This is a genomic window from Komagataeibacter melomenusus (genome assembly GCF_013155395.1).
Taxonomy (GTDB): Bacteria; Pseudomonadota; Alphaproteobacteria; order Acetobacterales; family Acetobacteraceae; genus Komagataeibacter; species Komagataeibacter melomenusus.
In genome coordinates this window covers 1-57671 of the sequence record NZ_JABJWC010000004.1, presented here as the reverse complement: position 1 = coordinate 57671, position 57671 = coordinate 1, and the positions used below count along the sequence as shown (strand labels likewise).

The 57671-nt window shown below is 60.9% G+C and carries 45 protein-coding genes and 1 pseudogene (1 of these 46 running past the window's edge); 17 read left to right on the top strand and 29 right to left on the bottom strand.

Going from position 1 to position 57671, the window contains the following annotated elements:
* The 4 genes from HNW77_RS02780 to HNW77_RS02765 form a co-directional block, all read right to left on the bottom strand.
* Window positions 1–1609: the 5' portion of a TonB-dependent receptor gene (locus tag HNW77_RS02780; RefSeq protein WP_172155164.1), read on the bottom strand. It extends 665 nt beyond the left edge of the window; only the first 1609 of its 2274 coding nucleotides appear in the window; its start codon is at window positions 1607–1609; its stop codon lies off the left edge, out of view.
* A gap of 374 nt (window positions 1610–1983) precedes the next feature.
* Complete coding sequence (locus tag HNW77_RS02775; protein WP_172155162.1) at window positions 1984–2892, bottom strand: DMT family transporter; 909 nt, start codon at window positions 2890–2892, stop codon at window positions 1984–1986.
* Window positions 2893–3117: 225 nt separating this feature from the next.
* Entirely contained in the window at window positions 3118–3954 is an 837-nt protein-coding gene (locus HNW77_RS02770; protein ID WP_241694252.1) for an alpha/beta hydrolase, read from the bottom strand.
* Window positions 3955–4049: 95 nt separating this feature from the next.
* Window positions 4050–4991, bottom strand: a complete 942-nt coding sequence (locus HNW77_RS02765) for a GlxA family transcriptional regulator (protein ID WP_172155160.1) — start codon at window positions 4989–4991, stop codon at window positions 4050–4052.
* Between the two features lie 96 nt (window positions 4992–5087).
* On the opposite strand from HNW77_RS02765, the gene HNW77_RS02760 reads away from it, so the two are divergent.
* Window positions 5088–5552, top strand: coding sequence for a nuclear transport factor 2 family protein (locus HNW77_RS02760; RefSeq protein ID WP_172155158.1), 465 nt, complete (start codon window positions 5088–5090; stop codon window positions 5550–5552).
* 82 nt (window positions 5553–5634) lie between these two features.
* Here HNW77_RS02760 and HNW77_RS02755 read toward each other — a convergent pair whose 3' ends face one another.
* The 3 genes from HNW77_RS02755 to HNW77_RS02745 all read right to left on the bottom strand — a co-directional run bounded on the left by HNW77_RS02755 (window position 5635) and on the right by HNW77_RS02745 (window position 10554).
* Entirely contained in the window at window positions 5635–6927 is a 1293-nt protein-coding gene (locus tag HNW77_RS02755; RefSeq protein ID WP_172155156.1) for an MFS transporter, read from the bottom strand.
* 78 nt (window positions 6928–7005) lie between these two features.
* On the bottom strand, window positions 7006–8703 hold the full coding sequence (locus HNW77_RS02750; protein WP_172155154.1) for an alpha-keto acid decarboxylase family protein: 1698 nt from the start codon (window positions 8701–8703) through the stop codon (window positions 7006–7008).
* Between the two features lie 24 nt (window positions 8704–8727).
* Complete coding sequence (locus HNW77_RS02745; protein WP_408886754.1) at window positions 8728–10554, bottom strand: hypothetical protein; 1827 nt, start codon at window positions 10552–10554, stop codon at window positions 8728–8730.
* 312 nt (window positions 10555–10866) lie between these two features.
* On the opposite strand from HNW77_RS02745, the gene HNW77_RS02740 reads away from it, so the two are divergent.
* Window positions 10867–11118, top strand: coding sequence for a hypothetical protein (locus HNW77_RS02740; RefSeq protein WP_172155152.1), 252 nt, complete (start codon window positions 10867–10869; stop codon window positions 11116–11118).
* A gap of 404 nt (window positions 11119–11522) precedes the next feature.
* Here HNW77_RS02740 and HNW77_RS02735 read toward each other — a convergent pair whose 3' ends face one another.
* The 5 genes from HNW77_RS02735 to HNW77_RS02715 all read right to left on the bottom strand — a co-directional run bounded on the left by HNW77_RS02735 (window position 11523) and on the right by HNW77_RS02715 (window position 16543).
* Window positions 11523–12137, bottom strand: a complete 615-nt coding sequence (locus HNW77_RS02735; RefSeq protein ID WP_172155150.1) for a nitroreductase family protein — start codon at window positions 12135–12137, stop codon at window positions 11523–11525.
* 105 nt (window positions 12138–12242) lie between these two features.
* Window positions 12243–13865 (bottom strand): rhodanese-like domain-containing protein, encoded by a 1623-nt coding sequence (locus tag HNW77_RS02730; RefSeq protein WP_172155149.1) that lies wholly within the window; start codon window positions 13863–13865, stop codon window positions 12243–12245.
* The gene (locus HNW77_RS02725) at window positions 13862–14461 is read right to left on the bottom strand and encodes a cysteine dioxygenase family protein (protein ID WP_172155148.1); all 600 of its coding nucleotides are present in this window, start codon (window positions 14459–14461) and stop codon (window positions 13862–13864) included. Before HNW77_RS02725 ends, HNW77_RS02730 begins: the two co-directional genes overlap by 4 nt.
* Before the next feature lie 5 nt (window positions 14462–14466).
* Window positions 14467–15267, bottom strand: coding sequence for a class II aldolase/adducin family protein (locus HNW77_RS02720; protein WP_172155147.1), 801 nt, complete (start codon window positions 15265–15267; stop codon window positions 14467–14469).
* 184 nt (window positions 15268–15451) lie between these two features.
* Window positions 15452–16543 carry an LLM class flavin-dependent oxidoreductase gene (locus HNW77_RS02715; protein WP_172155146.1) on the bottom strand — a complete coding sequence of 364 codons (1092 nt, stop codon included), beginning with the start codon at window positions 16541–16543 and terminating at the stop codon, window positions 15452–15454.
* Window positions 16544–16694: 151 nt separating this feature from the next.
* Between HNW77_RS02715 and HNW77_RS02710 the strand changes: the two genes are divergently transcribed.
* The 6 genes from HNW77_RS02710 (at window position 16695) to HNW77_RS02685 (ending at window position 21800) form a co-directional block, all read left to right on the top strand.
* On the top strand, window positions 16695–17588 hold the full coding sequence (locus HNW77_RS02710; protein WP_276592059.1) for a LysR substrate-binding domain-containing protein: 894 nt from the start codon (window positions 16695–16697) through the stop codon (window positions 17586–17588).
* A 99-nt stretch (window positions 17589–17687) separates the two neighbouring features.
* Complete coding sequence (locus HNW77_RS02705) at window positions 17688–18386, top strand: peroxiredoxin-like family protein (RefSeq protein ID WP_172155144.1); 699 nt, start codon at window positions 17688–17690, stop codon at window positions 18384–18386.
* Window positions 18376–18909, top strand: coding sequence for a flavin reductase (locus HNW77_RS02700; protein WP_172155143.1), 534 nt, complete (start codon window positions 18376–18378; stop codon window positions 18907–18909). Before HNW77_RS02705 ends, HNW77_RS02700 begins: the two co-directional genes overlap by 11 nt.
* A 55-nt stretch (window positions 18910–18964) precedes the next feature.
* Window positions 18965–20047, top strand: coding sequence for an ABC transporter substrate-binding protein (locus tag HNW77_RS02695; protein ID WP_172155142.1), 1083 nt, complete (start codon window positions 18965–18967; stop codon window positions 20045–20047).
* Window positions 20044–21039, top strand: a complete 996-nt coding sequence (locus tag HNW77_RS02690) for an ABC transporter permease (RefSeq protein ID WP_172155141.1) — start codon at window positions 20044–20046, stop codon at window positions 21037–21039. Before HNW77_RS02695 ends, HNW77_RS02690 begins: the two co-directional genes overlap by 4 nt.
* Window positions 21033–21800, top strand: coding sequence for an ABC transporter ATP-binding protein (locus tag HNW77_RS02685; protein WP_172155139.1), 768 nt, complete (start codon window positions 21033–21035; stop codon window positions 21798–21800). The genes HNW77_RS02690 and HNW77_RS02685 overlap by 7 nt, the downstream gene beginning before the upstream one ends.
* A 283-nt stretch (window positions 21801–22083) precedes the next feature.
* Here the strand turns inward: HNW77_RS02685 and mgrA are convergent, their stop codons facing one another.
* The 5 genes from mgrA to HNW77_RS02660 form a co-directional block, all read right to left on the bottom strand.
* Window positions 22084–23109, bottom strand: a complete 1026-nt coding sequence (gene mgrA / locus HNW77_RS02680) for an L-glyceraldehyde 3-phosphate reductase (RefSeq protein ID WP_172155137.1) — start codon at window positions 23107–23109, stop codon at window positions 22084–22086.
* A 123-nt stretch (window positions 23110–23232) separates the two neighbouring features.
* The gene (locus HNW77_RS02675; protein WP_172155135.1) at window positions 23233–25479 is read right to left on the bottom strand and encodes a TonB-dependent receptor family protein; all 2247 of its coding nucleotides are present in this window, start codon (window positions 25477–25479) and stop codon (window positions 23233–23235) included.
* Window positions 25480–25533: 54 nt separating this feature from the next.
* The gene (locus HNW77_RS02670; protein ID WP_172155133.1) at window positions 25534–26868 is read right to left on the bottom strand and encodes an NtaA/DmoA family FMN-dependent monooxygenase; all 1335 of its coding nucleotides are present in this window, start codon (window positions 26866–26868) and stop codon (window positions 25534–25536) included.
* 238 nt (window positions 26869–27106) lie between these two features.
* The gene (locus HNW77_RS02665; protein ID WP_172155131.1) at window positions 27107–27379 is read right to left on the bottom strand and encodes a hypothetical protein; all 273 of its coding nucleotides are present in this window, start codon (window positions 27377–27379) and stop codon (window positions 27107–27109) included.
* Between the two features lie 100 nt (window positions 27380–27479).
* Window positions 27480–29936, bottom strand: a complete 2457-nt coding sequence (locus HNW77_RS02660; protein WP_172155129.1) for a TonB-dependent receptor plug domain-containing protein — start codon at window positions 29934–29936, stop codon at window positions 27480–27482.
* A 381-nt stretch (window positions 29937–30317) separates the two neighbouring features.
* Here HNW77_RS02660 and HNW77_RS02655 point away from each other — a divergent pair, with 381 nt between their 5' ends.
* The gene (locus HNW77_RS02655) at window positions 30318–31256 is read left to right on the top strand and encodes a LysR substrate-binding domain-containing protein (protein WP_172155127.1); all 939 of its coding nucleotides are present in this window, start codon (window positions 30318–30320) and stop codon (window positions 31254–31256) included.
* Between the two features lie 3 nt (window positions 31257–31259).
* On the opposite strand, the pseudogene HNW77_RS02650 reads toward HNW77_RS02655, so the two are convergent.
* The 5 genes and pseudogenes from HNW77_RS02650 to HNW77_RS02630 form a co-directional block, all read right to left on the bottom strand.
* Window positions 31260–32648 (bottom strand): annotated as a pseudogene (locus HNW77_RS02650) (aspartate ammonia-lyase).
* Between the two features lie 181 nt (window positions 32649–32829).
* Window positions 32830–33291 (bottom strand): biotin/lipoyl-containing protein, encoded by a 462-nt coding sequence (locus HNW77_RS02645; protein ID WP_172155125.1) that lies wholly within the window; start codon window positions 33289–33291, stop codon window positions 32830–32832.
* Window positions 33288–34655: an acetyl-CoA carboxylase biotin carboxylase subunit gene (gene accC / locus HNW77_RS02640; protein ID WP_172155123.1), complete on the bottom strand. Its 1368-nt coding sequence runs from the start codon at window positions 34653–34655 to the stop codon at window positions 33288–33290. Before accC ends, HNW77_RS02645 begins: the two co-directional genes overlap by 4 nt.
* On the bottom strand, window positions 34652–35089 hold the full coding sequence (locus tag HNW77_RS02635) for a biotin/lipoyl-containing protein (RefSeq protein ID WP_172155121.1): 438 nt from the start codon (window positions 35087–35089) through the stop codon (window positions 34652–34654). The genes accC and HNW77_RS02635 overlap by 4 nt, the downstream gene beginning before the upstream one ends.
* A gap of 5 nt (window positions 35090–35094) precedes the next feature.
* On the bottom strand, window positions 35095–35850 hold the full coding sequence (locus HNW77_RS02630) for an SDR family oxidoreductase (RefSeq protein WP_172155119.1): 756 nt from the start codon (window positions 35848–35850) through the stop codon (window positions 35095–35097).
* Window positions 35851–36228: 378 nt separating this feature from the next.
* On the opposite strand from HNW77_RS02630, the gene pxpB reads away from it, so the two are divergent.
* The 6 genes from pxpB to HNW77_RS02600 all read left to right on the top strand — a co-directional run bounded on the left by pxpB (window position 36229) and on the right by HNW77_RS02600 (window position 42397).
* Window positions 36229–36861: a 5-oxoprolinase subunit PxpB gene (pxpB, locus tag HNW77_RS02625; RefSeq protein ID WP_172155301.1), complete on the top strand. Its 633-nt coding sequence runs from the start codon at window positions 36229–36231 to the stop codon at window positions 36859–36861.
* Entirely contained in the window at window positions 36858–37868 is a 1011-nt protein-coding gene (locus tag HNW77_RS02620; RefSeq protein ID WP_172155117.1) for a 5-oxoprolinase/urea amidolyase family protein, read from the top strand. Before pxpB ends, HNW77_RS02620 begins: the two co-directional genes overlap by 4 nt.
* A complete protein-coding gene (locus HNW77_RS02615; protein ID WP_172155115.1) occupies window positions 37865–38632 on the top strand; it encodes a LamB/YcsF family protein in 768 nt (255 codons plus the stop codon). Before HNW77_RS02620 ends, HNW77_RS02615 begins: the two co-directional genes overlap by 4 nt.
* 168 nt (window positions 38633–38800) lie before the next feature.
* A complete protein-coding gene (locus HNW77_RS02610; protein ID WP_172155113.1) occupies window positions 38801–39733 on the top strand; it encodes a DMT family transporter in 933 nt (310 codons plus the stop codon).
* A gap of 81 nt (window positions 39734–39814) precedes the next feature.
* On the top strand, window positions 39815–41053 hold the full coding sequence (locus HNW77_RS02605; protein ID WP_172155291.1) for an MFS transporter: 1239 nt from the start codon (window positions 39815–39817) through the stop codon (window positions 41051–41053).
* A gap of 141 nt (window positions 41054–41194) precedes the next feature.
* Entirely contained in the window at window positions 41195–42397 is a 1203-nt protein-coding gene (locus HNW77_RS02600) for a pyridoxal phosphate-dependent aminotransferase (protein ID WP_172155111.1), read from the top strand.
* Between the two features lie 132 nt (window positions 42398–42529).
* Here HNW77_RS02600 and HNW77_RS02595 read toward each other — a convergent pair whose 3' ends face one another.
* The gene (locus HNW77_RS02595) at window positions 42530–44779 is read right to left on the bottom strand and encodes an EAL domain-containing protein (protein ID WP_241694251.1); all 2250 of its coding nucleotides are present in this window, start codon (window positions 44777–44779) and stop codon (window positions 42530–42532) included.
* Between the two features lie 77 nt (window positions 44780–44856).
* Window positions 44857–46830: a putative bifunctional diguanylate cyclase/phosphodiesterase gene (locus tag HNW77_RS02590; protein ID WP_241694250.1), complete on the bottom strand. Its 1974-nt coding sequence runs from the start codon at window positions 46828–46830 to the stop codon at window positions 44857–44859.
* A gap of 808 nt (window positions 46831–47638) precedes the next feature.
* Between HNW77_RS02590 and HNW77_RS02585 the strand changes: the two genes are divergently transcribed.
* Window positions 47639–48286 carry a TetR/AcrR family transcriptional regulator gene (locus tag HNW77_RS02585; RefSeq protein WP_241694249.1) on the top strand — a complete coding sequence of 216 codons (648 nt, stop codon included), beginning with the start codon at window positions 47639–47641 and terminating at the stop codon, window positions 48284–48286.
* A gap of 83 nt (window positions 48287–48369) precedes the next feature.
* Here HNW77_RS02585 and HNW77_RS02580 read toward each other — a convergent pair whose 3' ends face one another.
* The 4 genes from HNW77_RS02580 to HNW77_RS02565 form a co-directional block, all read right to left on the bottom strand.
* Window positions 48370–49791 (bottom strand): efflux transporter outer membrane subunit, encoded by a 1422-nt coding sequence (locus HNW77_RS02580; protein WP_172155107.1) that lies wholly within the window; start codon window positions 49789–49791, stop codon window positions 48370–48372.
* Window positions 49788–52892, bottom strand: a complete 3105-nt coding sequence (locus HNW77_RS02575) for an efflux RND transporter permease subunit (RefSeq protein WP_172155105.1) — start codon at window positions 52890–52892, stop codon at window positions 49788–49790. Before HNW77_RS02575 ends, HNW77_RS02580 begins: the two co-directional genes overlap by 4 nt.
* A complete protein-coding gene (locus HNW77_RS02570; protein ID WP_172155103.1) occupies window positions 52870–54090 on the bottom strand; it encodes an efflux RND transporter periplasmic adaptor subunit in 1221 nt (406 codons plus the stop codon). Before HNW77_RS02570 ends, HNW77_RS02575 begins: the two co-directional genes overlap by 23 nt.
* Window positions 54091–54527: 437 nt before the next feature.
* A complete protein-coding gene (locus tag HNW77_RS02565; protein WP_172155101.1) occupies window positions 54528–55754 on the bottom strand; it encodes a low temperature requirement protein A in 1227 nt (408 codons plus the stop codon).
* Between the two features lie 326 nt (window positions 55755–56080).
* Between HNW77_RS02565 and HNW77_RS02560 the strand changes: the two genes are divergently transcribed.
* Window positions 56081–57373, top strand: coding sequence for a carbohydrate porin (locus tag HNW77_RS02560; RefSeq protein ID WP_172155099.1), 1293 nt, complete (start codon window positions 56081–56083; stop codon window positions 57371–57373).
* Window positions 57374–57522: 149 nt separating this feature from the next.
* Here HNW77_RS02560 and HNW77_RS02555 read toward each other — a convergent pair.
* Window positions 57523–57671 (bottom strand): carbohydrate porin (locus tag HNW77_RS02555; protein WP_172155097.1); only part of this gene is annotated, 149 nt, incomplete at its 5' end.

The following is a 57671-nucleotide window of genomic DNA, read 5'->3' as shown; positions in this document are numbered from 1 at the left end:
GGTTGAAGTAAAGCGCCATGTGGCTGACCGGATGAATGACCAGCCCGATAATGGGTGAGAAGGCCGCCGCATCGTAATGGGTGGTCAGTTTGGCGGTATTGTAGTCAAACGAGTCCGACAGGATATCCTGATACCGGAACCCGCCGGTCAGGGCGATCCGGTCATGCCAGAAGGTCATCGTATCGGACAGGAACAGGCTGTACAGCTTGTTCCACGCCGTACGCCCCGGATCGGCAAGGTTGCCGCCGCGGTAGAGGGTTTCAACCGGCTGGAACTGCGTGGGGTGATAGATGTTGCCCGCCACAGATGCGCCCATGGTGTAGGCCGCATCGGTTGCCTCCCATATGGCCGAGCCACCGGCATTGATCTCGTGATGGATGGGGCCGGTATTGACCCGTGCGCGCACACCCGCCTGCGTGGCCTCGTTCATGACATTGTAGGCATCCGTCATGGAACCCACCGTACCGTCGCCAGTCGCGGCATTCGTGAGCGTGGTGGTGGCGTAATTTCCCATCTCGTTGCCGCTCTGGGCGCCGAATTTGGCATAGGTGGTGATATGGCTGCCAAAGTCATGTTCAATATTCAGCGTGCCGAACAGATAGGTCAGGTCGGTATAGGCCCAGCGCTGGCCCCAGTTGGCCGAAGGCGCGGTGGTCCTGGGCACCCCGCCATCCGCAGACAGCTTGGTGGCGATAATGGCGCTGCGGCCGCCAAAGACCTGCTGCTTCTGGTAGTTCATGTTCATGTCGATGCGCGTGTCATCATCATGCCAGTCAAATGCGATGCCAAGGGCCACGTCATCGCGTCGCTCGCCTTTGATCGGGGTCTCGCCATCAAGACCTGCCGCGTTGAAGCGCAGCCCGAAGGCATGGTCCCTGCCAAAGCGGCGGCTGACATCAAAGGCGCCGCCCCCCTGCCCGCTACTGGTATAATCGCCGGTAATGCGCGTGATGTCGGTCGCTCCCGCCCGCTTGGGGATGAGGTTGACATTGCCGCCGAGTGCGGAGCCACCGGGCGCCGCACCATTGAGGAACGCGCTGGCCCCGTTGAGCACCTGCACCGAATCATACAGCTGCGGCGAGACAAGCTGCCGGGGCGTCACCCCGTACAGGCCATCGATCGCAACATCATCGCCATACAACGTAAAGCCACGGATCTGGAACAGCTGGGCGTAGTTGCCATAGCCCATGGTCGTACGCACGGTGGGGTCATTGAGCAGGACATCGCCCAGTGTCTGTGACTGCTGGTTGAGGATCAGGCTGGAATTGTAGCTGCGGATGCTGAAGGGCACGTCCAGCCCCTTCTTGTTGCCCAGCGCGCCAAGGTCGCCCCCGCTGCTGACATACATGCGGTTGCGGCGCGCGGCGGTCACGACCATGTCTTCATGCCCGGATGTTTCAGTGGCCGGATCGGTCGTGGGGCGGGGTGTCGCATCGCGGTTTTTTTTCTGCGCCCGGGTCGATGAGGCGCCGGTTTTGCCTGCATCCTCCACCACCGCGCCGGGCTGGTCCGCAGCCTGTGCCACGGCCACGAAAACCGCCGGGCCATACCCCCCCGCCAGCAGGCCGGATGCGCAGAGTGTTGTCAGGCAAAGGGTGCGAAAACTCATTTCAAGGCTCACAGGGTCACGTTTCATACCCGCCTTATCTGGCTAATGCGAATTAATTGCAATAGAAAATGTACATGATGTGCATTCTCATCTCATGCCGCCAGAACGCACCCGCGCACTGCAATGAACACAGCCATTGCCAGGGTGTTCCCGACCGGATTCCTACGGCCCTGACGAAGCAGGCAAGACTTTACGGGGTGCCATTTTTTCAGGCGGTCGGGGCGCCCTTCGCGTTCAGGGCGCATCGTGACCGGCCTTGCAGTCCCGGCCATAGACATGCGGTTCCATATCTGGCCCGCACCATGAAAAATGCCGCCTTCGGGAAGAAAGGCGGCATCGGGAAAATTTCAATAACGCGTGGCGTCAGATGGCTTTCATAAAGGTTGCGCCACCGTCTGCCGCCGCAGGAACGCCATCCTGCCGCTCAGGCGCGGATAGGCCCATTTGAACAGGCCCGACGCGATAATCACCGCAATGCCTACGAAGGTCCAGCCATCAAGCGGTTCATGGAAGACATAGAAACTGAAGGCCACGGCCCACAGCATCTGGCTATATTGCGGCAGGGCGATCGCGCTGGCCGTGGCGCGGGTGGCGGCCAGCATCATCAGCAACTGCCCCAGCGCAGCCAGAAAACCGTAGCCAAACAGGAACATCCATATCGTTGCCCCCTGCGGCCAGCCGGCATGGGCCACCATCAGCGCGCCATTGCCCAGCAGCGGGCCGCACAGGCTGGAACTGAACATGGACAGGCGCGGCGTGTTCTGGCCCGACATGCGGTAGGCAATGACGCCCACGGCATTGGCCACCGCCGCGATCAGGGCGCACAGATGCCCGAACTGCAATGCGCGCAGGCCGGGCCGCAACACGATCAGCACGCCGATAAAGCCCACGATGACCGACAGCCACCCCAGCGTGGAAACTTTCTCACGCAGCAGCACGACCGAGAGAATGGTTACGAAAAGCGGCATGAGGAAAATGAGCGAAAAGGCCTCCGGCATGGGCAGGAGCATGAAGGCCTCGACGCTAGCCGCCGTAGCGGCAAAGGTGGAGAGGGCCCGCACCAGCCACATCATCGGTTGCCGGACCACGAACAGGTCACGGTAGGATTCGTTTTTCCCCCGGACGAAGGGAATGAGCAGCAGGCCAAAAACACCGCCGAAAAAGGCGACCTCAAACGGGTCGATCCGCCCTGCCAGCAGCTTGGAATAGGCATCACTGATCGAAAACGAAGCATATGCCGCAAACGCCAGCATCATGCCCGCCGAAAGACCGGTATTCTTCATCCGCATTGCTCACGAAAAAATTATTCAGGCGCAGATATGGATATAAGGGGGGAAAGACCAGCGCTTGTCGGTAAGGCCAGTCATGCATTTTCCGCGCATTATTTCATATGACGTCCATCGTTTTTTCGGGTAGGTGATTTCGCCCTGAAATCAGGGCCTAACCCCATGATGGCCCGATGATTTTCAGGGGCGGCTCAGGCCGCCTGTTCGTGCCGTCAGGCATCATCAGGCGTGGGCATCCAGCCACCGGCTGATGGCGTCGATGACCTGCTCTTCAATACCAAAATAGCCATGCGGGGTCAGTGAGCCGCAATCCTGTTTTGATCGGGTGGTTCCCCCTGCCACCATCAGCACATGCACATCGCCGCTGGTCGTCATGGCGCGCGCGATCTGCCGGGCGGCCTGCGGTGGCGCGACGTTGCACCGGTCATCGCGGTTGGCGACGACAAGAACGGGCGCACTGATCCCTTGCGGGTCGGCGCTGAAAACCGTTTCCCTGCTGCCCCCCATGACAGACACGGATTCCGTCAGCACGACACCGGCAATGCTGCCTGCAGGCGCATGGGCCGCGCCATTGACGGCCGCAATGCTGCCCTGGCTCGTGCCAAGCACAAAAACAGCCCGAGGCCCCTGCTGCTGGTGCGCGAAAGCGATGAGCGCCCCGACCGTGCGGGCATAGGCAGGAGAACTGCGGCGGCCCCTGAGGCTGGCATGGTCGATCGTATCGGGAATGAGCACGGCGTAACCCCGCCGGTTCCACAGGCTGCGCGTGCGCACGACAAAATTGTCGCCGTACCGGATACGACCATCAGCTTCAAGACCGATATCACCCGCGCCACCCGGCAGCATGATGATCGTGCCGCGCGGCCTGGCCGGGGTGGCAGACAGCACCCGCAACCATGCCCCATCCTGCAGCGGCAGGTTGAAAATCCGTTCGCTCCGGTCCTGGTCTGGCGTCATGGCGGGCTGGTCCCGATCGGGGTGATCCTGCGCAAACGCCGCAACTGGCAGGAGTGCCAGGCAAAGCGCGCGCGCGATCATGAAAGGGGTGTCTTTTCGCATCGGATTCTCCGCTGGTCCTGCCCTGCGCCACGCCGGGCGCCACGCCGGGCGCCACGCCGGGCGATCATGCCATTATCGGGGCCGCGTGCGCCCGCTTATCGCGCGGCACGGCGGATTGCCTGGGGCGGCAACCCGAACACACGCACGAACGCCCGCCGCATGCGCTCGGGGTCACGAAATCCCGTCGCAAGCGCAATGGCCTCGATTGGCACGGCAGAATGCACGATCCGTTCATGCGCCGCCTCTACGCGCAGGCGTTCAACCGCCTTTGCCGGGCTGGTTCCGACGGTGGCCTGAAAGGCGCGGGAAAAATGGCGCGGGCTCATGGCCATCCGCCCTGCCAGTACCTCTATCGTCAGGCGTTGCGACAGGTGGGCGCGTATCCAGCCCAGCAGGGCATCAAAACGCGCCGTACCGCCCCCCATGTCCAGCAGGGCTGAAAACTGTGACTGCCCGCCGGGGCGGCGGTAAAAGACAACCATCTGCCGCGCCGTCTGGCGGGCAACATCTTCGCCATGGTCTTCGGTTATCAGGGCCAGGGCAAGGTCGATGCCCGCACTGATGCCAGCCGAGGTCCAGACAGGACCATCATGGATGAAAATGGCGTCCGGCTCGAGCCTGATACCGGCAAACAGCTGGCTGAATTTCTGCGCCTGCTGCCAGTGCGTGGTGACGCGCCGACCCTGCAACAGGCCCGCGGCAGCCAGCACGAATGCCCCCGAGCACACGCTGCACATGCGGCGCGTGCGGCCGCTATGGCGTTGCAGGAAGGCGCGCAGACCGGCGCAGCGCATGGCCGTGTCGTGGCCTTCGCCACCAACGGTGATGAGGGTGTCAAACACGTCCGCCGCATCGAGTGGCAGGGTCTGCACGGCAATCCTGGCCGATGACTGCACCACGCCGCCATGGCGCGACAGCATGCTCAGGGCGTATTCCTGCCCGCTGATACGCCCGGCAAGCTCGAACGCCGCGGCGGGCCCGGCGGCGTCCAGCAACTGGAAATCGGGGTAGAGCACAAAGCCGATGGAGCGGGTCATGGCCTGAAATGAGGGATCATTGTCATTTCGTCAATGTGATGCGGGAACCACACTCAATCTTACACCCTTGTTTTGTATTGGATCAGGAGTTCCCGCATGCCCCGCCCTCCCCTGCCGCCGTTTGATGCGCAGAGTGCTTCCCTTAAAGTCCGGCTGGCTGAAGATGCCTGGAACAGCCAGAACCCGGCGCAGGTGGCCCACGCCTATACCCCGGACAGCCAGTGGCGCAACCGCACGGAGTTCATCCATGGGCGCGATGACATCATCGCGTTCCTGACGCGCAAATGGAGCAGGGAACATGATTACCGCCTGATCAAGGAACTCTGGGGGTTTCGCAACAATCGCATGGCCGTCCGCTTTGCCTATGAATGGCATGATGACACGGGCGCGTGGTTTCGCTCTTATGGCAACGAATTGTGGGAATTCGATGCGGATGGCCTGATGCGTGCCCGCTTTGCCTCAATCAACGACCTGCCGATTACGGCACGGGACCGGCTGTTTCACTGGCCCGGCGGTCGCCGCCCGGATGATCATCCGGGGCTTGGTGAGCTGGGGCTGTAATCTGCCATAAACGCAAAACGCCGCCTTGACTGCAAGGCGGCGCCCGGAATTTTTATGCCTGTCGGTCACGTCATGCCACAGGCTATGCCTGCTTGCGCGCGGCCCATCCCGTCTCGCGCAGGAAGAACGACAGCCCGATGGCAATGACGATGCCAATGATCAGCGGCATGAAGGCGTGTCGATATTCCACCATGTCCAGCGCCTGCCCCTTGCCCATCAGGGCCGAGACCAGCGGCGACATGATGCCCGTCGTGCCAAAGACAAGGAAGTTCATCACACCCGCGGCCGTACCCTTGACCTGCGGCGGGTTGACCTCCTTCATCGACGAGAACGGAATCATGGCCGCCCCCGAGGCAATACCCATGATGAGTGCGACCATATAGCGGGGCATGACGCCCACCGGCACATAGAGCGCGCACACCGATGCGGCCAGCAGGACCACGGCCCCGCCCAGCAGGACCGGCTTGCGCCGCCCGATCCGGTCGGAAATCCAGCCCAGCAGCGGGCAGCCGATCACCCAGCCGATCGGCACCATCGACACGTCAGAGGCGGCAAAGGCCATGGTCGTGCCTTCGCCACCGCTCAGCATCGAGGCCCCCCAGCCCAGCGCGCCAATGGTGGTGGGCACGAACAAAAGCCCGCCGATCACGCCAGCACACCAGCTTTGCGGGTTGGAGAAGATGATCCTGAACGGACGCAGCACATTGCCCACGCTCAGCGTTCCGTGATGCTGGGCGCTATCGCCTGAATCACGCGGCATGATGACCCACACTGCCGCCGCAAGCGCAAGGCCGATCACCCCGAAGCCCAGCCAGATATGCTCCCATGACACATGCCAGTGCCCTGCGGGGTCGATCAGCATGCGGGTCGGCTTGGAGCCAAAGGCGGCCCCGGCCATGCCCAGGCACTGCGTCAGCCCCACGAACAGTGCGAGCGTGCGCGCGGGCAGGTAGCGCGCCGCGACATAGGAGGCCCCCACAAACGCGCAGATCGCGCCAATGGCCTGAATGACGTAGCCGCCAATGCCCGCCACGGCACTGCCCTGGGCAAAGATGAGGCACCCCACGCCTGTCACGGCAATGAATCCGGGCAGGATGGCATGCGCGCCATAGCGGTCGAGCAGCACGCCCACCACCAGCGCCATCAGGGCATAGACGATGTAATAGGAGGCGATCATCAGGCCAAGATGGCTGTTGCCCCATGCGCTTGCCAGCTCATGCTGCATGATGCCTGGCGCCGAGCGGATCGCATATTGATAGAAATAGAACAGGGCGCACAGAAACCACGCCAGCACGTAAAGCGGCTGGAGTTTCTGCGGCTGCGCGCCGGATGCCGCAGGGGCGGCAGCGGTCGGCGGTGACGGGGGGATGGCCATGTGGGCTCCGATAGGGAGAAATGTTCAGGCATGGCAGGCGACCCGAAGGCCGCCTGCCGGTAAGCCGCAACGGGCTTGTTACTTCGCGGGCGGGCGACCGTTGGCGGTGGCCACGTGGCGGCCCCACGAGATCAGCTCGCTCGTGCAGTCATCACGTGGGATGACACATTCGATCAGCACCGGGCCATCCTTGTGGGCCAGCGCGGTTTTTACGGCGTCATCCAGCTCGCCCATGGTCGTGGCGCGCAGGCCCTTGCCGTTTCCGTCCTGGGCATTGAAGCCCTCGATCACGGCGGCGTAGTTCCAGTTCTTGATGTTGTTGTATGGCCCGTCGTGGATTTCCACCTCGATCGTGTAGCCCGCGTTGTTGATGAGGAAGATGATGACCGGCAGCTTGCGGCGCGTCATCTGCCCCACTTCCTGCGCGGTGAGCTGGAAGGAGCCGTCACCCACCATCAGGATGTTGCGGCGCTCGGGCCTGCCCACCGCGTAGCCGAACATGGCCGGGACCGACCAGCCGATATGGCCCCACTGCATTTCATATTCCACGCGCGCGCCACGCGGCAGATGCGTGCGCGAGACGTTGAACCAGGAATCGCCGGTCTCACCAAAAATGGTGGTATCAGGGGTGACGATCGACTGCAGGGTGCGCTGGATGTGCTCACGCGTCAGCTTGGCATCCTTGGCCACGTTTTCAGGCGTGACGGCCGTGGTGCCACCACCGATGCGGCGGTATTCCACCATCGTGGCGTCTTTCTTCGCCTTGCCTGCGAAATACCGGGCCACGCCATCAAGCACGTCGCGCAGATGCACGCTGTTGAAGGCCGCATCACCCACGATGGTGCTGTCCTTGTCGGCATTGACCACGTTCGCACCCCTGGGCCAGGCGGTCCAGCCTTCGGTCGAGTAATCGTTGAAGATGCAGCCAAGGGCGATCACGCTATCGGCCCAGTTGAAGATGTCGCACACATGCGGCGAGCTGGCGCTGCCCCAGAAGGTGCCGACATAATTGGCGTGGTCCTCGGGGAAGAAACTCTTGGCCGCCCCCATGGTCGCGACACAGCAGCCCAGCGCATCGGCCAGGCGGATCGCGGCCTGCTCGGCGCCAGCAGCCCGCAGCTTGCTGCCGACCAGGATCACGGGCTTCTGCTTGCCTTCAATGAAGGTGGCAACCGCCTTGACCGCAGCCGCCAGCGTATCCGCATCGGAGGCCGGTTCGTTGATGACGGCGCTGATCGGGCCGGGCGCACGACAGGGCTGGGCGGAGACGTTGCAGGCGATTTCGATATAGGCGGGCTTCTTTTCACGCAGCGCCGTGCGGATGGCGTGATCGATCTTCTCCGGCGCGTCCTCGGCGGAGGTGATCGAGACGGCAGCGCAGGTCAGTTCCTTGGCAATGCGCAGCTGGTAGCCGTAATCGGAGGTGCCGATCGTGTGGTGCAGGATATGCCCGCTGCCATGGTCGTTGGAATTGGGCGCACCCGAGACGAGGATGACCGGCAGGTTCTCGGCATAGGCACCGCCAATGGCGTTGAGCGCCGAGAGCGCCCCCACGCTGAAGGTCACGACTGCCGCAGCTGCCCCGTTGGCGCGGGCATAGCCTTCGGCCGCGAAGCCGCAGTTGAGTTCGTTCGAGCAGTAAACCTGCTCGGTGCCGGGGTTCATCAGCAACTGGTCAAGGAGAACGAGGTTGTAATCTCCCGCCACGGCAAAATGATGCTTGAGCCCGATCTGGGCAAAACGCTGTGCAAGATATGTGCCAACCGTATAGGCCATCGGTATTCTCCTGTCTGAATACTGTTACTGGAATGGTAAATATCGGAACGTGACATAGACCGTGTTGCCCGACGTGGTCGGATAGACACTGTTGCCCATGCCATCATTGCCCCTGAAGGCAAATTTCCGGATATAGGTATACTGGACACCCCCCATGACACTGCCGTACTGGCCATCAAGGAAATGCCACCACCCGCCTGCCGTAAGCGAGGCAAGCGTTCGGGTCTGTGCATTGCACGTGCCGAATTCGACATCGCAGCCGCCGAGGTTCTGGTCGGTTATGCCGTAACCGACCTGGCTCCCGTCAGCTGCCGTATAACGGCGGCGGCCCGCGGTTTCCACGCCGCCATAAAGGTAGAGCAGCACGGAACTGTCCGGGTGGCCGATCAGCCCCAGCGCGCCATGCATTTCGGGCACGGGCGCCAGTTCGCCCCGGCTGTTGAAGGTGGTGTCGGGCAAAAGGGAGGGGCCATAGCGGCCAATCCCCTCGCCCGCCAGCACATTGCCGGTCAGTTGCAGTTTTGGCGTGGCCAGTGGCACGGTCATGCCACCGCCAACACCGCCGCCAAAGCGCGTGACCTGATGCGTGTGGGTGCTGCCCGGCGTCTCCACAACCGAGCGGAACCACCGCGCAAGGCCAAAGACTTCATAATGCCCCACCGATGTATCAACCGCGCCCTTGAGCACGATATCCGGGACGGGGTTGTCGGTGTACTGCGTGTCGGGGTTGAGCAGCACGCCGCCAGCATTCTCGTAGTAAACGCGCGGGCCCACCGTCTCGTCGCCCGTGGCAGGCAGGGTGCCCCCTGACGCCGTGGCGGAGGATACGGTCGCCTGCGGGTCTTCTATGGACAGGGCGAGCCAGTATTTCTGCCCCCAGTCCTTGCCGATACGGATCTGCGGCACGCGGGTGAAGGTGATGCCGGGGATCTGGTTGTTATCGGTCACTGCGGGCAGTTGTTCGTTACGCGGCAGCACGCCCTTGGCATAGCCGGTGGTCAGGCTCCAGGCCTGGCCCATCAGCAGGTGAAAGCCCCACGCCTTCTGGGTAAAGGTAAAGTAACCCTGTCGCAGCCGGGGCACGTAGCCATTGATCTGCACGCTGTTGGTCGAACCACCCGAGCCGCCAAAATCGGATTCAACGTAGGCCTGCAGCCGCACTGATGATGTCGGGTTTGCCTCAAGCAGGGTGGAAAAACGGCTGAGCTGGGCCGAGAGCCGTTCCTCGCTCAGGCCATGGTTGGGGCTGTTGGCGTAGGGAAAGTTGTTCCACGCCGTGGCTGGCCCGCTGGTCATGTTGGAATCACGCCAGATATTGGACAGTTCCAGGAACCCGCCAATTCTTACGGAAATATTGCCGATACTGAATACAGGTGGCAGCCGGTCCACCGATGTCTGGGTAATGGCCAGCGGACTGGAAGATGACAGGTCGACCGAAGAGCCATGCGGGGCGCCCTGCGCGGCGGCATCGGGGCCAAGATAGCGAAAGAACGGGGCATCCGCGCTGGCCGAACCGATCCTGATATCGCTGGCGGCCGGCTCTTCCGTAACCGGTATGCCTGTACTGCCCGCATGCGGGTGCAACGGGTAGGAGCCGCGCAGGGTGCGTGGCGTTGTTGCCGCCTCACTCGGCGTGCTGGCATGCGCGCGGCTGCTGCGGCGTTTTTCCATGGCCGCGAATTTGGCTTCAAGGCTGCGGATCTGTGATCTGATGGCCGCCATTTCCTCATCATCAACATCTGCCAGCGCAGTTGAGGACCATAATACAAGACTGCATATACACATGCCCGCCGTAACAGGACCGGAACGCGCCAGTCTTGTCATGAAGCGGAAGGGGAACGCTGTGTTCATGAAATCCTCAGGCTGGGCATGCTTGAAAAAAAATACCTCTGGGCGGACAGGATGGAGGTGAGAGACAGCCATCAGTCAGTATTAAGGTTGATGGTCAGCTATGCTTGTGAACAAAGCAAAAAAAACAGCCATGACTGTAATTCCGCGCAGGACCATGACGTAACTGGCGCCCGTCAGGCACCTGCCACATGGCCCGCGACAAAATCCGGGCAGGGGTGACTGTTCTGCCCAAAACGGGTCAGCAATACAGTTAAAGCATTATTTTTATTTCTATTTTCCTGTTTTTACTATCTATAAAAAATCTGGCGCATTATGTCGCCCCGGCTGACCGGTCGCGCCACTGCTTGCCTGTTAATAATGGAGCGGGCAACCCTGCTCTTTGATCTTCGTCAATTGAGAGGGAAAAATATTTTCTTATTTTTGTATATATCGGGAGCGATAAAAATATTACGTAAATATAATACGCTGTATCAGGCCATGACTGACCCCGCGCCAAACGGCGCATCAGGCGCGCGGCAACTTTACAAACAACATGAATGGAATATCAGGATGCAGCGCATGTGAACCGCTGTGGTGGTAGCAGAAAGGGAACCCGTTCCCGGCGCAGTCGTGTCAATGCAGCATGCGTGCATCCGGATCATATGGCCTGACAGGGTCGCGCTGTCTGTATTGTACAGGCATTGGAATATCAGGACGTGGCCCCTCCGTGTACCAGCCGTAAAGCGGTTGAAATCCACGGGGCACCAGTATTGCGGGAAATATGTCTGTTTTGTGGTTTATTCGTGACCATATCCGGTATGGCTTCATCACCGCCCGGCAACAGGTCAGCCAGGACAGGACACGATATTTTTTAAACAACGTGTTGAGGGAACATTACAGTGCCGGGTGCTCCCCTGTCCGTATCCACGCCAAGAGAGCGTACCCGGTTTTATGGCCTGCAAGCCTGCCGGGCCAGTCTGTCTTTTACCTTACGCGCCATCCTGTTCTTGCTGGCCGGGAGTAAAACGCCCCTGAAAAGCCAGTTGGTGCAATGGCCGGCGCCCTGATGGCTTTTCGCGTTCCTGCAATGATTCGGGGAGGCTCTTCGCCTCTCCCTGTCGGCCGATGACAATGGCAGCATTGAGGGCGTAATCCTCGGGTAACTCAAGTCCTGCGCGCGCCCGCTCCTGATCGAACCCGCTGACGGGATGCGCAGCCCACCCGGCGGTGCTGGCCTGAAGCTGGATCAGCACTGCGGCCGCCCCCGCATCAAACGCATGGGTGGGCGCGGGCACCGGCTCGGCGCGGCCGCTCATGACGGTATGCGATGCAACATAGACCAGTGCCGAGGCATGCTGCGCCCAGCCATGGTTGAACGGGATCAGCCATGACAGGAACCGCTCCCATTCCGGCGTATCGCGGCGGGCATAGATGAAGCGCCAGGGCTGTGAATTATAGGCCGATGGCGCCCAGCGCCCGGCATCGAGCAGGGCCAGCAGTTCCGCCTCGGCAATCGGAGCGGGTGTAAAGGCGCGGGGCGACCAGCGATCAAGGATCAGACGCGCGACCGGCGTGTCGGACTGGCGTTCGGGTGCTTTGGTCATGAGACTCCTGTTTTCAATACCATCCAGAATATAAACACGCGGGAAGCGGACCGATACCCTGCCCCCAATGGACGTCCCCGGCAGTCGCGATCCGTTCGCCGCGCTTCAAGACTGGCATGGCACATCTTCCAGAACAGTGAAGCCATGGGTCCCGTCACGCTCCAGTTGGGCTACAAGCCCGAATTCCCAATCCAGATAGGCCTGCATTGCGGCGGTAGCATTATCGGTCCCTTCATAGGGGCGCTTGTACACGTCATCCGCCCGCGACAGGGCACGGTTTTCATCCAGCCCGGTTTCAAGCGGCAGGCCCGCATCATGCCATGACCGGGTGCCCCCCGCCAGTACGCGCACGGGCACGCCCTGTTTATGGAGGTCCGGCGCGGCAATGCGCGCGCCCAGCCCATCAGGGCAAGTCAGCACAATTCCTGCACCCTTCTCCCATGCCTGTGCGGGCAGGTCACTGCGAATGGCGAAGACCGCACCGGGCACATGCCCACGGCGAAACGTGGGGCTGGGGGCCAGGTCGATTACAACCGGCGCATGCGGCGTTTCCAGTTCCGCCGCCAGTTCCAGCACCCCCACCGTCTCCACCTCCGGCAGTGGTGCTGCCAGCACAACGGGTTCAGGCCCCGTGGCGCGCGGCAGGGCTGCCCAGTCGTGCAGGACATAGACTTCCCGCCAGCCCAGTTGACGGAGCCAGTGGCCTGTCATGCGGGCACGCACGCCGTCATCATCCGCCAGCACGATCGTGCCATGGCGCACACCGATCCATTCATCCGTGGCCTGTACCAGTTGCCCACCGGGCGCGGAACGGAAACCCTTGAGGTGCTCTGTCTCGTATTCCTCGGGTGAGCGGACATCAAGCCGGTAAAGGGTACGCCCTGCCTGCGCGGCCAGCAGGTCCAGCGCCGTGCGCCCGATTTCCCTGACACCCGCGCGGTGGGCAAGGGAGCGGGCTGCCGCGCGCGCCCTGTCCACATTATGGGCCGATGGCGCTCCGGCCCGGCGGGTGGCGCCGTGATCGAGTTGCAAGCCAGCCAGTGTCCAGCCGATCGTACCGTTACGCAGCGCAAAAACGGGGTTGGGAATACCCGCATTGACCAGGGACTGCGTGCCGATAATGGAGCGCGTGCGCCCGGCGCAGTTTACCACCACCGTTGTATCGGGCGATGGCGCAAGGTCACGCACACGCAGCGCCAGTTCCGCCCCCGGCACGGAACGGGCGGTCGGGATGGACATGGTATTGTATTCACCAAACCGCCTGGCATCGAGGACGACAATGTCCTCCCCCCGCTCCAGCCGCGCATGCAACTCCCCCGCCGCGATTGATGGTGTGCCGCGCACATGCTCCACCAGTTCCCCGAATGCCTTGGAGGGGACATTGACATCAATGAACACTTCCCCTCCGGCTTCCCGCCAGCCCTCCAGGCCACCTTCGAGCACACTGACATCGGTATAACCCAGTGCCGCCAGCACCGGCAGCGCGCGGGCAACGCGCCCTTCCCCATCATCATAGAGCACGATGGGCGCATCGCGACGTGGGACCAGGCCCCCGATGCGTTCCTCGATGCGGCCCAGCGGCAGGTTGACGGCAAACAGGGGGTGGGCTGCGGCAAACGGGCCTTCCTCGCGCAGGTCGAGCAGGGCGATTTCATGGCCATTGCGCAGGCGATCGCGCACCAGGCTTACGGCTGCGATGCGTACCGCAACGGGAAACTGCGCGTTCATGCGGCCTCCGCACGGCGGGAGCGATCCCACAGATTGGGCACTTCAGCACTGGAATAGCCTGAAATGAAGGTTTTTTCCGCCCCCGTGGCCACATCATAGGTCGCGCGTGAAACGCCACCGATATTGTCACCATAGACATGGATGGAAATTGAAGTCCGGTCCGGCAGGGCATTGGCCACAAGATGGTAGTCATTGACGCCCGGCGTCAGGGAAGCCACCTGCCCCGGCTCAAGAAACGTGGTCTCTATGGCGCGGAACGTGCCATCAGGGTCACGCGCGTACTGGGTTTCGCTCTCGCGCCCCCGCAACATGCCGATCAGGCCCCAGACACGGTGATCATGCAGCGGCGTTTTCTGCCCTGGCCCCCAGACAAAACTGACAACCGAAAAACGCTCCAGCGGATCGCAATGCAGCAGGTACTGGCTGTACCGCGCCGGGTCGGGGCGGGTAAAGGGCTCGGGCAGCCAGTTGTCCTGCCCGAGCAGCCCGCGCAGCAGGTCAGCCCCTGCCGCCTGAATGGCGAACGGCGTCAGACCGCGATCGTACAGCCTTGTAAGATCAGCCACAAAATCGCGTAGCGGTGAAATGGTGCTCATGTCATTCAGTCCAGTAAATCGGGTTCAAGGGCCACGATCCAGTCCCACAGGGGCTGGAAGCAGAAATATCCACCCTGCTGGGTGCCCACCTGGCTTGCGGTCAGGCGCGCGATATCGGGGGCAATGGGTTTGACATGCCCGGCCGCCTCGGCCAGCAACTGGGTATGGGCGGCGTTGTCCATGCTCAGGAACCACCACGCTGCCGCTTCCACCGTGGGGCCGACGGTCAGCAGGCCATGATTTTGCAGGATCAGCGCCTTGCGCGGGCCAAGGGCGTGGGCCAGGCGCGCGCCTTCGCTGTCATCGAGCACCACGCCGCTGAACGGATCAAAAAGCGCATGATCCTCATAGAACGCACAGGAATCCTGCGTGATGGGCAGCAGTTCCTTTCCCAGCGCGGAAAAAGCCTTGCCATAGGTGGAATGGGTGTGCGCTGCCGCAATGACATCGGGCCGCGCCCGATGCAGGGCGGAATGGATGGTAAAACCCGCCGTGTTGATGGGCCGCTCGCCATGCAGGATCGTGCCGTCGTGATCCACCAACTGGAGATCGGACACCCTGATCCGGGAGAAATGGACCGCCAGCGGGTTGATCCAGTACTGATCGGGAAATTCGGGATCGCGCGCGGTCACGTGTCCGGCCAGCCCCTGATCGAACCCATGGCGGGCAAACAGGCGGAACGTTGCGGCCAGCCGCTGCTTGCGGTGCAGGCGCTCGGCTTCAAACGACGCGGCTGCCGGGCGCGGTTGCAGCCTGCGTGCCCGTGCCTGCGCCTGATTCTGCCGCGAAGAGGGTACTACGTTCATGATAAGGGTTCCCTGTCAGGAAAGATCAGTCACCACGGGCCGTATCCACCACATCACGGAGCGGACGATGCCGGGGAAACGGTTCAGATTGTCCGCGATGCAGCGGGCAGGGTTTTGAGCCAGGAGTCTGGGCCAGAATTCCGGGCCAAGGTTCCGGGCCAGGGCGCTGCCATGCCTCGCCCCCTCAGGCCGCCGCCGTCCGGCCGCGTCCGTCCTCGGCCGCAATCAGGGCCCTGACGCGCGGGATCAGGTCACGCCCGTATTCATAGGCATCCTCCAGCGGATCAAAGCCACGGATCAGGAACGTGCTGATCCCGATACGGTAATAATCCAGCAGGGCTTCCGCCACCTGATCGGGCGTGCCGACCAGCGCGGTCGAATTGCCGCGCGCGCCGGTCAGGGCGGCGATGCCGGTCCATAACCGCTTGTCGAGGCGCGCACCCTTTTCAGCCGCGGCCAGCAGGCGGCGCGAGCCTTCGTTCGGGATGTGGGCGGCACGGGTGTAGCCGGTTTCAGCCTGCAGGGCGCGGGCGGTTTCAAGGATCCGGTCGGCCCTGGCCCAGGCGGCCTCCTCCGTATCCGCCAGGATCGGACGCAGGGAGAGCGAAAAGCGCGGCGCCCGCCCGTGCCTTGCCGCGGCGGCCCGCACGCGCGCTACGGTTTCACTCACCTGTTCATAGGTTTCGCCCCACAGCGCATACACATCGGCATGCTTGCCCGCCACGACGATCGCCTCATCGGAAGAGCCGCCGAAATAAACGGGAATGCCACTTTCACGGTAAGGATGAACCAGCGAACTGGCGCCGCGCACAGTGTAGAAATCACCCGTATAATCAAAGGGCGCGCGGCTATCCCACTCCGCGCGGACGATATCCAGATATTCGCTGGTGCGGGCATAGCGCCGGGCCTTGGTCGTATGATCGCCATCGGCCTGCAGTTCCACATCGCTGCCGCCGGTAATGATATGCACCGCCACCCGCCCCCGGCTCAGGTTATCGAGCGTTGCCAGTTGCCGCGCCGCGATGGTGGGAGCGTTGAAACCAGGCCGGTGGGCAATCAGGACCCCGAGATCACGCGTAACCGAGGCGACATGCTGCGCCAGGAGGATGCTCTCGGGAGAATTGGAGTGAAACGCGATCAACGCACGGTCGAAACCGGCGTTTTCGTGAATCTTGGCCGAAGCCTCGATATGGTTGAGATCAACAGCCGCCCCCTGCGGAGGAATGGTTTCCGACTGATTGCGACTGCCAATAAAGCCGATAAATTCCACAGGCATTGTTGCTATCCCCATATTGCACGACGATGATATGTCGTTTAGAAAAAAATATCATATCGTTTGCGTTAATTGGCAATTTAAAAACCTTTATATAACGTTTTAATATCGTTAATATGAGATGCCCTTTCCTGCCTTCCGGAGACAAGTCATCGTGTCACACCCCCCTGCTCCGCGCGCGCCACAGCGGATGGCGCGCAATGTCCAGACTGAACTGCTGCGTTCGTTTGTTGCCATTGTGGAGGCAGGCTCCATGGCGCAGGCGACGGAAACGATCTTCCTGACCCAGTCCGCCCTGAGCCTGCAGATGAAGCGGCTTGAGGACATGCTGCAGCAAAAGCTGTTCCGGCGCGACGGGCGCAGGCTGCTGCTGACCGCAACGGGCGAGGAACTGGTCACCTATGCCCGCCAGTTGCTGGCACTGAATGACCGGATCATGCAGAATCTGGGCCAGCAATCCGACCCCGAGCCGATTACGGTCGGCATGGTCCAGGATTTTGCCGATACCATCCTGCCAGACGTGCTGGGCCGCTTCCGGCTGGAACATCCGCGCGCGCGGCTGATCGTGCGGGTGGGCGGCTCGATGGAACTGCTTGAACTATTTGACCGTTCGCGCCTTGATCTGGTGCTCTGCCTTGGCCAGCATGGCGACCGGGCCGGTGCATCATGGGATGTCGTGGGCCATGACCGGATGGTGTGGCTGGGAGATCCCGCCCATATCGAACGCGAGGAACTGCCCCTCGTGCTGCTCGAACCGCCCTGCCGTTTTCGTGATGCCGCTCTGCGCACCCTGACGGAAGCGCGGCGGGAGTACCGGATCGTCATGGAAACACCCAACCTGCCTGCCCTGCGCGCAGGCGTGCGTGGCGGGATCGGGATCAGTTGCCGCACGCGCCGGTTTGCCGCAGCCGAAGGGCTGCCGGTCATCACCACCAGGTCACTGCCCCCCGTGCCCGATATCGAAACCATTCTGGTCCGGCGTGACGGGCTGGCGGATAGCGCCCATGATTTTGGTGACCTGCTCGCTGATGCGGCGGGGAACCAATAAATAATCCTCACATGCAGGTTGAGGGAAACTCTTTTGTCTGTTGAAGACGTATTAATTCATAATAGCGGCTTCTGATCGTGATTTCGCAGGAATCGAGACATGAATGCCGACCATTTCAATACCGGCGCCTCGCTACGCAGCCGTTTTCTTGAGCTTGAGAACGAGCGCAAACGCAGTTGGGCGCCCGAGGCACTGGCCGTAAACGCCACGCAGCGTGCGACACTGGTTGCCGGGCATGGGCTTCGGCCTCATGTCAGCGTAGGTGACATCCTGCCACCGGCTGATCTGACCACGGTGGAAGGCCGCACGATCACGCTCGATGACCTGAGTGCGCAGGGACCAGCCGTTGTGGTCTTTTTCCGCTTTGCCGGATGTCCCGCCTGCAATATTGCGCTGCCGCACTACCGTGACACGCTCTGGCCTGCATTGCAGGCGGCCCATATTCCGCTTGTCGCAATCTCGCCGCAGCCCCCTGCCCTGCTTGGGGAAATTGTTACCCGGCACGAACTGCCTTTCCCCGTCGCAACCGACAGCCATCTCGCCCTCTCGCGTGCATTGGGGCTCACTTATGTGTTCGATGCGCCATCGCGCCATGCGGCGGAAGCAAAAGGCGGCACCAGCCAGGACCTGAACGGCACGGAATCCTGGGAACTGCCCAAACCCGCCGTGCTGGTGATCGAACCCGGCCGGATCGTGCGGTTTGCCGATATTTCACCCGACTGGATGGAGCGCACGGAAACACCGGCGATCCTGTCCGCGCTGGGCCTGCCCGTAAAGGAAAGTTTCCATGCAGCCTGATGTCATGGCACCTGTGGGTGAACCATCAGGGGTGACGGATGATCTGTTCCGTCATGCCATGAGCCGGTTGGGTGCGCCTGTTACCATCGTGACCACCAGCGGCCCGGCGGGCCGGCAGGGACTGACCGTATCCGCCATAACCAGCGTGAGTGATGCGCCGCCCACGGTGCTTGTCTGCCTTAACCGCGACAACCGCTCCCATGCGGCATTCATTCGGAATGGTGTGGTCGGGATCAGCCTGCTTTCGCGCGGGCATGAAGGCATTGCAGGCCTGTTTGCCAGCAGCCGCCGCACGCCGGATGAAAAATTCGCATCAGCGGACTGGCGGACCGATGTAACCGGCGCACCCTTGCTGGCTGATGCCCTGGTCACGCTCGATTGCACCATTGCCCTCATTCATGCCGCCAGCACGCATGACGTGCTGTTCTGCACGGTAGAGGCCATTCATGTTCCCCCCACTGGCAAGACCGGGCTGACGTGGTTCAACCGCCAGTTCCATGCCCTGCCCCTGCTCCCGGCCTGAAAACCAGCCCAGAAAAAACCGGCCCAGAAAAACCGGCCCAGAACAAGGTTTTCCGATGTCCACATTCTCCCGAATTTCCCGGCGGACGGCCCTGACCTCCCTCACCGGGCTGAGCGTTGCCGCACTCATGCCCGGCCAGCCGCCCCGCGCCCGTGCGGCAGGTGAAATGCCCGGCATGGACGCTGATGGGAGCTGTGCGGGAACACAAGGGAGCGGGAACATCGCGCCACTGCCAGGCCCACCCCGCAAGCTGACCATTGCGTGGAATGAAACGGCACTCTGTGTCGCGGCCATACCGGTTGCCAGGGAGAAAGGCTTTTTTGCCCGCTACAATCTTGATGTTGATTATGTCAATTTTGGCGGTGCCACCGACCAGTTGCTCGAAGCCCTGTCAACCGGAAAGGCGGATGCGGCCCCCGGCATGGCGCTGCGCTGGCTCAAGCCATTGCAGCAGGGTTTTGATGTCAAGCTGGTGGGCGGGCTGCATGCAGGCTGCATGTACATGCTTGTGCCCCCGGGCAGCGCCATACGGCAACTGACGGACCTGCGCGGCAAGACCGTGGGGGTTACGGATATCGGCGGGCCGGACCGGAATTTCTTTGGCATCCGCCTCAAGCAGGCTGGCGTGGACCCCGAAACCGAGGTGCAGTGGCGGCAGTATCCCGCCGACCTGCTGCCGCTCGCACTCCAGCGCGGGGATGTGCAGGTCATCACGGATTCCGATCCGTTTACCTATGTGCAGAAACGGCAGTTCGGGCTTGTCGAGATCGACAACAACATGAAGGACGCCTGGGCCCATGCGGCCTGCTGCGTGATCGGCCTGCGGGGCAGCCTGATCCGTAATGATCCGCAGGTGGCCGCAGCCGTCACCCGCGCCATACTGGATGCGGGCGCGTGGCTGGCGTGCAACCCCGATGAAGCCGGGCGCATCTTCAAGCCCTATGCCCCCAGGGTCAGCGCCGAGGACCTGGCGCAGATGATCCGGATTGAAGGCCATCACCACCAGAGCGTGGGGCCGAAATTCCATGATGAAATCGTCCAGTATGCCAATGCGCTAAAGGATATCGGCGTCTTCCGCCCTTCCCTTGATAGCGCGCGTTACGCCAACCGTGTCACACAGGACCTGTTCAGCACATGACCCAGACAACGTCCTTCCCCCTGCATGACATCGCAACCGCGCCGGACACGGCCACCGCTCCCCGCCGGGCATGGCGACCCGGCCTTCTGCCCTGGCTGGCGGGGCCGGCCTGGTGCTGTGCTGCTTTTGTGACATGGTTCTGGCCCGATGCCGATGATTTCCCGGCCACTGACAGTCTTGCCATTGCATGCGCAATCATTGGCATCGTTCTTGTGCCAGTTGCACTGTTGCCGCGCTTTTCGGCCAAAGCGCCGTGGATGATCGCCCTCGCCCTTGGCCTTGCGGCATGGGAAGGGGTACAGGCCAAGCTGCTGCTGCTGCCCCGCCCCTTTTTTGGCACGCCGCAGGACCTGCTGGATGTATTCGTAACGGACTGGCGCAAGCTGGGCGACAGCCTGCTCCATTCACTGGGCCTGCTCGCGGTTGGGTACATCACGGGGGCCGTACTGGGGGTTGTCATCGGGGTCGGACTGGGCCGTTCGGCGCGGTTCCGCTACTGGGTGCAGCCCATCATCAGGCTGGTCGGCCCGCTGCCGCCCGTTGCCCTGCTGCCTCTGGCCTTTGTGATCATTCCCTCAAGCTGGGCGGCAAGCGAGGCACTGATGACGCTGGCCTCGGCCTTTCCGGTCATTGTGCTGACATGGTCGGGCATCTCGGCGGTGGACCCGGCCTATTACGACGTGGCCCGCACCATGGGGGCACGCGACCGCTTTCTGGTTTTGCGTGTGGCACTGCCCGCGGCGGCCCCGCAGATATTCGTGGGCCTGTTCATGGGGCTGGGCATGTCCTTTGCCATGCTGGTCGTGGCTGAAATGCTGGGCGTCAAGTCGGGGCTTGGCTTTTACATGCAATGGGCACAGGGATGGGCGGCCTACCCCAACATGTATGCCGCCCTTGTGGTCATGTCCCTGATGTGCACCGGGCTGATTACCATTTTGTTCCGTATACGTGACCGTATTCTTGGCTGGCAGAAGGATGGACTGAAATGGTGAACGCCACCACGCCCGCGCTGGGTATCCTGCTTGATGATGTAAGCCATGGTTATGATATCGGGGGCCGCTTTACCCCCGTTCTGGAAAATGTGAACCTGAACATTGCGCCGGGTGAGTTCATTGCCCTGCTCGGCCCTTCGGGCTGCGGCAAATCCACGCTGCTGCGGCTGGTGGCTGGCCTTGAAACGCCGCGTGCCGGTCGCATGCTGGCCGATAGCGCCCCCATAACCGGCCCCGGCCCTGACCGGATTGTCATGTTCCAGGACCCGACCCTTTACCCCTGGCGCACCGTACGGGCCAATGTCGCCCTCAGTCAGGATATTTCGGGCAGGGTCGACAGGGCTGCGGTGGACGCCGCCATTACCATGGTCGGGCTGCAGGGGTTTGAAAATGCCTGGCCGCACCAGCTTTCTGGCGGCATGGCGCAGCGGGCCGCACTGGCCCGCGCGCTGGTCAATAATCCGCGCCTGCTCATTCTCGATGAACCCCTTGGCAAACTGGACAGCCTGACACGGCTGACCATGCAGACCGAACTGCTGCGCCTGTGGCAGGATCGGGGCTTTACCGTCATCATGGTCACGCATGATGTGGAAGAAGCGTTATTGCTGGCCACCCGGGTCATTACCTTCAGTGCGCGCCCGGCCAGTGTCGTGTCGGATATCACCATCGACCTGCCCTATCACCGTCATCGTGATGATCCGCACCTGCTTGCCTTGCGCCGCGACATTCTGGTCCAACTCGGCCATAGCGCGGACTGGTAGCAGCACAGAGCGGCGCGCATGCCGGGTTCTTTCGGCCTGGCATGCTTTTTTGGGCATTCTCCGTGCCAGACAGGCGCGCATTCTGGCAGGCGCGGCGTGCCCGCGCTGATGGAAGCGGGCCAGAACCCGCCATGCCGTTCCGGCTATCGCTGGCCGGGACATCTTCCGGCTTTATCGGCCGGAAAGATTGAAAGTCCGGGGCCGCGGCGCATACGCCCCGCGGCCCCTGTCATCTCATCAACAGTTCCTGCATCCGTCACGCGCGGCAGTCACCCCGTTCATTCTAAAGAACACTCACCTTTCGCCACAGATCCACTTTTCCGTCTCGGGCATGCTGATCGATCTGGTCCAGTTCCTCTGGCGTAAAGCTGGTATTTTTCAATGCATCGAGCGAATTATCCAACTGCTGGACAGTGCGGGCACCGATCAGGGCTGACGTAATGCCCGGCATGCGCAACACCCATGCAATGGCCATCTGCGCCAGTGTCTGCCCGCGTGCCGCCGCGATAGCGTTCAAGGCCCGAACATGAAGAAGATTTTCCTCACTCAGCATCGTGTCGGCAAACGAAGTACCGGCTGCCGCGCGCGATGCGGCTGGTACACCGTCAAGATATTTGTTGGTCAATAAACCCTGGGCAAGGGGAGAGAACGCTATGCAGCCCACGCCCAGTTCTTCAAGTGTTTCAAGAAGGGATACTTCTATCCAACGATTGAGCAGGGAATATGAAGGCTGATGGATCAGAAGCGGTATCTTTTCAGCTTTCAGCAATTCGGCTGCCTGGCGCGTGCGCTCCGGACTGTAGGAGGAAATGCCAATATAAAGGGCTTTCCCCTGCCGAACCAGTTGGGCCAAGGCACTGACAGTCTCTTCCAACGGCACATCTGGTGTCGGGCGGTGGGAATAGAAGATATCGACATAATCCACGCCCATGCGGCGCAGGCTCTGTTCTGCTGATGCCAGGACATGCTTGCGTGACCCGCCAGAACCATACGGGCCAGGCCACATATCCCACCCCGCCTTGGATGAAATAATGAGTTCATCGCGGTGATGCGCAAAATCTTTTTTTAGAATTGTACCAAAGTTTTCTTCTGCCGACCCGTATGGCGGCCCATAATTATTTGCCAGATCAAAATGCGTTACGCCCCGATCAAATGCCCGCCGGATGACCGCACGCCCGGTTTCAAACACATCCGTACCGCCAAAATTATGCCATAACCCGAGGGAAATGGACGGCAGCCGAAGGCCTGAACTACCACAGCGACGAAATTCCATTCCATCATAACGCTGCGCCGCGGGGAACCAGTTCATGTTCTCTCCTTAGTAAAAAATGAGAAGATGCAGGCTGCCTGACGCATTCTGCATCAAAAAAAAATACCACTATATTATATCACATATACGTAACAATGCCGTATATGTTTTTCATAAATAATGTCAATTAAAGCCAATGTCGATCCCGGCAAAGACACTGAGGCCATCACCCGGCAACATGGCGGCCACTTCTTTACCGGCAGCCTGGTAGGATGGAATGACGGCAGTAGCGTAATGCTTGTTGGCAAGGTTGTGCAGATCGACATATACCATGCGGTGCTTGCCCGGCCACTGATATCCGATCTGGAAATTGTAGATATGATAGGGTGCAGCCCTATATGTATTATCGTATGATGCTTCAACAGATGAAGAAACCTGTGCATCGGCAGCAATGTAGAACCCGTTTTTCATATCCAGGTGCAATTGCCCCTGGTAGAAATGGGCAGGGATGCCAGGCAGCCTGTTATGCCCGAATGTCGGGTCATGATTGAAGCGGAAGTCCTGATAAGTATAGGCCTGCCGCAGGGAAACAACCCCGCCGGACCACTGATACAGTACGGAATGCGTCGAGAATTCAACACCCTGATGCGTGGTCGGCGATGCATTAGCATTCAGCACTTCATTATAGAGCTGCGATTCCGGGGTCATTACTGACAGTAACTCGTTCCGTATCGCGCTATGATAATAGGTAAGGCTCCAGTCCGTACCACGCCAGTTGCCCTCCGTACCCACTTCAAACGTGGTCGAGGTGGAAGGCTTGATGTTAGTTCCACCTGCATTCTGTCCTGTTGCAAGACCTGAAGTATAGAGTGGTCCTGTCAGGTAGCGCCATATTGTCTGCGGTTCCTCACCTCTTGTTACATTGCCATAGAACTGGATGTGCGGATTGACAACATACCGAAAACCCGCCCGGGGTTGAAAATATAGGGATTGGGTATGAAGATCGGAATATGTCGGATAGGTGACAGCGATCTGCCGTGGCGCATAGGTCAGCGCGCCTGCCGTTGTCAGCCAGAAGTTATGAAAAAGCTCGTAATTATTGCTTATATGGAAAGTCGTGGTGCTCCCGCCAAAGGTATCATGCGAAATAAGCTGGCCAACATGCGCACCATAGCTTGCATAATGCGTCAGATCCTTGACGCTCTGCGTTTCCCACAGGCTCAGGATCGCTGTGGTGTAAACCCCGACATGCGTCTCACTTTTACGGCCGAACAGCGTATCGGACCGGGTATAGTCCAGCATGCCGGATGCATTCTGGATACCATACTGAAGGCGCGTAAACTGCAGGCGATGATCCATCGGGGTATTCTGGTAATCAAATCCAAGCGTGAATTTTGAACCATCGCTAAAATGAATATTCGTCCTGTCGCCTACAAAATAGCTGCCCGGTTCAAGCGTGTGCGTGCCGTACCCATTCGTGCTGGTGTTGCCATAGCCTTTCTGGGCCTGCGTGGGGTCCTGCGCAATCTGGCTGCGGGTCAGGTAACCCGGATACCCTTCATCCGTCTGCCGATAGCGAACGAACAGCCGCGTATCCACATGATCGCTGAGCTTGTAACCAAAATTGAAATTGACACCAAAGCTGGATGTTTTTGTATTCTGCTGATACCCACCACGATATGCATTGGTCACGCTGAGATAATAATCAGCCTTGCCATAAACCCCACCTGAACTGAGCTGTTCCTTGACGTAACCAAAACTGCCTGCCTCTACGCGCGCATGGTAGCGATCGGCATCATAACCGGTCTTGGAGACATAGTTGATCGCCCCGCCAAGCAGCGTGCCGCCCATGTCAATGGCGTTACCGCCACGCAATACTTCAGTATACTGCACGCCCAGCGGCTCCTGCAGTTCATTGACCGCACCGGCCGTTGTGGTCAGTGGCAGGCCATCAAAGAAGAAATTAATGCCATAGCGCGTAGCGGACAGGCCATCCTGCACACCGGAACCGCGCACCGAAATGCGCAGGTCATCCCCGCCGCATACGGCCTGGGCAAACAGGCCGGGCTGGAATTTGAAGATATCCGCATTCGTCGCGTTACTGCGCTTTGCCGTATCTTTCGAGTCAATGATACTGGTGCCGCCGGGTATTTTCTTCAGGTTGTTCCATGCCGCTTCAACCTTGCCTGAACGATGGTGATGCACCATGATCTTTTCGCTGGGCATGGCCGCCATTGCCGCTTCCGATTCAGGCTCATGCGCCCTGTGGGCGGCAAGGTTCCCGTCAGTTCCGGCCTTTCCTGCGGGGAGGTCATGTACGCGTTCATCCGCCCACGCTTTTCCATGGATCAGTGTTGAGCAGGACAGGATGACCATGAAAGAAAAATGCGAAAACGCAGGCGCAACAGCGCGCATAGGGCGGTAAGACATAAAAAGGTCCTTAATATTTAAGGCAGAATAAATAACCATGCATGGAACAGGTTTTTATACTGTGGGCAGACCAAGGTTGGTGCGCAGATACGGACTGGCATAATCGGTTTTGAACAGGCCACGGCGCTGGAGTTCAGGCACGACCAGATCAACAAAGTCCTCCATGCCGGTCGGCGCGGAAGTGAACATGATATTGAAACCATCTACCGCTCCGGCCTCGAACCATTCTTGCATATGATCGGCAATATCCCCCGCACTCCCGACAATCAGGCGATGCCCGCCCGCGATAAAGAAGCGCAGGATGTCATCCGTTGTGGCCCGCCGTTCACGGATCCATCTCGCAATCAGGCTCTGCCGGCTTTTGTGTGAATTGGTCTGTGCCAGATGATCCGGCAGGGTCACGGGCTGGCCCTTGGGCCAGTGTGCCAGATCAATGCCAAGACTGGCGTAGCTGGCCAGGCCATTCAGTGTTGCTTCATGATCAAGATAGGCAAGGTAGCGCTCGAATTTCCTGTGCGCATCCGCTCGCGTTTTACCCACGATTGGCGCAAGGCCTGGCAATACACGCAGGTTGGCGGCGCCACGACCGTATTTCTGCGCACGCGCGATCAGTTCATTACGGAACGCAAGGGCGTGCGCACGGTCATATTCCGCCGTATAGATCACTTCCCCGATGCGGGCGGCAAGTTCTTTGCCATCATCGGATGAACCGGCCTGGGCAATGACCGGCTGGCCTGCCTGCGCGATACGGGGCGGCGCATTGAGCGGCCCCTGCACGGCGTAGAATTCGCCCTTGTGATTGAGCGTATGGACCTTGGCAGGATCAAGCCACTGCCCGGTTCCCTTGTTGCGCACGATCGCATCTGGCTCGACACTGTGCCACAATCCCGTCACGACATCACAAAACTCGTGTGCGCGCCTGTACCGTTCAGCATGGCCGACATGCCCGGGCAGGTTGAAATTCTCACCTCCCCCCGTTGCCGTTACAACATTCCACCCTGCCCTGCCCCCGCTCAGGTGATCAAGCGAGAGCACCTTGCGGGCGATATTATAAGGTTCATTGAATGTGGTGCTGGCGGTGCCGATCAGGCCGATCCGTTTTGTCACAACCGCCAGTGCAGCCAGCAGCGTGAACGTATCCCATCGTGGAAAACCGGGGCGGCGGGCCAGTACCGCAGGGTCAGGTATGGGCAAGACATTATCGTAGAGAAAAATGCTGTCGAATTTTCCACGCTCGAGGATCTGCACATACTGACTGTATCGTTCAAAATTGATATCAGCATCGACATCCGCCTCAGGCAGGCGCCATGCATCCCCATTTGTACCGCCACCCCCCAGATATGCGCCCAATACCAGATGCTCACGCGGCCGACCGGAGTGAGATGTCATTTCATGCTTCCTTGGTGAATAATTAATCTTATTTCACGATATCCAGCATGCTCTGTATTGACGATAAAATAATACAAAAGTTCGGTGTTAATTTATTTAATGAATATAATTTCCTGTATTTTTATTTATGCTTTCATATTGTCTATTATGATCAATCTGTTTTTTTTGGGGAAAATCCGGCTATCGCGCAATAACGCAGGTTTTCAGGGAACAGGAATACCCATGAGGCAAGAGGTATTCATGAGCCGAAAATTGTAGCCAATACGCCTTGACCGGGGGTTTGGAGCCGCTCCCCATCGTGGCGCAGGCGCAGATACTGCACAACCGGCCGGAAGATGGTGTCATACCGGCAAAAAACGGCATGCCCGTCATGACAAATGACAGAACCGGAGGCTGCCTGAAAAATCAGCCTTGAAAACGTTCCGTCATGCTCAAAAAAAATGCCGCCCTTAAAAGGCGGCATCCGGAAGCTTTGATGATTTAACGCATTTCTCAAAAGGTGTCCGGTCAATGGCTGACAGCCTGCCCGCCCGGACCAACGCACAGGACAGGGATCATGAGATCCCTGCCCTGCTCCGTCTCAAATACCGCTTATGTTTTGACGCGTTGGCTCAGAAATCGAGCGACGTCTTGACATAATACATGCCGCCATTGAACCCGTAGGGGGAATAGGACGCGTATTTTGCAAGGCCCTGCTGCGACTGGGCAATGGCGGGGGAAACACGGGTCGGGTATTTGTTGCCAAGGTTGTTGGCACCGATGCCAATGGTCCAGCGCGGCACGGGCTTGTAGTCAATTTCCATGTTGGTGATGAAAGCGGGGTTCTGCTCGAACGGCACGGACCCCGGACCTGTCGGCGCCGCCATGTAGATCATGGAGCCATAGCGCATTTCCTGCACGAAGACCGACCACTTCTTGTACTGCCAGTTCACGCTGATCTGCTCGCGGTTTTTAGGCGCGGCATGCAGCACCATTTCCTTGGTATATTCGTTGACCAGGTTGTTCTTGCTCGAACGGATTTCGTTATCCGAGAAGTTGATGCCCATGGCAAAACGGAACTTGCCGTAACGGTGGGTAGTGAGAGTGTAGTCAGCGGTCAGGTCGCCACCGAATGTCTGGGTATTATACAGGTTGGCATAGTAACTGAGCGAAGTCACATTGCCCAATCCATAATCATTACCCGCGGCGACCGGAAAACTTGCGGAGCTGCCCAGCCGGTCATTGATGGCGATATAGTACAGGTTGCCTGCTAGGTGGAAACCATCCACGGGGTTTGCATCAATACCAATGGTATAGCTGCGTGAGTACTCGCCCTTCAGGGCAGTTGCGCCATAGGACTTGGCCAGAGCACTGGTGGAGGGAAGCTGATCCACGACATAACCGGGATAGGGCGCCGAATAGAAATACGAAATCTCACCCAGCGTTGGCGGACGGTAGCCGGAATTGATGTTGGCGCGGATGGCCCAGCGCTTGTTGAAGTTGTAGCGCGTGCCGACCGAACCGGTCTCGACGGTTGCCATGTTGCTGTAGCTGGCAACGCGGCCACCCAGGGTCCATTCCCACTTCTTGGTTATATAGAAATCAAGGTTGGCAAAACCTTCGTACACGTCACGGTCCGTGTTCGATACGGCCAGCGCCGGGTTGCCGGGGTGATCGGTTGCGCCCTGTCCACTGAACGAATTGGGCTCACCTTCAGTCATCTGGAAGGTATCATGGCGGTATTCCGCACCGAACCGCAGGTTGATGTCCTTGGGCAGCAGGCCGGTATGGAACGAACGCGAGCCCCTGAGCCCGGTTGTCAGTTCGGTCGAGATCGACTTGCCATCATAAAAGGATGTCTGGGTCGGGTCGAATTCATATGCGCTGCCAGACAGCGAGGCATTTTCGGAATCCTTGGTGCCGTATGTCTGCTGGTCACGCCCAAACGTTACGTACGCATCCCATGCAAAGCCGAATTTGCGCGTGCGGATGCCGTCATCGGTCTCGAAGTCGTACTGGTCCATGGTGATGTAGGGCTGGTCACCATTGGGGTAAAGCGACGGGTTGACCCAGATATCATTACCATTATTGGCGCGATAGGTTTCCGGCACATTGGCACGGCGGTGCGAGAAGGTGGACGTGCTGTAGAAGTTGAACCCATGCCCCAGGGGCACGGACATGTTCTCGCTCAGGGTTTCAAGCGTGCTCTTGGGCAGGCCCAGGCCACGCTGCACGTTACGGTCCGCCGTGGCATTGCGCGTGGCATCGTTAAAGAGGGTGCCATAGTAATCGCCGCCACGGGTGGTGGGCAGTTGGTGGGTCACCTGTGCCGCAAGGTCAAGGTAGCCGCCCTTGTTGCCCAGCGCCATGGCGTAGCTGGCCGAGCCATCAAGCGCCTGGCCATCGCCCGCGTAATAGCCGCTGTTCTTGAAGTTGACGGTGCCACCATGCGTATCGCGCTTGAGCACGATGTTGACCGCGCCCGCAATGGCATCCTGCCCGTACAGCGCGGAGGCGCCTTCGGTCACCACTTCGATATGGTCGATCGCGGTAATGGGAATCAGCGAGATATCCGCTGGTTCACTACCCCAGTTGGTACCTGCGTTGGCGTTGAAGTTCGCCCCAATATGGCGGCGATGGCCGTTGACCAGGATCAGCGTATCATCGGGTGACTGGCCGCGCAGCTGCATGGTCTGGACAAAGGAACTGGCACCACCACCGGGCAGGGCGGCAGTGGTAATGGCCGGATTGGCCTGTGCCAGCGCGGACAGCACATTGCTCTGGCCGGTCTTGAGCAGTTCCTCCCCCGTTACGACCGTAACCTGCGTGGTGCTGTGTCGTGGCGTGCTGGGGGAAAAGACGGAATTGGTCTGGTGGCCACCGACATGGATTTCTTCGGGGTTGCCCGAGGCCCGCAGGGCCGCAGGCACGGCCTGCCTGGGGGCGGCGACCTTCTTGTCAGTGGTGATCCGATAATGTTTCTGCGCCGACGAAACGGTAGCCGTCGCGGCCTCGCCCATTGCCGGCACGAACGTGCCCAATGCCACCCCGGCCACCAGATATAACTTGCGCTTTGACAGGCCTGACATCTGTCTTCCCCCCCCCCTGAAACTCGACCGAACGTTCCGTAATGAATATGTGCGAGGTTATGATGCGCGTCCGTTATGATTTGGCGTCATATGAATTATTGATATGTTCGGGAACCAGATTGTTTCTTACTTGCATACGAAAGAATTATATAATTGAAAACGCTTCGGGTTTTGCCGATGCGTTGCTTTTTTGCATAATACATTGCAAGTATCAGCCCCCTGCCGCAGGCAGGGGCGTACAGCCGCATGCGGGCCTGACAGAAGCCGTGCCGCGCCATCGCGCCATGGCACCCGCCTATGGCACAATATGTTGACAGTTAAAGAAAAATCCCTAATGTCAAGGTCATAAATTCACCACCTATACCCTTTACGGAGTTCCCGTTGGACATACGCCGACTACAGGCTTTTATTAAAATTATCGATCTTGGCAGCATTTCGCGTGCGGCTGACCTGCTCAATATTGCCCAGCCCGCATTGAGCCAGCAACTGGCCACACTCGAGAATGCTTTCAAACAGAAGCTTGTCATCCGTAGCAAGAGCGGCGTAACCCCCACCACGGCCGGAGCGGAACTGTACCGACATGCACAGACCCTGACCAAGCAGTTCGACCGGGCCATGGTTGAAATCAGCCAGGGCGCGGGGCCGCTGGTGGGCAAGGTCTCGGTCGGCCTGTCCCCTTACAGCGCGGGGTCCACACTCTCGGTCAAGCTGTTGCAGCTCGTGCGCGAGCGCCTGCCCAACATTACCCTGCACCTGACCGAAAGCTTTGATGACATCTACAGCGAACTGATCATGACCGGCCGTCTGGACATGGCCGTGATTCATGGCGCAGGCCCCATCAAGGGCGTCATTTTCACGCCATTGATGAAGGAAGAATTCTTCCTGCTGGCACCGCATGACCTGGAATTCCCCCACAATGAAAAAGGGGCCGTGCAGCTTGCCGACATAGCCAACATTCCCCTGCTGCTGCCGCCCAAACATAATTTTGTGCGCAAGAGCGTGGACATGGCCTTCATGCGCAAGCAGCTTGAACCCTGCATCGTAGCCGAGATCGAGGCGCTGATCACCCTGCAGGGCGCCATAGAGCAGGGCATAGGCAGCACCATCCTGCCCTGGTCGGTTGCCAGCCGCATCGTCGTACCGGGCAAATCACGCATCTTTCCGCTGCACAACCCGGTCATTCAGGAAGATGTGTCACTATGCATTCCCGAAATCATTCCCGAAACCGAGGCCTCGGTCGCCGTACGTGAAATCCTTATCGACCTCGCCAAGGCCATGGCCGCCTCGCATAACTGGCCGGGCACGCAGCCATTCGGCTAAGGCTCAGGCCGGGATGCGCCCGATATTGGGGCGGGTCAGCGCATCGGGCTGCAACAGGGCGGCAAGCTGTTCGGTCGAAAGCAGCCTGTCCTCCACGATCAGGTCCGTCACCTTGCGATCCTGTGCCAATGCGCGCTTGGCAATGGCCGAGCAGACATCGTAACCCAGCACCGGCACCAGTGCCGTAATGATGCCGATATTCAGGTCAAACAGGGCCTAGCACCGTGCCTGGTCGGCACGAATGCCGCTGATGCAGCGCGTGGTCAGGGTTTCGATGGCGGTGCGCAATGTCGCAATGGATGTAAACAGGCAATAGCCAATCATCGGTTCAAACGGATTAAGCTGCAACTGCCCGCCATCGGCACACATGGTAATGGTCAGGTCATGGCCCGCGACCAGATAGGCCACCTGATTGACCGCCTCGGGTATGACGGGATTGACCTTCCCCGGCATGATGGAAGACCCCGCCTGCACCGCCGGCAGCACGATTTCACCCAGGCCCGTGCGCGGCCCGCTTGAGAGCAGGCGCAGGTCGCTGGACATTTTTGACAGTTTGAGCGCCAGGCGCTTGAGCGCGCCCGAAAACAGCACGAATGCCCCTACATCCGATGCGGCCTCGATCAGGTCGGGCGCACTGCTCATGGGCCGCCCGGTCAGGCCGCGCAGTTCCGCCATGACTGTGGGGGCATAACGCGGGTCGGTATTGAGCCCCGTGCCAATGGCGGTGCCGCCAAGATTGACCTGCTCAAAGGCTGCCGCATGGACCTTTATGCTCCTGATTTCACCTGCCACCGCCGTGCGGAATGCCCCGAATTCCTGCCCCAGCGTCATGGGCACGGCATCACGCAACTGCGTGCGGCCAACCTTCAGGATCGCATCAAACGCCCCTGCCTTTTCATCCAGCGCCGCATGCAGTCCCTCAAGGGCTGCGACTAGCGGGTCAACCGCCAGCAGCAGGCCAAGGCGGAGCGCTGTGGGGTACACATCGTTGGTGGACTGTGCCATGTTGACATGATCATTGGGGTGCAGCACGCCGTAGGTGCCCGGCTTTTCGCCCAGCAGCCCAAGGGCAACATTGGCAACGACCTCGTTGGCATTCATGTTGGTCGAGGTACCTGCCCCGCCCTGCATGGCATCGACCACAAACTGCGCGTTATAGGCGGGGTCTTGCAGGATGCGCTGGCAGGCACCATCAATGGCGTTGGCGCGCGTGGGGCCGAGATAACCCAGCGCAAGATTGGCCCGCGCCGCCGCCTGCTTGACCGTGACCAGCCCCTGCACCAGTTCAGGAAAACTGCCGATCGTGGTGCCACTTATGGGAAAGTTGTCCAGCGCGCGCTTTGTGTGCACGCCCCACAGCACGCCGGGGGGCAGCGTGACCTCGCCCAACAGGTCGCGCTCTCGCGCGCCGGAGCGGGCATATTACTCATTTCGGTCCATCCACGTTAAGAATAGTACCAGGGCAGAACAGTGCCAGCATCATGCGCATGTTCGCATGTAACAACACGACTACAGGCCAGATAAAGGCGACGGAGATAGCTAAAAAACCGCAGCAACACCCGGCCTGAGCGGATCAGTCAGGCTGGATCTGCATGATCACGGTGCCATATCCGACCAGCGCGCCGGCCTGCCCCGTCACCTCGGCAACCCTGCCCGCGATCGGCGCGGGAACGGGCACCTGCAGGCTGTCCAGTGTCAGGAGCGCTACAATATCGCCCTGCGCCACCTTCGTGCCTACCGGAGCAAAAGCGCTGTCGCGCTGCGGATGGACCAGGCACAGATGACCAAAATACGGCGTTTTCACTGCCACCAGTCCCGCTCCGGCATCGGGCTGCGCTGCTGGCGGGGCGTGGGCGGGCATTGCCGCCGGTGCGCCCTGCCCCACGCGGATGCGCAGTTTCAGCCCCGCCGCCTCGTTGCACAGTTCCAGACTTTCCAGCCCTGCCTGCGCCAGCCATGTTGCCATCTGGCCAATCTGTTCAGGCTCTGGCAGCCGATCAAAATGGGGCACCACCTGTTCGGAGCGGTTGGTCATGAGGCTGTCCTTTGTGCAAGCCAGCGTTCAAGATAGTGGATATCCACGCCGCCACGCGCAAAGGCGGGGTCGGCCAGCAGGTCCTGATGCAGGGCGATGTTGGTTGACACCCCTTCCACCTTCATTTCCGCCAGCGCCACGCGCATGCGCGCAATGGCCTGCTCACGGGTGGCGCCATAACTGATGATCTTGCCGATCAGCGAGTCATAATACGGCTGCACCGTGTAGCCGGCTACGACATGCGTATCGACCCGGATGCCCGGGCCGCCGGGCAGGTCCCAGCGCGTGATGGTGCCGGGCGAGGGCATGAAGGTGAACGGGTCCTCGGCATTGAGGCGGCATTCAATGGCATGGCCCCGCAGCGGAATATCCGCCTGCGCGATGCCAAGCCGCGCGCCCTGGGCAATGCGCAACTGCTCGGCCACGATGTCGATGCCCGTGGTCTCTTCCGTAATCGGGTGCTCGACCTGCACGCGGGTGTTCATCTCGATAAAGGCGAACACGCCATCTTCATACAGGAATTCGAACGTGCCCGCGCCACGGTAGCCGATCCGCCTGCATGCCTCGGCGCAGCGTGCGCCAATTTCGGCAATGGTTTCGGGGGCGATGCCGGGGGCGGAGGCTTCCTCAAGCACTTTCTGGTGGCGGCGCTGCAGCGAGCAGTCGCGCGCACCCAGCCATAGTGCTGTGCCATGCGTATCGCACAGAACCTGAATTTCGATATGGCGCGGCTTCTGCATGAAGCGTTCGAGATACAGCGTCGGGTTGCCGAAGGCCTGCTCGGCTTCCTTGGCGGTCAGGGTCACGGCCTGCGCCAGGTCCTCCACGCGCTCGACCACGCGCATGCCGCGCCCGCCGCCGCCGCCCGATGCCTTGACGATGACCGGAAAGCCAACCTCCAGCGCAATGGCCTTCACGGCGTCCATATCGGCAGGCAGCGGCCCGTCCGATCCGGGCACGCAGGGCACACCCGCCTCGCGCATGGCGCGCTTGGCGGTAATTTTGTCGCCCATCATGCGGATGGAGGCCCCCGTGGGACCGATGAAGGTCAGGCCCGCTTTTTCCACCGCATCGGCAAAATCAGCATTTTCCGACAGGAAGCCGTAGCCGGGATGAATGGCCTGCGCCCCGGTCAGCCGGGCGGCGAGCAGCAGCCCGTCAGGGTCGAGATAGCTGCGGGCCGCAGCCGCCGGGCCAATGCACAGGGCCACATCGGCCTCATGCACATGGCGGCTGTCGGCATCGGCTTCGGAATACACGGCCACCGTCTCCAACCCGAGCTGGCGGCAGGCGCGCTGGATGCGCAGGGCAATCTCGCCGCGATTGGCGATCAGCACGCGGCTGAAACGTGGGGTCTCACTCATGCCAGCTGGAACAGGGGGGTGCCTGCCTCTACTTCGGTGCCGTCTTCCACCAGCACGGCGGCAATCCTGCCAGCCTGCTCGGCACGAACGGCGTTGAACACCTTCATCGCCTCGACCAGCCCGACTTCCTGCCCGGCCTGCACGTCCTGCCCCACCGTGACGAATGGCGGCGCCCCCGGTGCGGGCGAGAGATGGAACACGCCATAGGAGGGAGCGGTGATGACCGCCGCCTCCGCCACGGGTGCCACGGCTGGCTGCGCGGCCGCAACGGGTGCCGGAGCTGCCGCCACGGGCGGGGCGGATGGCGCACCCACAGGCTGCGCGCCGCCGCCACGGGTGATGCGGATATGGCAGCCGCCTTCCTCGACCTCCAGCTCCGTAACCGGAGCCGTGGCCAGCAGGTCGATCAGCCGCCTGACATGCGTGAGATCCACTGCCCTTACGCCGCGCCGGATGTCTTCTTGGCGAAGTTCAGCCCGCCCACGACCTGCATGGTGGGCAGCACTTCCATGAAGCTGACATTCATGCGCTGCGGCGACATGACGGCAAAGGCGACGGAGTTTGCAATATCCTCGGGCAGCAGCGACTCATATTCATCAAAGAAACGCTTCCTGGCTTCTTCCATGTTGCCGATCAGGCGGCCGAACACCTCGGTTTCGCACCGCGCGGGCGAGACTTCGGTCACGCGGATGCGGTGGCCGAACAGGTCGCAGCGCAACTGCTGCGAGAGCGAATGCACGCCCGCCTTGGTGGCATGATAGACCGTATTGCCGCCTGCAAAGGCATAATGACCTGCAATGGAGGTGATGTTGACGATATGGCCACGATCACGCTCGATCATGCCTGCCACCACGAGGCGGGTCAGTTGCAGCACCGCGCGCAGGTTCACGTCCACCAGCGCATCGATATCCTCGGGCGTGGTGTTGGTTATGTTGCCCGTGCGCGACTGCCCGGCGTTGTTGACCAGGATGTCGATCTCGAGCCCCTTGACCAGCGCCTCGATCCCGGCCTGATCGGACACGCTCACGGCATGCACGACGCAGCCGGTCTCCTGCGACAGCTGCTCCAGCCGGGCCGCGTCACGCGCCAGGGCATGAACCTCGATCCCTTCCTGCGCCAGGCGGCGCACGATCTGCGCGCCAATACCGGAAGAGGCGCCAGTGACGAGGGCGGTACGATACGGCTGGTTGCTCATGGTAAGAAAACCCGATCCTGAACAGAGAAACTAACACCACCCGGCCCCACAGCGGATACCGGATGCTCAGCTATTGATTTTTATGCTAACCACCATGGACAACAAGCGCCAAGAGCACTTCGTTCTCACGCCATAACATAATATGATGGCCCTGCTATCCTGCTGAGCCATAAGATTATTCAATAGCCTCACAACCACAATTGCACTGGCCATCGTTACGGAAACGGCCATAGTCTTGCACCTGGCACCTCATGCCGCGAAACCTATATTGTTACGGTTCAGGCTCAATAACCAGCGCCGTTCCAGGGACTGTGTATTTTGAACACGGATATAAAGAACGATGTGGCGCGCAATACGGCTGCCGCGCCTGCCATAAGCATGATCGGCACGCGCGCCATGCTGTTCGAGGCGCCGGGTGATTTCACCATGGCCCACCAGCGCCGCATCTGGGCACTGATGGACGCGGCACAGGCCCGGCCCGACGTGCTTGAACTCATTCCCGGCGTGACCAACCTCATGCTGATCTTTTCCGCCCCGCCCAAAAGCCCGCAGGCGGTGGCGGAGTGGCTGTGCCACGCCTGGAACACCCTGCCCGAGCGGCATATCGAGGGGCATCTGTTCGAGATCGGCGTGCGCTATGGCGGCGCGCTGGGCGAGGATCTGGCCGCCGTGTGCGCCCATTCCGGCCTGTCGGCGCAGGAGGTCATCTCCATCCATCACGGCAGTGAATACACGGTCTGCGCCATTGGCAGCGCGCCGGGCTTTGGCTACCTGCACGGGCTTGACCCACGCATTGCAACGCCGCGCAAGACCGTGCCATCGCTGAACATGCAGGCCGGGACCGTCATCATCGGCGGCATGCAGGCCGGCATTTCCGCGCTGACGGGGCCAAACGGGTGGAATTCCATCGGGTTTACCGACCTGCGCGTGTTCGATCCAACCAAACAGCCCCCTGCCCTGTTTGCCGTTGGCGATCGCATCCGCTTCTACCCCGAAAGCATCGAGCTGTGATTACGATCCTTGAAACATCCGCCCTGAACACGGTGCAGGATCTCGGCCGCCCCGGCTACCGCAACCTGGGCGTGGGCACGTCTGGCGCGATGGACACGCTCGCCCTTCAGGTCGGCAATATCCTGCTGGGCAACCAGATGGATGATGCCTGCATCGAACTGCAGACCTATCCCTTCGTGCTGCGCTTTGACGCACCCGCCACCTTTGCGGTGACGGGCATTGATGCCGCAATCGAACTCGATGGCCACACCCTCCTGCCCTGGATGGTCGCGACGGCAGCAGCCGGTCAGGTGCTGCGTATCGGCCCGCCCAAAGCGGGCGCGCGCGGCTATGTCTGTCTTGCAGGCGGCATCGAGGTGCCGGTGGTGCTGGGCTCGCGCAGCACGCAGCTACGTGGCAGCTTTGGCGGGCTTGACGGCCGCCCGCTGGAGGCAGGCGATACGCTCAGGACCACAGGCGTCACGCTGGATGTGGCGGGCTATGGCGCCCTGCCCCCCGCTGCCGCGCTGGATGCCGTAGCAGACGAGGCGGATGCCAGGGTCATCAACCTGCGCGCGATGCCCGCAACCGATTATGCCCTGTTCACGCCCGAAGCCCAGAAGCGGCTGTGGGATACCCCATGGCGCATTACACCACAGAGCAACCGCGTGGGCTACCGCCTGCAGGGCGCCCCGCTTGAATTGCGCCACCGGGTTGAACTGCGCTCTTACGGCGTGATCGCCGGCATCGTGCAGGTTCCGCCCGCGGGCGAGCCGATCGTGCAACTGGCCGACGCCAATACCGTGGGTGGCTATCCGCGCATCGCCACCGTGATCGAGGCCGACCTGTGGCGGCTGGCGCAGGCGCGCATCGGCTGGCGCATCCGCCTGCATGAATGCAGCTTTAGCGAAGGTGTTGCCGCCATGCAGCCGGTCAACGCCTATCTCGACGACCTGCGCATGATGGTTGCCCATTACCGCTCATCCGCCCGCTGCCGTGCTGGCATGAAATCTGGAGCCAAGGCATGAAGATCGACCTCAATTCCGACATGGGCGAAGGTTTTGGCCGCTGGCGCATCGCTGATGATGACGGGCTGATGGAGACCGTCTCGTCAGCCAACATCGCCTGCGGCTTCCATGCCGGTGACTACGCCATCATGGACCGCACCGTGCGGCTGGCAAAGGAAAAGGGCGTGGGCATTGGCGCCCATCCCGGCCTGCCCGACCTGATGGGCTTTGGCCGCCGCACCATGGCCGTGTCCGACGCGGATATGGAATCCATGATGTGCTACCAGATCGGCGCGCTGCAGGGCATTGCCGCCCGCCATGGCCACCGGGTCACGCATGTCAGCTACCATGCCGCCTTCGGTAACATGGCCAATGCGGATGAGGCCCTTGCCCTGCGCCTGACCCGTGCCATTGCAGCACTTGACCGGAACCTGAGCGTGTTCTGCATGCCCGGCCAGGCGACCGAGCGCGCCGCCGAGAAGGCGGGCCTGCGGGCACAGACCCTGTTCCTGGCCGATCGTGCCTATACCACCGCCGGCACGCTGGTGCCGCGCGGGCAGCCGGGTGCTGTCATCCATGACCTGGCGGGCGTGCGCGCACGCGTGAAGCAGTTCCTGCAGGACGGCTCGGTCACGACCATTGACGGCGCGCGCCTGCCGGTCAGGGCACAGTCGATCCTGGTGCATAGCGATACGCCCGGGTCACTCGAACTCGCCCGCGCCATCCGCGCGGAAATCGAGGCCAGTGGCGGCGTGCTCACCCCCGCCTGCCAGCTTGGGGACTGAGGGCGCACGCCACCCATAAGAATTTTCTATTGCATCGCAACGAACACCTATGACCCGGAATCCATCCCCTGCGTTACGCTGTCGCAACATGAAGCCTGCGGGGGTATCCGGCAGCATTGATTGATGAAGCGCGCCGCTGTCCATGTCGTGCATCGAGGTACGGATCAAATGAAGCATGACCTGAAACGTGGCGCCCTTCTTCTAGCATCGGCAACGTTCTTTACCGCTGCCCTCAATGCCCTGCAGAAACTGACCGGCTCCACGCTTCCCGCACTCGAGATCATTTTCTTCCGCAACCTGTTTTCGCTGCCCTTCGTGCTGCTGATTGCCTCACGCTCCGGCATCGTGCTCAAAACACAGCATTTTGGCGGGCATGTCCTGCGCTCGGTCGTGGGGCTGATCAGCATGATCATGGTCGTGATCACCGTGACCCGCCTGCCGCTGGCCGAACAGCAGGTCCTGTCCTATACGCAGCCGCTGTTCCTGGTCCTGCTGTCCATTCCGCTGCTGCATGAGCGCCCTTCGGTCCAGCGCTGGATTGCGGTCTCGCTCGGGTTTTCGGGCGTGATCGTGGTGGCTCTTGGCAAGGGGCTGCTGCATGGCCATGGCGCGACGGGGGCTGCCGTGCCGAACTGGGCCTATTTCGTAGCCCTGGCGCAGGGGGCCGTGGGCGCGCTGACCACCATGCAGATCCGCCAGCTTTCGGCTACGGAATCCAGCACCACCATCGCCCTGTGGCAGGCCATCCTCATGACGGTCATGACCGCGCTGCCGCTGCCCTTCATCTGGACCACGCCCGGCCTGACCGAGGCGGGCTGCCTTGTGGCCGTGGGTGCATTCGCCGGTATCGCGCAGGTGCTCCAGACCGAGGCCTTCGCCTCGGCGCAGGTCTCCGCCATCGGGCCATTTGCCTATTCCGGCCTGCTATGGGCGGCGCTGATCGGGTGGTTCGGGTTTGGCGAGATACCCGGCATTGCCATGGGCATTGGCGGCCTGCTGATCATTGGCTCCGGCGTGTGGATGCTGCGCCACGACCGCCCGGCCAGGCAGAAAGTAGTGGCCGAAGGCACGATGGATGCGGCCACCGGCACCCCGCCCTGATCGCGCCGCCCCGCATCTGTCATCCCCTCCCCCTTGTAATTCATGGCACACCAGGAGTCCTACAGCGTGACAACAGGTGAAATGACCACCGACGCACGAAGCAGGCGCGCAATTCCTGCCCGCTACGTGTTCTTCTTTCTTGTCTTCCTGATGTACGCCATCAGTTATGGCGACCGTGCGGCGCTCTCCATCGCCCTGCCCACGATGGGCAAGGAGTTTTCGCTGACACCGGTGCAGATGGGCTGGGTCTCGTCGAGTTTCCTGTGGTCATATTTCCTGCTCAACCTGCCCTCGACCATCGTGCTCGACATGGTGGGCGCGCGCACCATCGGCAGCCTGGCCGTGGGCGTGTGGTCCTTTGCCATGCTGCTTGGCGGCATGGCGCAGAACATTACCCAGTTCCTGATGACCCGCGTGCTGCTTGGCGTGGGCGAGGCGCCGACCTTTGGCGTGGGGGCCACGGTTGTGCGCAACTGGGCGCAGCCACGTGAGCGCGGATCGGTCATGACCATGCTGCTTACGGGCATGCAGCTCGGGCTGGCGGGCGGCACGATTGCGGGGGCCTACCTGATCACGTTCTTCGGGTGGCGGTGCGAGTTCATGGCGCTTGGCGGCATCGGCATCGCCTGGGCGCTGGTGTGGTGGCTGGTGTACCGTAACCCGAAGGAAAAACCCGACGCCACCCCGCGCAAGCCCATTACGGCCCGCGAGATCAGGAACCTGTTCCGCTCCTCTTCCTTTCTGGGGATACTCGCGGTGCAGTGCACCCAGAACTATCTGAACTTTCTGGTCATGTCATGGATGCCGCTGTACCTGATCCATGAGCTGCACATCAACACGACCGGCACGGGCAACAGCACGGCGCTGTGTTATCTGGCCGCAGCCATTGGCGCGGTCGTTATCGGGCGCATTCTCGAACATCTGGTCTTTCGCAGGGGCATTCATCCGCCCAACCGGCGTTTTGTTGTCGCAACCTGCCTGCTGGGGGCTGCCACGATCGGGCTGCTGCCGCATTTTCATACCATGATGCCCATCCTGCTTGTGCTGTCTGGCGCACTGGCGTGCCTGATGGCGGCCAATGGCGCCAATACCGCCCTGCTGACCGACATGGTGGAAGATGGCGGCAAAATGGGTGCCGTAACGGGTGTGACCCTGACATGCAGCAATTCGCTGGGGCTGCTCTCGCCCATCCTGACCGGGTATATCGTGGCCTGGACCGGCAGCTTTGACATGGCATGGTATATGTGCGCCGCAGCCCTGCTTGTCGCGGCCGGGCTGTCACTCGCCATGGTGCGCAACCCAATCCGGATGGACGGGTAAGGAAAAACGCCCTGGCCTTCATAGGATTGTTGTATGGGGCCAGACGGTTTTCACCGGTATCTAACCCGTAGCGAAACGATCTACGATAGCCATGAACATCCAACATACTGTTGCATTGCGTAAAAGTGGAGAACGTGTCTGATGCCCGGGTTTGCTGATCGACTGAATGGAATTGGGATTTCGGCCTCCGCCGCGATGACCGACAAGGCATCGGCACTGAAGGCTGAAGGGGTTAAGATCATCAGCCTGTCATCGGGCGAGCCGGACTTCCCCACGCCCGGGCATGTGGTGGATGCCGCCATTGCCGCAGCCCGCGCGGGTGATACCAAATACCCGCCGCAGGACGGCAAGCCCGCGCTGAAAAAAGCGGTCCAGGCCAAGTTCCAGCGTGAAAACCACCTTGATTACGCCCTGAACGAGATCCTGGTGGCCAACGGCGCCAAGCAGATCATCTATGATGCCATGATGGCCACCATCAACCCCGGTGACGAGGTGGTCCTGCCCACCCCGAGCTGGATCAGCTATGCCGATATTGCCCGCCTTGCCGGGGCGCGCATCGTTTCCGTGCCCTGCCCTGCCGAAGGCGGGTTCCGCCTCTCGGCCGCAGCGCTTGAGGCGGCCATTACGCCCAAGACCAAGTGGCTGGTGCTCAACTTCCCCGGCAACCCCACCGGCGCGTGCTGCCCGCGCGCGGACATGGAAGCCATTGCTGCCGTGCTCATGAAGCATCCGCAGGTCTGGATCATGACCGATGATATCTATGAGCACCTGATCTATGACGGCTTCACCTTCTGCACCATCGCCGAGGTCGAGCCGCGCCTGAAGGACCGGGTGCTCACCGTCAACGGCGTATCCAAGGCCTATGCCATGACCGGCTGGCGCGTTGGCTATTGCGGTGGCCCGCGCGCGCTGATCGCCGCCATGAACAACATGCAGGGCCAGTCGACGAGCGGCATCAACACGCTGGCACAGGCGGCTGCGGTCGCGGCGCTGAACGGCCCGCAGGACTTCCTCAAGGACCGCGCAGCCGAATACCAGGCCCGGCGCGACCTGGTGGTTTCGCTGCTCAACGCCATTCCCGGCGTGCAGTGCCATACGCCGCAGGGCGCGTTCTATGTCTATCCCGACATCAGCGGCTGCATGGGCAAGACCTCGGCGGGTGGTCGCCTGATTGCAACCGATGCCGATTTCGTCATGGCCCTGCTTGAAGAACAGCAGGTTGCCTCCGTGCAGGGCGCAGCCTACGGCATGAGCCCGTTCTTCCGCATTTCCTATGCGACCGACACCGCCACCCTGCGCGAAGGCTGCCGCCGGATCGCAGCCTTTGTGGATGGGCTGAAGTAAACTCCGGCCCGGGCCGGACAGAAACGGCACGCGGCATATGAACGCGTAAGGGTTTTTCGTATCGGCCTCCTGATGCAATCAGGAGACCGATACGATACCCGATGCCTTTGACAGGGTTATTTCTTTACAGGGTTATTTCTTTTCAGCCTGACCGGATGCTGCCTGTTCCTCGCGCGCCTTGCGCATTGCGGGCATGATCTTGCGCGGCTGCCGGAACCATGTTTCCAGATCCTTGGGCGCCATGGGTTTGGCGAACAGATAGCCCTGCATCACATCACAGTGCAGGCTTTCCAGAAGCGCGTATTGTGCTTCCGTCTCCACCCCTTCGGTCACGACGGTCATGCCCAGACGGTTGCCGATGCCGATCACGGCTGTCGTCACCGCCTGCGCATTGGCATCATGCTCAAGGTTCATGATGAAGCTGCGGTCAATCTTGATTTCGGTCAGCGGCAGGCGGGTCAGCCGCGACAGCGATGAGTAGCCGGTGCCAAAATCATCCATGGACAGGCCAACATTCAGGGCACGAATGGCGTGCAGTACGTCCATCGTATCCTTGTTTTCATCCATCATCACGCTTTCGGTAATCTCCACCGTCAGCCGTGCCGGGGCTATGCCAAAGCGCGTCAGCAGGTTCGAGATCATTTCGGGCAACTGGCGCTTGCGGAAGTGACCGGCCGACAGGTTGACCGATACGGCGGGGATCATGACCCCATCACGGTCCCATGCCACGATCTGGCGGCAGGCTTCTTCCAGGCACCAGGCGCCGATCGCCTCGATCTGCCCGGTATCCTCCGCCACCGCAATGAAGCGGGAGGGAAAGATATTGCCCAGATGCGGATGATGCCAGCGCGATAGTGCCTCCACGCCATAGAGCGCGCCGGTCTTGGCCTCGATCTGCGGCTGGTAATGCAGGTTGAGCAGGCCCTTTGCCAGGGAATCACGCAGGGCGGAGCCAAGAACGAGGCGGTCCTGTGCCGCCGTGTGGTCCTCTGGCGTGGCGACGCGGAATGTGCCGCGGGCGTCTTTCTTGGCAAGGCGCATCGCGGCTTCGGCATGACCGATCAGGGATTCACTGTCCGGCCCGTTCTCGGGGAACATGCTGATGCCCACGCTGATCGAAGCCGTAATGAAGTTGCCCCCGATCTCGATGGGCTCTTCCATGCCCGCGATCAGCCTCTCGGCAAATGTCGTGGCCGGGGCAGCCTGTGTATCGGGCAATATGATGACGAACTCGTCACCCCCTGCGCGGCTGAGGATATAATGGCTCCGGCACAGGCTCTTGATCCGTGCCGCCACCGCCTTGAGGAAGTCATCGCCATTGGAATGCCCAAGCGCATCGTTGATGTCACGAAAGCGGTCGAGGTTGAGCATCAGCACGGCAAAATGATTGTCACCCGGTTTGCCGACAAGGTTCCTGAGAATTTTATGAATGGCGGTCCGGTTCAGGAAACCGGTCAGCGGGTCATAATTGGCCAGCTGGGAAATGTGGTGGCGTGCCTCATACTGCTCGATCAGCACGCTGCAGAAGGGCACGCAACCCGCCACGATTTTCTGCGGCCAGTCGCTGAGCGGATTGGCATTGCGTGAAAAGAGCGCGAATATGCCCGATATCTTGCCATTGCAGGCCTTGATGGCCGAGGCCCAGCAATGATGCAGCCCCAGCGATACACCCAGCGAGCGGTAGCTCTCCCACACCACGGTGGCCGCCTCGTCCAGATCATTGGACAGGGCCATGATGTCCGCATCGGATAGCGTGACATTTTCGAGTGCCGCGGCATAGCGCCGTGGCAGGCCGGGGCCTGACAGGACATGAAGCCGGTGGTCTTCATCAATCAGGACAAGGATGGCGACCGTATTGGGAATGAAATTTTCCACCTCCCGGCACACCAGGTCGGCCACGTCCTGAATCTGCATATCGGTTGAAAGGGACTGGAACACCGTATTCTGCAGGTCCAGCAGTTTCTTGCGATGGTTTTCTTCCGTTACCGCCTTGATGGAGGCAAGATAGTATTTTTTACCTTTCGGGCCGACCTTGCTTGAAGAGAGCGTCAGTTCCCCGGTGATGTAGTCACCGTGCCGGTTCTCGAAGATGATTTCACGCACTGTACCGACAACAGCGTCAATATCCGCCGTGTGGTTACCGGCGGCGTGGCCGCCATGTTCTTTGCCGGCAAGATCGGGCACCAGCATGCGCACATTGTGCCCACACACTTCATCCTGCGCATAACCCCAGAGCTTCTCAGCACCTTTATTGAAGAAGATGACATGGTCCCTGTCGTCAATCACAACGATCGCCTCGGTCGCGTCATGCAGCAGGCTCAGGGCGACATCACCCGAAAAGGCGGATTTTGGGGAGGGCGGGTTAAGGAGCAACTTGTTCATGATGATAGGCCACAGTTCACAATTTGGCAGGCAGGCCGCCTGCCGGGACGGGATGGAAAAGGCATGTGGGGCGCGTGTCAGGCCGGTTGCAGCCCCAGTGTTTCCGGGCAGGCGGGGCGGCCGATCAGGAAGCCCTGCCCCGCCACGCAGCCCTCGCCACGGAGCACTTCAAGCTGCCGGGGCGTTTCGATCCCTTCCGCCAGCACGGAGATGTTCATGGTGCGGCCAAGCGCCAGCACCGAACGGACAATGGCGGCGGCATCGGAATTGGTTTCGATGCCCTGCATGAAACTGCCATCAAGCTTGATCCGGTCGAACGGGAAGGAACGCAGCGTATCAATGGATGAATAACCCGTGCCGAAATCATCCAGTGCAATCGAAACGCCGAGTTCCTTGATCCGGCGCACGATTTCAAGAGCACGCTGCTTGTCATCAATGATTGAAGTTTCCGTTAACTCCAGTTCGAGCCGCGCGGGCGCAAGGCCCGTTTTTTCAAGTGTCTCCTTGACCAGACGATACAGGTCAGGATGAAAGAACTGGACCGGAGACAGATTGACCGCAAGCTTGTACGCCGCATCCCAACTGGCAGCCTGCGCGCAGGCGGTCTGCAGGACCCATTCACCCAGCGGGATGATGAGGCCGTTTTCCTCGGCAACAGGAATGAACAGGGCTGGCGGCACGTCCCCCCGTTCGGGACTGGTCCAGCGCAGCAGGGCCTCGTAGCCAAAGACCTCACCCGTCGCAATGGCGGTCTGCACCTGGTAATGCAGGCTCAGTTCGCCTTTTTCCATTGCCGTCTTCAGATCCGCCGCAAGCGCGCGCGCCTCGCGGACCGTTTCATCCATGGCCGGTTCATAATAGGCCACGGTGCGCAACGGATCTGCCTTGGCGCGATACATCGCAAGGTCGGCACGGGTTACAAGCGTTTCCTTGTCGGTCGCGTCCTTGGGGAACAGGGCCAGGCCAACGCTGCCGCCGGTCGTGACTTCGTAGTCCTCAATCGGGATGGGCAGGTTGATGGCCTCCTCGATGCGATCGACAAAGGCACTGAGTTCATCGGGGTCGCTCGTCAGGTGGACTGCTGCGAATTCATCCCCGCCCAGACGGGCCACGAACTCGCCCTGCCCCAGCATCTCGGTAAAACGGTTGGCAATGGTGACCAGAACCACGTCGCCTGCGGCGTGACCGCGCACATCATTGATTTCCTTGAACTTGTTAAGATCAATGCCGATCAGCGCGAACTGCGTGCCCTGGGCTTTCGCATCCGCGATCACCTGATCGAGATGATCGTTGAAGCTGACACGATTGGGCAGCGATGTCAGGGCATCATGCAACGCCATCTGCCGCATGCGTTCGTAGGATTCCGCACGCGTTGCATCATCGATCGAGAAACTGTTGCCACCTGTCGCCACAAGCAGGAGGGTCGTAATGGCCAGCGCAACGCCGAGCACGACAGGGGCATTGCCAGACGCCATAAGCTCGGCGGACATCATGTGCGTGCGCATGGCGGACACACCGACAAAATGCAGCCCCGCAATCGCCGCAACGAACAGGACCGTGGCCAGGAGTTCACGATACCTGTTGCTGCTGCGGAGCAGGCACTGCAGGGACAGCGTGCCAAAAGCGATGCCCAGCAGCAGTGACAGCGCGATTGTTGGCAGGCTCCATGCCATGTGCTCGCCAAATTCCACGGCATACATGCCGGAATAATGCATGCCGGCAATAGCCAGGCCGAGCACGGTACCGCCGAGGGCTGGCCCCATCCGGCTCTTGCTGGTGGTGGCGATGACGGTTGCCGCCAGCACGCCCACAGCAGCAATAACAAACGAAAACAGCGTAAGCGGAATATTCAGCAAGCCCGCGACACCGGGCATGTATGCCAGCAACGCCAGAAAGTGGGTGCACCATATGGTCGTGGCCCCTGCGGCGGCGCATTGCAGATACCATGAATGATTTTGCCGCCCGGGGGTCGCGGCAATGCGTGCCATGATGCGGACAGTGATCCACGAACCCGCAATACACACAATAAGGGCAGAAATAAGGAGGGGCATGTTGGAATCCATCATTATTTTAAGCAATTGCAACACGGCATTATTCCATCGGGGAGCGCATGGTTAAGTATCGACACCGCCAGCGTGGCAGCATGAATTCTCGTCGCGACAGATGTATTTATTTATATAGCTGATATATTGCTGATTGTTTTTATTATTTTATATTTATGAACTGGTCATTTTCATAAGGTATATCATATATCCTTGGCATAAATAAATTGTTGTACTAAATCTGCCTCTTTCCGATCGCCGATCAGGACTGATTCATACAAATCAACAAAACGTGATGTTTGATTTATTCAATCAAGTATAATTGGTTTCGCTGATTTCAAACCGCGTCCTTTTATGGCTTCTATATTGTTACGTAATAAAACAGTGATCCGTATTTCCCCGGTTTCCTGCACATTTTCTTACCCGTTGATTGCCGCGCCCGGGCGGAATGGTTACCGCTTCTTCCAATAACAGGCCGCGCCTATCAATAAATGTTTCAATATGCCTTTAGCAGCCTCTGGCGTGCATACCCCCCGGGGTCATACCGATTCACGATATTCCTACGCGACATGAGGGCGCTGATTCGAACCATCCGGATCAAGCGGACAGGCTCGCTGCGCTAGCAGGGCTGTCCCGATCTGCATGGCAGGTCCGCTCGGCTTTTCAGCCCGCCCTACTCCACCGGGCTGAATGTTGATCGTGTTAAAAGCCCTTGCGAGACGGTCTCGTCCCCTATAATCCGAAGGGACTGCGGACAGGAGGTTGAATGGCGGATCAGGACAGAAAGAGGAAATTTTCAGGTCGGCCCGACAGCCGCATGTCGGAAGAACTGGATGCCCTGATCCTGAAAACCGCCACCCGTCTGTTTGGAGAACAGGGTTACGCCGCCACATCGGTCGAACAGATCGCCGCTGTAGCCAAGGTGGGCAAGCAGACCATCTACCGCCGCTACCCCTCCAAGGAAAACCTGTTCAAGACGGTGATTGCCGAACTGGGCAACAGCTTCCTGCTGTCCGCCTCTCCGTCAGATGAAATGGTCTCAAACGATCCGCTACAGGCGCTGTACAAAACCATGCGCATGCTGCTTGACCTGATCCTCAGCCCTGAAACGCTTTCGCTAAGCCGCACCTTCATTGCGGAAGGATGGCGCTTCCCCGATCTGGTGGACCATGCCGGTGCCCATATCTTTGACCCGCTGGAAAAACTGACCTGCAAGCTCATGACCGCCGTCTCGCGCGCGGGCCTGCTGAAGGCGGATTGCAAACTGGAGGAAACCAGCCAGATGCTGGCTACGCTCTGCCTCGGTGGGCCGCATCAGCAGATGCTGTTCGGGCGCAGGGTGCTGAGAACGGCAAAGGAGCGCGACGATTATCTCGACCGCGCCTGGCGTGCCTTCATGATGGGCATACTGGCAACGCCCGTCCCCCCACCCCCGCATGGCACGGGGCAGCAAAATCGCCTCTAAACTGCTGTAAAATAATATTCTCTGCGGTGCAGGCGGCCTGATTCCTTCCCGTTTGCAAGACAGCCCGCTTTCCTGCGCCGCGGTTATTTCCCCTTCCCGTCCTGTGGGGCGGTGGTGTCAAACCCGCCCCCGATGGCCCTGTACATGTCAACCGACGCATCAAGGCTGGACAGCAATGCGGTCGTATGCGCCAGTTCGGCCTGCTGGGCCAGCACCTGTGCCGAGAGTACATCGAGCCTGCTGGCATAGCCGTGTTCCAGCCGCAACTGCGTCAGTTCCACGGTTTTTTCAGCCGCCGTTTCCTTGCCGCCGTCGCCCTGTTCGCGCGCGCGGGCGTTGTTCTGTTCCAGCAGGGCGTCGTGCACTTCCTTGAAGGCCGTGCGGATGCTCTGTTTATACAGGATGACCTGCTCGTTCTTCTCGGCCCTTGCCAGCCTGACGCCGCTGGCCGTGCGGCCAAAATCCATGACGGGTGCTGCCATGGAAGCCGCCAGCGTCCATGACCGCGTGGTGGCACGATACAGGTTGTCGATATCAATGTTGTTCACCCCCGCCAGGCTGGCCAGCGAGATGGTGGGGAAATAGGCCGCGCGCGCAAAGCCGATATTGAAGTTGCTGGCAATCAGCGTCTGTTCATGCATGGCGATGTCGGGCCTGCGTTCGAGCAGGGTGGACGGGATTTCCGGCGGGGTCGGGATGGGAACTGTCAGTTCGTCGATGTTCTTGCCGCGCTCCATCGCCTGTTCGATGATCTGCTGTGGCGCGCGGCCCAGCATGACGGCCAGCGCACTTTCCGCCTTGCCGCGCTGGTCCTCCACATCCGGCAGGGCCGCCTGGGCTGCGTCACGCTGCTCGGTCACGTTCTGCACCACCAGCGCATCCACCGCGCCCACCTCATGCTGGCGCTGCACCAGGGCTAGGAGGGCCGTCTGGGTCTCGATGGTCTGTTGCAGGATCTCGCGTTGCCGGTCCAGCGCGCGCAGGCTGAAATACAGCTTGGCAGTGGCTGCGGCAATGGACAGCCGCGCGGCCTCGTGCCCGTAACCCGCCGCCTTCACACCCGCCTTGGCCGCCTTGCTCAGGCTGGCGTTCTTGCCCCAGAAATCGGCTTCATAATTCAGCATGCCGCCCACGAAGCCAAGGTTGCTCATCTTGTGCGCAACCGGCAGTTCATCCTTGAGGTGCAGGCGGCCCATGGCATCCGCGCCCGCCACCGAGATGGAGGGCAACTGGTTGGCGAAGGCATATTTATACTGTGCGCGCGCCTGCTGCAGCTTTGACCCGGCCAGGGCAAGGTCATCATTGTTCTTCAGCGCTTCGGCCACCAGCGCGTCCAGCACCGGGTCATTATAGCTGCGCCACCATGCGCCGCCATCGGGCACCGTGGCGGCCTGCTGAGTGCCCCATTTATCGGGCATGGGCATCTGTGGCCGGTGATAGGTGGGGGCCAGCCACGCGCAGCCCGCCAGCAGCGCGGGCAGCAGGAGGATCGGGATGCGTTTCATCTTGCGGCTCCCTCAACCTGCGGTGGTGGCGTTTCCTTCACCCTGAACCACAGCACGTATAACGACGGCAGGAAGATCAGCGTCAGCACCGTCGCCACGGCAAGGCCGCCCATGATGACATCGGCCATCGGCCCCCAGAATACACTCGATGCAATCGGCAGCATGCCAAGAATGGCGGCCACCGCCGTGAGCATGATGGGGCGGAAGCGGATCTTGGCCGCATTCATCACCGCATCCCATTCCGACTGGCCCAGATCCTTCTCGATCTGGATCTGGTGCACAAGGATGACCGAGTTGCGGATGATCATGCCAATCAGCGCCACCAGCCCCAGCATGGCGATGAACCCCATGGGGTGCTGGGTCAGGAACAGCGCGCCCACCACGCCGATCAGGCCAAAGGGCGCCACGCTGATGACCAGCGCCAGCCGCCTGAAATCCTGCAACTGGATCATCAGCACGCCCATCATGACCAGGATCATGAGGGGGACGACGGCGATGACGGATTTCTGCGACTTCGCACTTTCCTCCACCGTGCCGCCCACCGCGACATGGTAGCCCGTGGGCAGACCCGCGTTGAAGGCCGCGATTTTGGAGGCCAGCGTGGCAACGGCGGTATCCGCCTGCACCCCGTCACGCAGTTGCGCCTGTATGGTCAGCGTTGGCAGGCGGTCGCGCCGCCAGACCAGCGGATAATCCTCGACGTATGAAACACTTGCCACCGTAGAGAGCGGCACCGTGAGGTCATTGGGCAGGCGGATGTCGAGGTTGCGCAGGTCCTCGATCGACAGGCGCTGGGCGTGGTTGGCGCGCAGCACCACATCGACCAGATAGATGCTGTCACGCAGTTGCGTTGCCGTAAGCCCGGTCACGGCCGAATTGATGGCCAGCGCAATGGCACCCGATGACAGGCCCAGACGACGGGCCTCGTCCTGCCTTACCTCGATCTTCAGCTTGCGCGCGGGGTCGCCCCAGTCGAAATTGACCATGTGCAACTGGTTGCTGTCGGCCATGATCCTGGCCACGTCATGCGCGTAATGCCACACCCGGTCCGGGTCGCGGCCCGTGACGCGGTACTGCACCGGCCAGCCCACCGGCGGCCCGAGTTCGAGCGGGAACAACCCATGCACCACATCGGGCATGTCATGGCTCAATGCCACGTCCAGCCGCTTGCGCAGCCGGTCACGCGCCACGGCACTCTTGGCCACGATGACGGTCTGGGTAAAGAAGTCATTGGGCAACTGTTCATTAAGCGACAGGTAGAAACGCACCGCCCCGCGCCCGATATAGGAACTCCAGTGATCGATATCGGGATCATTGCGCAGGATGCCGTCCAGCCGGCGCGAGACATCCGCCGTCGCCTTGATCGATGCCCCCTGCCGCAGCGACAGGTCAACCAGCAGTTCGGGCCGGTCGGATGCGGGGAAGAACTGCCGGGGCACCAGTGGCGAGAGCGCAATGGCCACCACAAGGGCCGCAAGGCTGGCCAGCACGGTCGCACGCGGGCGACGCATGGTGAACAGCAGCGCGCGGCTGAACGCGCGCAGCAGCCGCCCTTCCGGCGGGGCATGGGGTGCTGCCGCCGGGCGCTGTTTCAGGATGGTCACCCCCACCAGCGGCGCCACCAGCACGGCCACGAACCACGACGCGATCAGCGCCATGCCCACCACGGCGAACAGGGAGAACGTATATTCCCCCGCCACGCTTTTCGCGAACCCGACCGGGATGAACCCCGCCACGGTCACCAGGGTTCCGGTCAGCATGGGGAACGCGGTGGAGACATAGGCATAGGTTGCAGCCCGCGTCAGGGTCCAGCCTTCCTCCAGCTTGCTGACCATGCTTTCGACCGTAATCATCGCATCATCGACCAGCAGGCCAAGGGCGATGATGAGTGCCCCGAGCGAGACGCGCTGCAGGTCGATGCCGAACAGCTTCATGCACACGAACACCACCGCCAGCACGAAGGGAATGCAGAACGCCACCACCGTACCCGCGCGCCCGCCAAGGCTGAGGAAGCTGATGCCCAGCACGATGGCGATGGCCTCGAACAGCGCCTCGGTAAAGTCGCCCACCGCGTCATGCACCACCTTGGGCTGGTTGGCGACCAGATGCGCCTCGATGCCGATGGGCATGCGGGCGTGCAGCTCGGCCATCTTCGCGGTGATGTTCTTCTCCAGTTCCAGCACGTTGCCGCCGCTGCGCATGGTCAGCGCCAGCCCGATCGCATCCTGCCCGCCCACGCGGAACAGGGTCTGCGGCGGGTCGGAATAGGTGCGGGTGATGGTGGCGATATCGCCCAGCCGGATCTTGCGGCTGCCGGCATAGACCGTGACATTGGCAATATCCTGCACCGACCCGAACTGCCCGGTGGGCTGGACCTGTATCTGCTCGCGCCCGGTATCGATCACGCCCGATGGCACCGTGGCGTTCTGCGCCATGAGGGCGGCTGCAATCGTGGCCCCGTTTATGCCCAGCCGGGCCAGGTGATGGGTGGAGAAATCGACATAGATCTTCTCATCCTGCGCGCCCAGCGTGTCGATCTTGGCCACATCAGGCACATGCAGCAGTTCATCGCGCACCGTCTCGACATAATCGCGCAGGTCGCGGTGGGAAAATCCATCGGCGGTAAAACCGTAGATGATGCCGTAGGTATCGCCGAATTCGTCGTCAAAGAACGGGCCAACCGTGCCCTGCGGCAGTTGCGCCTTGATGTCGCCCACCTTCTTGCGCACCTGGTACCAGATGTCGGGCACTTCGGCCTTGGGCGCGCCCGAGAGCAGGTTGACGAAAATCGTGGTCTTGCCCGCCAGCGTATAGCTCTTGACGTAATCGAGGTCGGGCGTTTCCTGCAACTTCTTCTCGATGCGCTCGGTCAACTGGTGGGTGGTTTCCTCCACCGACGCACCGGGCAGGAACGCCTGCACCACCATGGTCTTGACGGTAAAAGGCGGGTCCTCGTTCCGGCCCAGTTTAAAATAGGACTGGATGCCCGCCACACCGATCAGGATCATGAAGAACAGGACCAGCGCACGGTGGCGGATGGACCAGTCCGACAGGTTTATGCCCCCCGGCGCACGCGGCTCAGGGGCGGACATCGGCTTCATCCAGCAGGCTGACCTTTTCTTGCGGATAGAGCGCCTGCACGCCTGCGGTCACCACCCGGTCACCAGCATTCAGGCCGGAGGCGATCACCACGTCATCCGTGCCGTAGCGGGCGACGGTGACGGCGCGCTGGGAGACACGCAGCGTGTCAGGGGCCACGATCCAGACCGCCGGCCTGCCATCCTGCACGCTCAGGGCGGCAGGCGGCAGATGAACGGTTGGTGCTGATGGCATGGACAGGCGGCCCGTGACCACCGCACCCAGCGGCATCATGTTCCGCGTGGCGCGCAGCAGCGCCTTGGTGTGATAGGTACGGGTCAGCGGATCCGTGTCGGGGGCGATTTCATAGATCGCAGCGGGCGCACAGGTGGCAGGCGCTGCGTCCAGGCACACCTTCATGGTCATGCCCACGGCCAGACGGGACTGCGCCAGGGCTTCAGGCATGTCGAACTGCGCGTCCAGCCCGTCATCCGCCGCCATGCGCAGCACGGGCTGGCCTGCGGCCACCACCTCGCCCGCTTCCACCAGCCGGTTGGTCACGATGCCATCTTCCGGTGCCACAAGGCGGGTATAACCAAGCTGTTCCTGCGCCACGCGCACCTGCGCCTGTGTCGCCTGCACCTGGTCCTGCGCGGTTTTGTAGCGGCGCACCGCGTCATCATAATCGTTGCGTGAAATGGCCTCCACCGGCAGCAGGGCCGCAGCCCGCTGCTTCAGGGGGGTGGCCTGCTCCAACGCTGCCCTTGCCGTGGCGTTTTCCGCCAGCGCCGTGCGCAGGGCCTGCTGGGGCACCGTGTCATCCAGCCGCGCCAGCACATCTCCCGCATGCACCACGCTGCCAGCGGAAACCGTGCGTTCCACCACCTTGCCGGGCAGGCGGAAGGCGAGGTTGATGGACTGATGGGCGGCGACCTGCCCTGTCATCACCTCGCCATTCGCATCGGATTCGGGTTCGACAATAACGGAACGGACGGGGCGGACTTCCTCCACCGCCGCCTTTTTGTGGCAGGCGGAAAGCAGCAGCAGCAGGCAGAGCAGGATCAGGCCGGGGGAACCGCCCGGTTTTTTCGCAGCGGGCACGATGTTCCGCTCCGGCGGGGCGCTGCCCTCCCCCGGCGTGACGGGATGAAAAATGGTGGCCAGGAAGGAGGGCGGCTGCCCATGGCCCACGCCTTCACTGCCAGTATGTCTGGTTTGCATGGATACCGACCACCCTCAGTCATTTCCTGAACCCGGCGGCCCGATGCCGCCGTTATCGGGTTACATAGACGAGACCGTATCGTATTTCAACGACGTTCGGATGCGACCACAGGCTGCAAGAGGGGCTGGCAGCGAAAATGGACAATGATCTACTTGCGTTACGGTACGGTTTCGTCTTGTTAATATCCGCTCGGCCAACAGGCGCAAGGCTTAACGAAGGCCCGGCGCCGGCGTGGAATCTGTGGCTATTGCCGCCTGATGATGAACGTGAACGGGGGCGACTGGCACAACGCGACAGATTGGCGCGCCCCCGTCACCGGCACGGCCGGTTTCAATAAACGCCGTCATTTGCGAAACAGGCGACCGGGCGCGCCCTGCGCACAACAAACCGGGGCTTGTGCGTCAGGATATCACGGCCCTGACGCCATTCGCGAACGTCACACTCCCACGCCCCGATCCGTGCTGTCCCGGCCATGGTCGGCCCCGGCATGCGCCGTGTTGCGCGGGCTTCTGGCGGAGCAGAGGATGCTGATGATCAGGAAAATTACGGTTTCGCAAAAAGCCAGCATCCACATGGGAAGATCCTGCCCGGCAAATCCCGCTACAAGCAGCACGATGACGCCAACGATCTGGCTGGTCATCATGCGGCGCGTGGCAACCCATCGGTAGGCGGTACTGGCCAGCAGGTACAGCACCGGCCCGAGTGTCATGACCAGGGCGGCCGCGCCGCTGGCGTCCTCAAGCGGGTTTTCGAGCAGCAGGTCCATGGCGACGGCAGTAACGATAATCCCGCCGATCAGGACGACATGCAGATAATGGAAATACGCGCCCATCCGCCCCGGGTCGGATGAGGTGTTGATGGCATCTTCGGCTTCCTCGCTGGATGTCTGGAAATACAGCCACCACATGGCAAGGGTACAGACAAAACTGGCGGCAAAACCGCCCAGTTCGATCCAGGACCAGTGCGCGCTTTCCGCAAGCGAAAGCCCGGAAGCCATGATCGTCTCGCCCAGCGCCACAATGACAAAAAGCTGGCAGCGTTCCACAATGTGGCTGCCTGAAATGGTCCAGTCCGTTGTATGCGAGCGCCCCAGCCCGGGCAGCCAGAACCCGAACATGGGAGAGATATATTCACATGCCACCCCGAGCGCCCATAACGGAACGCGCATTTCCGGTGTGCCCAGTCCGCCAGCGACCCAGAAGCAGGCTGCCAGAATGCCCCAGCCCAGAATACGGCGGTAATTGGGGGCAAGCGGATGCGACGCCGGAAGGCTGAACACGATAAACGCGGAACGCCCGACCTGCATGCCAGCATAACACAGGGCAAAGGCCAGCCCGCGCGGACCGAAGGCCTCCGGAGCGGCGGCACCGCAGACAAGCGCCAGCGCCATGGTCACGAACAGCACGCCGCGCAGGGCGGGCACGCGCGGGTCAAACCAGTTTGTGACCCAGCCTGTATATTGCCACCCCAGCCAGGCCGCGAACCACAGGATCAGGGTCTGCACCCCACCTGCTGGTGTCAGATGATGCAGCAGGCCATGGCTGATCTGGGTGACCAGAAACACATACACCAGATCAAAAAACAGTTCCTCATTCATGACACGGGCATTGTCCTGGCCCGGTTGACGCATGAGGGGATGGAAAGGGGCGTCCTGCTCGGTCATGAAAAGCTCCGAAAATAAGCATGGCGCAACGGGCCGGACTTAAAGGGTGAGGCCGGAAAATGCCCTTTATGTCAACTCCTGAAAGGTCGCAATCGGGTGTTCCGTGCTGGCATTGGGCGCGCCCTGGCAGCCAGGTTCACACGAGCGCAGGTTGTCAGGAAAATCGGCAGGTAATCGGCGCGGGGCGTGTGTTCCGTATCAGGATATATCCCATACAAATTCTGGCATAATGGTCTGTTTTAAATTTCGCTGCATGGCGCTAAATTAAGAAAATGAGGTGCATCCGCGATCATCATCATGCCTGGCTGATTATAATTATTTTCCCGATGACTTTTTTTTCTGCGCATGCCCAGCCTGTTCCCGTCAGCGTGCTGAGCGCGGGTGTCACGCCCCAGCAGAACATTCCCGATCATATAGACCCGCGCACCCGTCTGTCCGGCAACTGGGGCGGCATGCGGAACCGATTGCTGGCGTGGGGAATCGATATCCGTATATCGGATACCAATGAACTGTGGTCCACCCCCGTGGGCGGCGCGCAGGCATCCAGTAACTACATAGGCTCCACCGCGGTTGAAATGGTGACGGACCTGCATGTCCTGACGGGCCTGCCACTGGGCACATTCGACATCAGCGCCATGGAAATCCGGGGGCGGCCGTTCAGTAATACGCCGCTATATGTTTTCAACCAGACATCCAATATCGAAGCAGATGATAACGGGCGGCTGTATGAACTGTGGTACAGCCAGAAATTCATGGGGGAACGGCTGGCCTTCCGGATTGGCAAGCTCGATCTCGGGCATGACTTCATGGTCAGCAGTGTCGGGCTGAACTTCCTCAACGCGTCCTTTTCGTGGCCCATCATGCCCGATAATGACCTGTATGACCAAGGCCCCGTCTCCCCCGTGGCCACGCCTGCGATACGGTTGCGCTATACCCTGTCCCCACACTGGAATTTCCTGTTCGCGGCAGCCGATGACAATCCTGTCGGCGGCCCCTTCATCAACGCAAAGGACCCGTGGAACCAGAACCGCGACCCCGGTGGCACGCGCTTCAGTTTCAGCACGGGCGCCCTTTTCTTCGGGGAGGTCCAGTACCGGCGCACCCTGTACGGAAGGCAGGGCACATATAAACTTGGCGGTTACCTTGATACCGGCCGCTTTCCCGACCAGTCCGATTTCAACAAAAGCCATGAAACCAACTGGGCAATCTATGGCATCGCGGACCAGACGCTCCAGCATTTCGGGCGGATTACGGAACTCGATGCCTTTGTCAGGGGAAACTGGACAGCGGAGACCGACCGCAACCAGATCGTCTATGCCGTGGATGGCGGGTTTGCCCTGAAGGGCGCGTTTGGGCGTGCGGACGACGTGCTGGGCCTTGGTGCGGGCCTGGGAGCGGCCAGTCCCTGCCTCGCCTGGGCAGACAGGCGCGCCGGCCTGCCCGGGCAGGGCACCGAATACCATTTTGAACTGACCTATCAGGCCCAGGTCACGCCATGGATGATCATACAACCCGATATACAGGGCATCGTGGCCCCCAGTGGCGGTGTGCGCGACAGCAAGGGGGAGCGCGTGCGCAATGAGGCCACCTTCGGGCTGCATGGCAACGTGACATTCTGAACCACCCGGCCCCGGTGGCTTCCGCTTTTTCCTGTTCCTCGGCGTGCCAGAGCACATCCAGTTTGAATGGACATATTCGAACTGGTGAAGATGTTCGACAAACAATGAGTTAGAGCAATTCCACCGAGCTTGGGTTCAGTGGAATTGCTCTAGAAATTCACATTCGTATGTAGCCCGAATACGGCTTCATTACCGATACGGCGCATTGGGCAGGACGGGTCGCCCATGCCGCCGGAAGGGTTCAGCACATACTGGAAATCGGGCTGCACGACCATCCATGGCGTGACCTGGGCCTGAT

What these genes read in the sequence shown, in the direction of transcription:
- HNW77_RS02700 (WP_172155143.1), top strand. Translation starts at nt 18,376, where the DNA reads ATGCAGCCTGATGTCATGGCACCTGTGGGTGAACCATCAGGGGTGACG.
- HNW77_RS02720 (WP_172155147.1), bottom strand. Translation starts at nt 15,267, where the DNA reads ATGAACGTAGTACCCTCTTCGCGGCAGAATCAGGCGCAGGCACGGGCA.
- HNW77_RS02750 (WP_172155154.1), bottom strand. Translation starts at nt 8,703, where the DNA reads ATGGCCTATACGGTTGGCACATATCTTGCACAGCGTTTTGCCCAGATC.
- HNW77_RS02605 (WP_172155291.1), top strand. Translation starts at nt 39,815, where the DNA reads ATGACCACCGACGCACGAAGCAGGCGCGCAATTCCTGCCCGCTACGTG.
- HNW77_RS02705 (WP_172155144.1), top strand. Translation starts at nt 17,688, where the DNA reads ATGAATGCCGACCATTTCAATACCGGCGCCTCGCTACGCAGCCGTTTT.
- accC (WP_172155123.1), bottom strand. Translation starts at nt 34,655, where the DNA reads ATGAGTGAGACCCCACGTTTCAGCCGCGTGCTGATCGCCAATCGCGGC.
- HNW77_RS02675 (WP_172155135.1), bottom strand. Translation starts at nt 25,479, where the DNA reads ATGTCTTACCGCCCTATGCGCGCTGTTGCGCCTGCGTTTTCGCATTTT.
- HNW77_RS02770 (WP_241694252.1), bottom strand. Translation starts at nt 3,954, where the DNA reads ATGCGAAAAGACACCCCTTTCATGATCGCGCGCGCGCTTTGCCTGGCA.
- HNW77_RS02575 (WP_172155105.1), bottom strand. Translation starts at nt 52,892, where the DNA reads ATGAAGCCGATGTCCGCCCCTGAGCCGCGTGCGCCGGGGGGCATAAAC.
- HNW77_RS02730 (WP_172155149.1), bottom strand. Translation starts at nt 13,865, where the DNA reads ATGAACGCGCAGTTTCCCGTTGCGGTACGCATCGCAGCCGTAAGCCTG.
- HNW77_RS02735 (WP_172155150.1), bottom strand. Translation starts at nt 12,137, where the DNA reads ATGACCAAAGCACCCGAACGCCAGTCCGACACGCCGGTCGCGCGTCTG.
- HNW77_RS02660 (WP_172155129.1), bottom strand. Translation starts at nt 29,936, where the DNA reads ATGTCAGGCCTGTCAAAGCGCAAGTTATATCTGGTGGCCGGGGTGGCA.
- HNW77_RS02600 (WP_172155111.1), top strand. Translation starts at nt 41,195, where the DNA reads ATGCCCGGGTTTGCTGATCGACTGAATGGAATTGGGATTTCGGCCTCC.
- mgrA (WP_172155137.1), bottom strand. Translation starts at nt 23,109, where the DNA reads ATGAACTGGTTCCCCGCGGCGCAGCGTTATGATGGAATGGAATTTCGT.
- HNW77_RS02580 (WP_172155107.1), bottom strand. Translation starts at nt 49,791, where the DNA reads ATGAAACGCATCCCGATCCTCCTGCTGCCCGCGCTGCTGGCGGGCTGC.
- HNW77_RS02565 (WP_172155101.1), bottom strand. Translation starts at nt 55,754, where the DNA reads ATGACCGAGCAGGACGCCCCTTTCCATCCCCTCATGCGTCAACCGGGC.
- HNW77_RS02615 (WP_172155115.1), top strand. Translation starts at nt 37,865, where the DNA reads ATGAAGATCGACCTCAATTCCGACATGGGCGAAGGTTTTGGCCGCTGG.
- HNW77_RS02610 (WP_172155113.1), top strand. Translation starts at nt 38,801, where the DNA reads ATGAAGCATGACCTGAAACGTGGCGCCCTTCTTCTAGCATCGGCAACG.
- HNW77_RS02740 (WP_172155152.1), top strand. Translation starts at nt 10,867, where the DNA reads ATGTCGCCCCGGCTGACCGGTCGCGCCACTGCTTGCCTGTTAATAATG.
- HNW77_RS02685 (WP_172155139.1), top strand. Translation starts at nt 21,033, where the DNA reads ATGGTGAACGCCACCACGCCCGCGCTGGGTATCCTGCTTGATGATGTA.
- HNW77_RS02645 (WP_172155125.1), bottom strand. Translation starts at nt 33,291, where the DNA reads ATGACCAACCGCTCCGAACAGGTGGTGCCCCATTTTGATCGGCTGCCA.
- HNW77_RS02765 (WP_172155160.1), bottom strand. Translation starts at nt 4,991, where the DNA reads ATGACCCGCTCCATCGGCTTTGTGCTCTACCCCGATTTCCAGTTGCTG.
- HNW77_RS02630 (WP_172155119.1), bottom strand. Translation starts at nt 35,850, where the DNA reads ATGAGCAACCAGCCGTATCGTACCGCCCTCGTCACTGGCGCCTCTTCC.
- HNW77_RS02590 (WP_241694250.1), bottom strand. Translation starts at nt 46,830, where the DNA reads ATGCCCCTCCTTATTTCTGCCCTTATTGTGTGTATTGCGGGTTCGTGG.
- HNW77_RS02755 (WP_172155156.1), bottom strand. Translation starts at nt 6,927, where the DNA reads ATGGCCATCCCCCCGTCACCGCCGACCGCTGCCGCCCCTGCGGCATCC.
- HNW77_RS02670 (WP_172155133.1), bottom strand. Translation starts at nt 26,868, where the DNA reads ATGACATCTCACTCCGGTCGGCCGCGTGAGCATCTGGTATTGGGCGCA.
- HNW77_RS02560 (WP_172155099.1), top strand. Translation starts at nt 56,081, where the DNA reads ATGACTTTTTTTTCTGCGCATGCCCAGCCTGTTCCCGTCAGCGTGCTG.
- pxpB (WP_172155301.1), top strand. Translation starts at nt 36,229, where the DNA reads ATGATCGGCACGCGCGCCATGCTGTTCGAGGCGCCGGGTGATTTCACC.
- HNW77_RS02595 (WP_241694251.1), bottom strand. Translation starts at nt 44,779, where the DNA reads ATGAACAAGTTGCTCCTTAACCCGCCCTCCCCAAAATCCGCCTTTTCG.
- HNW77_RS02695 (WP_172155142.1), top strand. Translation starts at nt 18,965, where the DNA reads ATGTCCACATTCTCCCGAATTTCCCGGCGGACGGCCCTGACCTCCCTC.
- HNW77_RS02585 (WP_241694249.1), top strand. Translation starts at nt 47,639, where the DNA reads ATGTCGGAAGAACTGGATGCCCTGATCCTGAAAACCGCCACCCGTCTG.
- HNW77_RS02725 (WP_172155148.1), bottom strand. Translation starts at nt 14,461, where the DNA reads ATGAGCACCATTTCACCGCTACGCGATTTTGTGGCTGATCTTACAAGG.
- HNW77_RS02570 (WP_172155103.1), bottom strand. Translation starts at nt 54,090, where the DNA reads ATGCAAACCAGACATACTGGCAGTGAAGGCGTGGGCCATGGGCAGCCG.
- HNW77_RS02745 (WP_408886754.1), bottom strand. Translation starts at nt 10,554, where the DNA reads ATGAACACAGCGTTCCCCTTCCGCTTCATGACAAGACTGGCGCGTTCC.
- HNW77_RS02690 (WP_172155141.1), top strand. Translation starts at nt 20,044, where the DNA reads ATGACCCAGACAACGTCCTTCCCCCTGCATGACATCGCAACCGCGCCG.
- HNW77_RS02760 (WP_172155158.1), top strand. Translation starts at nt 5,088, where the DNA reads ATGCCCCGCCCTCCCCTGCCGCCGTTTGATGCGCAGAGTGCTTCCCTT.
- HNW77_RS02775 (WP_172155162.1), bottom strand. Translation starts at nt 2,892, where the DNA reads ATGAAGAATACCGGTCTTTCGGCGGGCATGATGCTGGCGTTTGCGGCA.
- HNW77_RS02715 (WP_172155146.1), bottom strand. Translation starts at nt 16,543, where the DNA reads ATGCCTGTGGAATTTATCGGCTTTATTGGCAGTCGCAATCAGTCGGAA.